This is a genomic window from Actinosynnema sp. NPDC053489 (assembly GCF_044544865.1).
Classification (GTDB): Bacteria; Actinomycetota; Actinomycetes; order Mycobacteriales; family Pseudonocardiaceae; genus Actinosynnema.
Genome location: NZ_JBITXT010000008.1, coordinates 292,220 through 346,594 on the forward strand (window position 1 = coordinate 292,220; position 54,375 = coordinate 346,594).

Sequence of the window (54,375 nt, forward strand, 5' to 3'; positions counted from 1 at the left end):
TACGTGGGGGGGGGGGGGGGGGGGGGGGGGGGGGGGGGGGGGGGGGGGGGGGGGGGGGGGGGGGGGGGGGCGGGGGCCGGGGGGGGGGGGGGGCCCCCCCCCCCCCCACCCCCGGTTCGCGATCAGCCGACCGCGACGGGGAGCTGCTCGTAGATGACCTTCCACTCGTAGGTGCCCGCGAAGCCGTTGGCCCACAGGCTGTTCACCCGGCTCGCCTCGGTGGAGTTCGGGTAGGCGTTGGTGCAGGAGGTGCCGGGGCCACCGCCGGACATCAGCTCCGAGCAGGGGCCGGAGTAGTGGTCGGGCAGGCCGAGCGCGTGGCCGGTCTCGTGGGCGGTGATGCGCACGACGTAGTACTGCCGCGCCTGGGTGTGGTCGATGAAGATCGTGCCCCGGCCGTGGCCGTCGGTGCTCGCGTACGAGCCGCGCGAGTCGTTGCCCTCGCGGTACCGCAGGGTGGCGGCGGAGGCGTTCTCGACCAGCTGCACGTTGGACACGCGCGAGTTCCAGTTGGCGGCGCCCTGGCGGATGGCGCTGCGGTAGGTGGGGGCGTTGGTGGTGTCGTAGTAGACGGTGACCGCCGCCGCGCTCGGCGGGGCCACGGCCTCCTCGGCCGACGCCTGGCCGCTGACGGGCACCATGACCGCCGCAGCCGCCAACGCCAAGGACAGGAATGCTTTCCTCAACACAGTGGACTCCTCGCTACAGGGGACTTGCAGGGGAAGCCGCGAGGCTCGTGTTCCAACGTAGGGAGCGTTCCTGCGAAGAATCTTCGGGCGTTCGGTTGAATCGGTGCCGAATTCACCGACCGGCTCGGCCTAGTGCCGCTTCCGCAGCGTGACGGGGCCGCCCGGTTTGGGGTGCGGTGCCGGTTTTGCCGACCTGGTGGGGCGCACGCAGGGTCAGCGGATGTCGTCGCGCTCCAACCGCTCCTTGAGTTGGTTCAGACAACGTCCGCGGGTCGGGCCGATGGAGCCGCGCGGCATGGCCAGGGCCTCGGCCACCGCCCGGTACTCGGCGCGGCCCGCCAGCACGGTGAGCCGCAGCAGTTCCTGGCAGCGCCGGGGCAGGGCGTTGAACGCCCGCCACAGCCCGCGGTCCCGGTCGTCGCGCAGGACCTCCGGCTCCGGCAGCCACCGGTCGCCCGGCAGGTCGACGGCGGAGTCGGTGGACAGGGCCGGTCGGCCGTTCAGCTCGCGCCAGGCCCGCCGCGCCTCCCGCCGGGTGGCGACGATCAGCCAGCCGGCCACGGCCCGCGGCTCGGCCAGCCGGTCGAGGTGGCGCAGCAGGCTCAGCCACACGGTCTGCACGACGTCCTCGGCGGTCGCCCGGTCCAGCCCGTTGCCGCGGGCCACGTGCCACACCAGCGGGGTCAGCTCGACCACCAGGGCGTCCAGCGCCGCGCGCGAGCCGGACCGGGCCGCCCGCACCAGGGCCGCCTGCCGGTCGTGCCGCGACGCCTGGGCCATGATCGCGGCCACGCCCAGCTCGTCGGAGCCGGGGTCGTCGGGGATCGCTTCGGCCAGTTCCGCGCGCAGGTGGTCCAGCCGGGGGTCCAGCTCGTCGGTCATGACGTCTCCTTCCCGCGCTGCGAGCCGCGCACCCGCCGCTCCTCGTTGCCGACCTGCTCGCTGACCAGCGCCCGCGCCTGCGACACGTACCGCCGCACGGACGCCCGCCCGCACCCCAGCACGTCGGCGATCTCGTCGTCGGCGAAGTCCCAGAACCGCAGCACCAGCGCGGTGCGCAGGTGGTCCGGCAGGTTCGCGACGGCGGCCAGCGTGCTGACCAGTTCGTGCCACGTCTCGGCGTCCCGCTGCCGCGGCACCAGGATCCGGTACGTGCCGCTCTGGCGGGCGACCACCTCGTCGGTGAGGTCGCCCGGCCGCTCCCGCCGGCGGGCCTGGTCCACCAGCAGGTTGCGGATCGTCCTGACCAGCCAAGCACGTCTGGACCCGGGCGCGATCACCGGCCAGTTGCGCCAGGCGGCGACGAACGCCTCCTGCACCGCGGACTCGTGGTCCAGGTGCGGTGACATCACGGCCGCGAAGCGGAACAGGCGGGTGCGCTCCCGGTGGTAGAAGTCGCTGAAGCCGGCCGCGTGCTCGTCGGGGTGCTCCGGCGCCACGAGCCCTCCCCCCTCTGGTCCCGGTAACGGGTAGACGGACGAGACCGGGGGTTGTGGAGGAAATCCGGTCAGGCGGGTCGCCGGGCGCCCCTCCGGGCCGCCGCGCGCAGCAGCCGCACCCACGTCGACCACCGGGCCGGGTGGACGGGCGGGTGGCCGGCGGCGCGGGCCGCGTTGTCGAGCAGGTCTTCGATGAGGGCGTCGTGCAACCACCGCACGGCCAGCGGCCACCACAGCCGCATCAGGCCGCGCGGCCGACCGGTCAGAGTGTGCCGCAACCCGCCCGGGACCGCTTCCAGGACGTGCGTCCCCGCCACGCCCGTGGTGGGCCCGAAGGCGAACTCGGCCCGCCGGCCCGGTTCGTGCGCGGTGCAGCGGTAGCGGACGAAGCCGTGGCCGCCGTCCGCGCCGACGCCGAGCGGCCGGTCGAGCACCAGCGGCGGCCACCGGTCGGCCGGCCACAGCTCGACCACCCGGTCGACCAGGTTCGCGCCGTCGGGGATCCGCCTGGTGTGCACGTTGTGGATCATCGCCACGCACCTTCCGTACGCAACCGCATGGTCTGTCACCGTACGGTAGCGTACGGAGGCATGGCACGGCGGACGCGCGACGACTGGACCGGAGTGGCGCTGCGGGCGCTGGCGGAGGGCGGGGTGGCGGCGGTCGCCGTCGAACCGCTCGCGGCGCGCCTCGGCGCGACCAAGGGCAGCGCCTACTGGCACTTCCCCAACCGGGAGGCCCTGCTCACCGCCACCCTCGAGCGCTGGGAGCGCGAGCACACCGAGGCCGTGATCGAGCTGGTCGAGTCGGTGTCGGAGCCCCTGGAGCGGCTGCGGCTGCTGTTCGGCACCGTGCTGGAGGACGTGCGGCACAGCGCGGTCGAGCTGGCGATGCTCGCCGCCAAGGACGACCCGGCCGTGGCGCCGGTGCTCGCGCGCGTCACCGGTCGCCGCATCGGCTACCTGGAGGAGATGTTCACCCTGCTGGGGTTCGAGCCCGACGTGGCCCACCGGAGGGCCGTGCTCGCCTACTCGGTCTACCTGGGGCAGGCCCAGCTGCTCGCGTCGAGCCCCGGGCTGGTCGCGGGGCGGCGGGCGCTGCTGGAGGAGACGCTCCGGGTGGTGCTGAGCCGTGGGTGAGCCGTTCCGGTTCGGCGTCCGGGTCAAGCCGGGCGCGAGGCGCGAGGCCGTCGGCGGCCGGTGGGGCGACGGCGCGCTGGTCGTCGCGGTGGCCGCGCCCGCGGTGGAGGGCAAGGCGAACGAGGCCGTCCGCAGGGCGCTGGCGGCGGCGTTCGGCGTGCGCCGGCAGGACGTGGCGGTGGTCGCGGGCGAGCGCGGCCGGGACAAGGTCGTGCAGGTCGACCCCGCCCCGGCCGGTGCCGCCGAGGTGCTGGCGCGGTTGCTGGGCGGTTAGGCCGCCAGCGCCCACACCGCGTGCGCGATGGCGTCGGTGTTGCGGTCCAGCGCGGTCGCGTTCACGTTGGACGAGGTGTCGCAGGAGCGGTGGTAGCAGCGGTCGAACGCCACGCCCGACGAGCCGCCCCACTTCTGCGCCTGGGCGGCGGTCTTGATGCCCTCCGCGCCGGTGAACGTGCCGCCGACCGGGATGCCGGCCCGCGCGAAGGCCGCGTGGTCGGACCGGCCGCCCACGCTGGTCAGCTCGGTCTGCACGCCGATCCCGGTGAAGTAGTTCTGGAGCGTCTGCTGGAGCGCCAGCGAGCCCGAGGGCTGCCCGGACGCGCTGTAGACGAAGTAGCCCGGGTTCGGCGAGCCGATCATGTCGAAGTTGAGGTAGGCGTCGATCCGCGAGCGGTCGGTCGTGGACAGCGAGTTGACGTAGTAGGTCGAGCCGACCAGGCCCAGCTCCTCCGCGCCCCACCAGGCGAAGCGCAGGTGCTTGGTGGGCTGGAAGCCGCTGGACCGCACGGCCAGCGCGACCTCCAGCAGGCCGGACGAGCCGGTGCCGTTGTCGTTGATGCCCGGACCGGCGGTCACGCTGTCGAGGTGGCCGCCCGCCATCACCACGTTGTCGAGGTCGCCGCCGGGCCAGTCGGCGACGAGGTTGTAACCGGTGGCGCCGCTGCTGGTGAACGACTGGACCCGGGTGGTGTACCCGGCGGCGTCCAGCTTGGACTTGATCCAGTTCACCGAGGCGAGGTAGCCGGAGCGGCCGTGCGCCCGGTTGCCGCCGTTCGCGGTGGCGATGCTCTGGAGCTGGGCGAGGTCGGCCTGGACGGCGGAGACCGGGATGTTCGGCGCCGCGAGGGTGGACGGCGGCGCGGCGGAGGCCGAGCCGAGGCCGGAGCCGAGGAGCGCGCCGGTGGCGACCAGCGCGGTGGAGATCGTTCGCAACTTCACGGTGTCTCCCGCAGGGTGGTGTCGCTCGGAAGGGACAGGGAGAAGACGGACCGGGGCGGCGGACCCGGTCGTCAACATGCACGGCTCCGCGTGGTCGTCGCTAGCGACGTTCGGCTGGTGACGCTCCGTGCGCTGCCGGATTCGTCCATTTCGGTGTCGCCGGGGAGAATGACCCCGTCGGGTGACGGATCTGCGGCCTGGAGGTCGAGTGGGCGATGTGACGGGCTACCTGGGCGTCACCGCGGCGGTCCTGCTGATCTCGGTCGTCGCGGTCCGGGTCTCGATCCGGCTCGGCCTGCCGTCCCTCCTGCTCTACCTCGGCATCGGCGTGCTGCTCGGCGAGGCCGTGCTCGGCATCCAGTTCGAGGACGCCGGCCTCACCCGCTCGCTCGGCACGGTCGCGCTCGTGCTGATCCTCACCGAGGGCGGGCTGACCACCCGGTGGACCGCGGTGCGGCCCGCGCTGGGCCTGGGCATCGCGCTGTCCACGGTCGCGGTGGGCGTGAGCATCGCGGTCACCGGGTTCGGGCTGCACTTCCTGCTCGACATGGACTGGCGCACGGCCCTGCTGTGGGGCGCGGTGCTGTCGTCCACCGACGCGGCCGCCGTGTTCAGCGTGCTGCGGGGCGTCGGGGTGGGCAAGCGGCTGATCGGCTCGCTGGAGCTGGAGTCGGGCATCAACGACGCCCCCGTCTACATCGCCGTCGTGCTGCTGGCCGCGCCCGACCCGATCACCTGGACCGCGCCGCTGCTCATGGTCTACGAGCTGGTCGCCGGCGCGGTGATCGGCATCGTGCTGGGCCGGCTCGGCGGCACGGGGTTGCGCCGGGCCGCGCTGCCGGCGACCGGCCTGTACCCGCTGGCCACGGTCGCGGTGTGCCTGCTCGCCTACACCGCGGGCGACCTCGCGCACGCGTCCGGCTTCCTCGCCGTCTACACCGCCGCCCTCGTGCTCGGCAACGCCCGCCTGCCGCACCGGGCCGACACCCTCTCGTTCGCCGAGGGCCTGGGCTGGATCGCGCAGATCGGCCTGTTCGTGCTGCTGGGCCTGTACGCCTCGCCGGAGCGGGTGCTCGACGCGCTGGTGCCCGCCCTGGTCGCCGGCGGCGTGCTGGTGCTGCTGGCCCGGCCGCTGTCGGTGCTGTGCGCGGCGCTGCCGTTCCGGGTGCCGTGGCGGGAGCAGGTGTTCATCTCGTGGTCCGGGCTGCGCGGCGCGGTGCCGATCGTGTTCGCCCTGATACCGCTGATCGGCCGGGTGCCGGGTGCGCAGCAGCTGGTCGACGCGGTGTTCGTGCTGGTCGTGGTGCTGACCGTGGTGCAGGGCACGACCCTGCCGTGGCTCGCCAAGTGGCTGAAGCTGGTCAAGTCGGGCGAGGCGCGCGAGGTGCAGGTGGACTCGTCGGCGCTGGACGCGCTCGGCGCGGAGCTGATCCAGGTCCGCATCCAGCCCGGCTCCAAGCTGCACGGCGTGTACCTGTCCGAGCTGCGGCTGCCGCCCGGCTCGTCGGTGAGCCTCGTGGTGCGCGACGAGGACGGGTTCACCCCCGTGCCGACGACCCGGTTGCAGGAGCACGACCAACTGCTGGTGGTCTGCACCGAGGCCGCGCGCACCGCCACCGAGCAGCGCATCCGGGCCGTCGACCGGGCGGGCCGGTTCGCCCGCTGGAAGGGCGACGTCGGGCTGCCGTGACGGCCGTGCTCCCAGGATGTGAACGCCCCTCGACGGGAGCGCGCGCCCTCGGTTAACTTCGAGGCGAAGGTCATGAGTGCCAGCGCGAAGCCCAGGCTCGCTGGCCGGCAACCCTCCAACCGCGGTGGGGTGCCCCTGGTGAGGACCTGGCCGGCGCGCAGGGCGTCCGGCAAGCGCGGGCTCCCTCCGGTGGGGTCCCGGACCCCTGGAGGGCGTCATGACCGTCGCAGTTCCCCGCACCACCGCCGTCCTGCCCCCGGTCGTCGGCTCGGCGCTGCGCGTGCCGCTGGTGACCGGCGAGCGCGTCGAGTACGCCAACCTCGACCACGCGGCCAGCGCGCCGTGCCTGGAGCAGGTGCGCGACGCGGTGGACGAGGTGCTGCCCTGGTACGCCAGCGTGCACCGGGGCGCGGGCTTCGCCTCGCAGGTCAGCACGAAGGTCTACGAGCAGGCCCGCACCTCGGTCCGCCGGTTCCTCAACGCCCGCGACAGCGATGCCGTCGTGTTCACCCGCAACACCACCGACGCGCTGAACCTGCTGGCGCGGAGCCTGCCCCGGCGCACGGCCGTGGTCCTGTTCGACACCGAGCACCACGCGGCGCTGCTGCCGTGGCGCGGCCCGAACGTGCACCGCCTGCGCACCCCGGCCTCGCCCGCCCAGGCGGTGCTGGACCTCGACCGGGCGCTGCGCGCGGCCCCGGTCGGCCCGCGGCTGGTCGTGGTGACCGGCGCGTCCAACGTCACCGGCGAGATCTGGCCGGTGGCCGAGCTGGCCCGGGTGGCCCGCGCGCACGGCGCCCGCGTCGCGCTGGACGCGGCCCAGCTCGCGCCGCACCGGCCGGTGGACGTGCGGGCGCTCGACGTCGACTACACCGTGCTGTCGGGCCACAAGGTCTACGCGCCGTTCGGCGCGGGCGTGCTGGTCGGCCGGTCCGACTGGTTGCAGGCCGCCGAGCCGTACCTGGTCGGCGGCGGCGCGACGGCCCGCGTCACCGACCACGGCGACCGGCTCGGCGTGGCCTGGTCCGCCGTGCCGGAGCGGCACGAGGCGGGCACGCCGAACGTGGTGGGCGTGCACGCGCTCGCCGTGGCGTGCGACGTGCTGGGCAGGCACTGGGAGCAGACCACCGGGCACGAGCGCGCCCTGCTGGCCCGGCTGCGCGCGGGCCTGCGGACCGTCCCGGGCGTGCACGAGCTGGCGCTGTTCGGCCCGGAGCACGACCGGGTGGGCGTGGTGAGCTTCACCGTCGGCGGCCAGGACGCCGGCTACCTGGCCGCGGCGCTGTCCGCCGAGCACGGCGTCGGCGTGCGCGACGGCGCGTTCTGCGCCCACGTCGCCGTGCACCGGCTCACGCACGGGGAACGCGCGCTGCGCGCCTCGATCGGCCTGGGCACCACCGAGGAGCACGTGGACCGGTTCGTGGCGGCGCTGCGCACGCTCGTGGCCGAGGGCTCGCGGTGGGAGTACGAGGTCCGCGACGGCCGCTGGACCCCGGTGGACGACCAGCGCGCGCTCCCGCCGTTCCTGCGCTGACTCCGATGCTGGACAATGGCCCGGTGAGCACCGATCCCAACACCGAGCCCGACACGCCCGGCCGGCCGGACGCACCGCTGCCCAGGCGACGGGTCCTCCTGCTGGCCGCCATCGCGCCGCTGGTGTTGGCCCTCGACCTCGTCACCAAGATCATCGCGGTGGAGAACCTGGAGGGGCGCGAGCCGGTCGAGCTGTTCGGCGGCCTGCTGTACCTGCCGCTGATCCGCAACACCGGCGCCGCGTTCGGGCTGGCCGAGGGCTGGACGGTGATCCTGGCCCTGATCGCCGCCGGCGTGGTCGCGTTCATCATCTGGATCGCCCGGCGGCTGCGGTCGGTCGGCTGGGCCATCGGCCTCGGCCTGGTGCTGGGCGGCGCGACGGGCAACCTGGTCGACCGGATCTTCCGCGCGCCCGGCCCGCTGCGCGGCGGCGTGGTCGACTTCATCTCGGTGCTCGACCCGTGGGGCAACTTCTTCCCGGTGTTCAACCTGGCGGACTCGGCCATCTGCGTGGGCGGCGGCGTGATCGTGCTGATGGCGCTGCTCCAGCGCGACTACGACGGCACGCGCGTGGAGAAGAAGTCCACCGGGAAGCAGGCCGGCGCATGAGCGGTTACCGCACGCTGCCGGTGCCCGACGGGCTGGACGGGATGCGGGTCGACGCCGGGCTGGCCAAGCTCCTCGGCCTGTCCCGCACGGCGGTCGCGGCGCTGACCGAGGCGGGCGACGTCGTGCTCGACGGGCAGCCCGCGGGCAAGTCCGACCGGCTGGTGGCGGGCTCCGTCCTGGAGGTCACGCTCCCCGAGCCGGAACGCCCGGTCCAGGTGCAGGCCGTGCCCGTCGAGGGCCTGGAGATCCTGCACGAGGACGACGACGTGATCGTGGTCGACAAGCCGGTCGGCGTGGCCGTGCACCCCAGCCCCGGCTGGACCGGTCCCACCGTGGTGGGCGGCCTGGCGGCGGCCGGGATCAGGATCGCCACGTCCGGCGCCGCCGAGCGGCAGGGCGTCGTGCACCGGCTCGACGTGGGCACGACCGGCGTGATGGTGGTCGCCAAGAGCGAGAGCGCCTACTCGGCGCTGAAGCACGCGTTCAAGGAGCGCACGGTCGACAAGCTCTACCACGCGCTCGTGCAGGGGCACCCCGACCCGATCAAGGGCACCATCGACGCCCCGATCGACCGGCACCCCAAGCACGACTACAAGTTCGCCGTGATGGCCAACGGCAAGCCGAGCGTCACGCACTACGAGGTCGTGGAGGCGTTCCGGGCGGCGTCGCTGCTGGACGTGCACCTGGAGACCGGGCGCACGCACCAGATCCGGGTCCACTTCTCCGCGCTGCACCACCCGTGCGTCGGCGACCTGACCTACGGCGCGGACCCGGTGCTGGCCAAGCGCCTGGGCGTGACGCGGCAGTGGCTGCACGCCCGCACGCTGGGCTTCCACCACCCGGCCGACGGCCAGTGGGTGTCGTTCACCAGCGAGTACCCGGACGACCTGGCCGACGCGCTGGAGCTGCTGCGCGCCGAGGGCTACTGAGCCGTTCCGCCGAAACTGTTGCGGCCGGCGGGTGATGTCGGCCATATCGCTTCCCCCCTGATCGTTCGGCTTGCGAAGCTCCTGTCGGATGATCAGGGGGATCGCGCATGGACAACAGAGCCCGGCTGGTGGTGCTGCTCGGCACCCTGTGCCTGCTCGGACCGCTGTCGATCGACACCTACCTGCCGGCGTTCCCGTCGATCGCCGGTGACTTCGGCGCGGCCGACTCGCAGATCCAGCTGACGCTGACCACGTTCATCCTGGGCATGTCGGCCGGTCAGCTGGTGGTCGGACCGCTGTCGGACTCGTGGGGCAGGCGGCGACCGCTGCTGTTCGGCATCGGCAGCTACGTGGTGGTCTCGCTGTTCTGCGCCCTCGCGCCCACCGCGCTCGCGCTGGCCGGCCTGCGCCTGCTGCAGGGGCTCGGCGTGGCGGCCGGGTTCGTGGTGGCGATGGCGGTGGCGCGGGACCGGTTCGAGGGCCTGGCGATGGCCCGGTTCATGTCGGTGATGATGCTGATCAACAGCCTGGGCCCGGTGGCCGCGCCGGTGCTGGGCGGCCAGTTGCTGCGGTTCACCAGCTGGCGCGGCACCTTCGTCGCGCTCGCCCTGATCGCGCTGGCGCTGCTGATCGCGCTGGCCGTCGGCCTGCCCGAGACGCTGCCGCGGCACAAGCGGCGACCGGCGAACCTGGCGCTGACGCTCAAGGTGTTCGGCGGGCTGCTGGCCGACCGCAAGTTCGTCGGGTACGCCCTGGCGTCCGCGCTGGCCCTCGGCGCGCTGTTCGGCTACGTCGCGGGCGCGTCCTTCGTGCTCCAGGGCGTGTACGGGCTGACCCCGCAGCAGTTCAGCCTGGTGTTCGGCTCGAACTCGGTGGCGATCGTGCTCGCCGGGCTGCTGAACACGAGGCTGACCGGCCGGATCATGCCCCGGCCGCTGCTCAAGACCGGGTTGGCGGGCGCGGCGGTGGGCGGGGTCGGGCTGCTGCTGGGCGGGCTGCTCGGCGGTGGGCTGGCGACGTTCCTGCCGCCGCTGTTCGTGCTGACGATGAGCGTCGGCCTGCTCATGCCGAACGCCGGTTCGCTGGCCATGGCGCGGCACCCGGAGGCGGCGGGCAGCGCGTCGGCCGTGCTCGGCGTGACGACGTTCCTGGTGGGCGGCCTGATGGCGCCGCTGGTGGGCGCGGGCGGTTCGGCGAGCGTGCTGCCGATGGTGACCGTGATGGCGGGCGCGACCGCGCTGGCGGTGGTCCTGTTCGCCGTCCTGACCAGGGGTGACGTCGGCATCACCCGGGACGCCGAGCCGACGTCCGCCCCGGTCTGACCGCGGCCCTCAGCCCTTTAGCGTGGCGAGCGGGTCGAGGCTGTCCTCGGTCAGGTCGTCGTGGTCGGTGGACACCGACAGCCCGCGCCACCTCGCGTCCGACGCGGCGCGGGCCCGCTCGACCTCCCCGGCGAACCGCACGGCGTCGCTGCCCAGCAGCAGGCGCACCGGCGGGTCGTCGAGCCCGACGACCCGGAGCAGGACGTCGGCGACCTTGGCCGGGTCGCCCGCCGCCCGGGCCATGAGGGTGCTCCGCACCGCGTTGACGGCCCCGACGGTCGGCTCGTAGGCCGGCGACACCGGGTGCACGCCCATGGACGAGCCCGCCCAGTCGGTGCGCATGCCGCCCGGCTCCAGCACGGTCACCTTGATGCCCAGTGGCGCGACCTCCTTGGCCAGCACCTCCGAGAAGCCGCCGACCGCGAACTTGGCGGCCTGGTAGGCCGACAGGCCCGGTGTGGTCACCCGACCGCCGACCGACGACACCTGGACGACGTGGCCGGAGCCCTGCCCGCGCAGCACGGGCAGCGCCGCCCTGGTGACGTTGACGACGCCGAACAGGTTCGCCTCGACCTGCGCCCGGAAGTCGTCGGCCGGGGTGTCCTCGACCGAGCCCGAGTTGGCGTAGCCGGCGTTGTTGACCACCACGTCGAGCCGGCCGAACGCCGCCACCGCGGTGGCCACGGCCGCCCGCGCGGCTGCCGGGTCCGTGACGTCCAGCGCCACCGCGCGCACCCGCTCGCCGTGCCGTTCGACCAAGTCGGCGAGCTGCTCCGGACGACGTGCGGTCGCGACGAGGCGGTGCCCGGCGGCCAGCGCTTTCTCGGCCAGGTGGCGGCCCAGGCCGTGTGAGCTGCCCGTGACCAGGAAGGCCTTGCTCATGACGGTTCCTAACTGACTGGTTGGTTAGCTTCTTCGTCCAGGGAAGCACCACCACCCCGAGCTGTCAACTAGACGGTTAGTCAGGTACCGTTCCGGGCATGGTGGGTGACGCGGAGGCGACCCGGCGGCGGCTGCTGGACGCGGCGACCGCGGAGTTCGCCGAGCACGGCATCGCCGGCGCGCGGGTGGACCGCATCGCGGCGGCGGCCAAGAGCAACAAGGCGCAGATCTACCACTACTTCACCAACAAGGACGGCCTGTTCGACGCGGTGCTGAGCGAGCTGGCGCGCGACACGCTGCGCGAGGCGCCGATCGACCCGGCCGACCTGCCCGGTTACGCGGGCCGGCTGTTCGACCGCTTCACCGACGACCCGGTGAAGGAGCGGCTCGCCAAGTGGTACCGCCTGGAGGGCGCGGGCCACGCGGCCGTCGAGGTCGTGGTGGCGAGCACGAACGACAAGCTCGCCGCGATCGCGCAGGCGCAGGACGAGGGCCTGGTCACCCACCGGTTCACGCCCGTGGAGCTGCTCGCGCTCGTCGTGCACCTGTCCGCGCTGTGGGGCTCGACCACCCCGGAGGTCGCGGGCCACGCCGCCGCCATCCCGAGGGAGCGCCGCCGCCAGGTCGTGGTCGACGCCGTCGCCGCGGTCCTGCGCGACTGACCGGCGTCAGTCGTCGATCGTCCAGACCAGGGTGTTGAGGTCGGCCTCGGGGCGGGCGCTCCAGCGCACCGAGAAGATCACGGTGTCCTCGGGCAGCACGTAGACGGTGTGCCCGCCCGCGGTCTCGCCCGGCTGCACGCCGATCTTGTGCGGCGGCCGGGAGGACAGCGAGACCGGGGCCTTGCCCACCGTCTCGCCCTTGTTGGTCATCAGGACCAGGTACATGTCCGGCAGGGCGTTGAACGGCACCTGGCCGATGTTCGCCAGCTCGGTGTGCACGACCACGGCGCGCTCGCCCGGTGCCAGCTTGTAGCCGGCCGCGGTGAACAGGAAGTCCGCCGGGTCGACCACCTCCACGAGCTGGATGGTGAACCGCGCGCCCTCCAGGCCCTCGGTCTCCAGCGTGCTGCCGATCTTGCCGGTGCGCGAGCGCGGCGCGGGTGCCTGGTCGCCGCGCGCCCAGCCGGACGTGCCGGGCACGCCCCACGTGCTCATCGGCTCCGGCACGCGCACCGGGCCGGACGGCACGTGCTGCGGACCGGTGCCGGGCTGCGCCGGGAACGGGGTGCTGGGCGGGCCCTGCGGCACGGGGTGGCCGGGGTAGGAGCCCGACGGGGTGCCGTGCGCCGGGCCGGGCGGGTGCGGTCCGCCGGCCGCGCCGCGCACGGCCTGCCCGCCGGGGCCCGCGTAGTTGCCCCACGCCACGCTGTTGGCCAGTGCCTTGCGGATGCCGTTCGGGTCGCACTCCACGCCGACGAGCAGCGGCAACCCGCTGCCGGACAACGTGATCAGCCGGGTGGCGGCCTCCCGCGGGTCCATGCCCAGCCGTGCGGCCACCTCGTGCACGGCGGCACGGCCCATCTCGGCGATCATGGCCAGGAGACGGGCGTCGACGGGGTCCGGCGCTACCACACCTTGAACGCTACCCGCCTGAGCGGATCCGCGCGGCATCGACCCGGGCGACACGCGACCCCCGTGGCGCGACCGCGGACCGTTGTCGGGATAGGCTCGCCGACGTCTCGCCCGCGCTTCGTCCCGGGCCCGCTGCGATCTCCAGGGGGGTTTGGGTGTCCGACTCGTTTGTGCACCTCCACGTGCACACCGAGTACTCGATGCTCGACGGCGCGGCGAAGCTGAAGGACATGTTCGCCGAGTGCGAGCGGATGGGCATGCCCGCCGCCGCGATCACCGACCACGGCAACATGTACGGCGCGTACGACTTCTACAAGCAGGCGACCGCCGCGGGCATCAAGCCGGTCATCGGCATCGAGGCGTACCTGGCCCCGGACTCGCGCTTCAACAAGAAGCGCGTGACGTGGGGCGACCCGGGGCAGAAGGCCGACGACGTCTCCGCCAGCGGCGCGTACACCCACCAGACGATCTGGGCCCGCACGAACGAGGGCCTGCACAACCTGATGAAGCTCTCCAGCCGGGCCTCCACCGAGGGCCAGCTGGGCAAGTGGCCCCGGATGGACGCCGAGCTGATCGCCGAGCACTCGGCGGGCCTGATGGCCACGACCGGCTGCCCGTCCGGCGAGGTGCAGACCAGGCTCCGCCTCGGCCACGAGAAGGAGGCCCTGGAGGCCGCCGCGAAGTGGCGCGACATCTACGGCGCGGACAACTTCTTCGTCGAGCTGATGGACCACGGCATCGAGATCGAGAGCCGGGTCCGGGGCGGGCTGCTGGACATCGCCAAGAAGCTCGCCATCCCGTTCGTGGTGACCAACGACTCGCACTACACCTACGCCGAGGACCGCGAGGCGCACGAGGCGCTGCTGTGCGTGCAGACCGGCAAGACGCTGCAGGACCCCAGCCGGTTCAAGTTCGACGGCACGGGCTACTACCTCAAGTCGCCCGAGGAGATGCGCGCGATCGACTCCTCGGACCCGTGGCAGGAGGGGTGCCGCAACACCCTGCTGGTGGCCGAGAAGGTCGACACCACCGGCATGTTCGCCTTCCAGAACCTGATGCCGCGCTACCCCGTGCCCGAGGGCATGTCGGAGGCCGACTACTTCCGCGAGCAGGTGTGGGAGGGCATGCGCCGCCGGTTCCCCGACGGCGTCGACGAGGTGCACCGGCAGCAGGTCGAGTTCGAGATCGGCGTCATCCTCCAGATGGGCTTCCCGTCCTACTTCCTGGTGGTCGCCGACTTCATCAACTGGGCCAAGGCCAACGGCATCCGCGTCGGCCCCGGCCGCGGGTCCGCCGCGGGCGCGCTGATCGCGTACGCGATGGGCATCACCGACCTCGACCCGCTGGCCCACGGCCTGATCTTCGAGCGGTTCCTCAACCCCGACCGCGTCAGCCCGCCCGACATCGACATCGACTTCGACGAGCGCCGGCGCGGTGACGTGATCCGGTACGTCACCGAGAAGTGGGGCGTCGACAAGGTCGCCCAGGTGATCACGTTCGGCACGATCAAGGCGAAGGCCGCGATCAAGGACTCCGCCCGCGTGCTGTACGGGCAGCCGGGCTACGCGGTGGCCGACCGCATCTCCAAGGCGATGCCGCCCGCCGTCATGGGCAAGGACATCCCGCTGGCGGGCGTGTTCGACCCGGCGCACAAGCGCTACTCCGAGGCCGCCGAGGTCCGGGCGCTGTACGAGACGGACCCGCAGGTCAAGGAGATCATCGACACCGGCCGCGGGCTGGAGGGCCTGATCCGCAACGCGGGCGTGCACGCCTGCGCGGTGATCATGTCCGCGGAGCCGCTGACGGACCACATCCCGGTCTGGATGCGCCCGCAGGACGGGTCGATCATCACCCAGTTCGACTACCCGACGTGCGAGACGCTCGGCCTGCTGAAGATGGACTTCCTGGGCCTGAGCAACCTCACCACGATCGACGACGCGCTGAAGAACATCGCGCTCAACGGCAAGGGCGAGGTCGACATCTCGACCGTGCCGCTGGACGACAAGAAGACCTACGACCTGCTCGGCCGCGGCGACACCCTGGGCGTGTTCCAGCTCGACGGCGGCGCGCTGCGCGACCTGCTGCGGCTGATGCGCCCGGACAACTTCGAGGACGTCTCGGCCGTCATCGCGCTCTACCGGCCGGGCCCGATGGGCGCGAACTCGCACACGAACTACGCGCTGCGCAAGAACAAGCAGCAGGAGATCGTGCCGATCCACCCGGAGCTGGCCGAGCCGCTGGCCGAGATCCTGGACACGACCTACGGCCTGATCGTGTACCAGGAGCAGGTCATGGCGATCGCGCGGAAGGTGGCGGGCTACTCGCTGGCCCAAGCGGACCTGCTCCGCCGCGCGATGGGCAAGAAGAAGAAGGAGATCCTGGACAAGGAGTTCACTGGCTTCGAGCAGGGCATGCTGGACAACGGCTACTCGCCGGAGGCCATCAAGACCCTGTGGGACATCCTGGTCCCGTTCGCCGACTACGCCTTCAACAAGGCGCACTCCGCCGCGTACGGCCTGATCGCGTACTGGACGGCGTACCTCAAGGCGAACTACCCCGGCGAGTACATGGCCGCCCTGCTCACCACGAACTCGGACAACAAGGACAAGTCGGCGGTCTACCTGGCCGAGTGCCGCCGGATGGGCATCACGGTGCTCCCGCCGGACGTCAACGAGTCGGAGCGGGAGTTCGTCGCGGTCGGCGACGACATCCGGTTCGGCCTGGGCGCGATCCGCAACGTCGGCGCGAACGTGGTCGACGCGATCATCAAGACCCGCAAGGAGAAGGGGAAGTTCGCGGACTTCTCCGACTTCCTGCGCAAGGTCGACGTGCAGGCGTGCAACAAGAAGGTCGTCGAGTCGCTGATCAAGGCGGGCGCGTTCGACTCGCTCGGCCACCCGCGCAAGGGCCTGCACATGGTGCACGTCGAGGCGGTCGACGCGATCATGCTGACCAAGAAGGAAGAGGCGCGCGGCCAGTTCGACCTGTTCGGCGAGGCGGGCGGCGACGAGGGCACGTCGGTGTTCGACGTGAAGATCCCCGACGAGCACTGGGAGTCCAAGCACCAGCTCACGCTGGAGCGGGAGATGCTGGGCCTGTACGTCTCCGGCCACCCGCTCAACGGCGTGGAGCAGGTGCTCGGCTCCTACTCGGACACCACGATCCCGCGCATCCTGGAAGGCGACGTGCCCGACGGCACGCAGGTCACGCTGGGCGGCATCCTCGCGTCGGTCACCCGCCGGGTGAACAAGAACGGCGAGCCGTGGGCGTCTGCGCAGCTCGAGGACCTGGCCGGTGGCATCGAGGTGCTGTTCTTCCCCAAGAGCTACGTCGTGCACGGCATGTCGGTCGCCGAGGACGCGATCGTGCTGGTGAAGGCGCGGGTGGCCAAGCGGGAGGACCGGATCTCGCTGATCGCCAACGACCTGGTCGTGCCGGACCTGTCGGAGCTGGGCGCGCAGGCGCTGAAGTTGAAGGTGTCGGCGTCGCGCTGCGACCCGAAGCTGGTGACGTCGTTGAAGGAAGTGCTCTCCGCGCACCCCGGCACCACCGAGGTGCACCTCAACCTCGTGATCAACAGCAGCCGCAACACGTTGCTCAAGCTGGACGACGCCCTTCGGGTTACTCCCACTCCGTCCCTGATGGGCGATTTGAAGGCTCTGCTCGGCCCGGGGTGCTTGGGCTGATCGGGTGACATAGTGGGTCGGCGGGGACAAGAGGGGGCCTCGGTTCGTTTGAGTGAACAGGGTTAACTCAAACGAGGAGGGGATCCCTTTGGGGGAGCAGATCGCCGGTCTCGACGTGCTCGGCGAGGACTACTTCGCCGACCCGCACGCCTACCACGCGCGGCTGCGCCGGGAGGCGGCGGCGAGCCAGGTGGTGCTGCCGCGCGGCACCAGGGTCTGGTTGGTCACCCGGTACGAGGAGGCGCGGCTCGCGCTCGCCGACGCCCGGTTCAGCAAGCACTTCGAGCGCTTCCCGGAGGTCATGGCGCACAACCAGCTGGCGGACAACGAGCCGTCGCTGTTCGACGAGTCCCTGGTGCAGCACATGCTGAACATGGACCCGCCGCACCACACCCGGCTGCGCAAGCTCGTCACCAAGGCGTTCACCGCCCGCCGGGTCGAGCAGCTCCGGCCGCGCATCCAGGAGATCACCGACCGGCTGCTGGACGAGGCGGGGGAGAAGGGCGAGGTCGACCTGGTCGACGCGCTGGCGTTCCCGCTGCCGATCACGGTGATCTGCGAGATGCTCGACGTGCCGCTCGACCGGCGCGACGAGTTCCGCGTCTGGTCGAACGTCCTGGTCAGCGGGGGCAACCGCACACCGGGGGCGCTCCAGGATGCGGGCGCCAAGATGGCCGCCTACCTCCAGGAGCTGGTCGCGCACAAGCGGGCGAACCCCGGTGACGACTTCTTCTCGGCCCTGGTGCACGCCGACGAGGACGGCGACCGGCTCGCCCCGATGGAACTCATCGCGATGGCGTTCCTGCTGCTGGTCGCCGGCCACGAGACGACGGTCAACCTGATCGCCAACGGCGTGCACCACCTGCTGCGCAACCCCGACCAGCTCGAGAAGCTGCGCGCCGACCGGTCGCTGCTGCCCGGCGCGGTCGAGGAGGTCCTGCGCTTCGAGAGCCCGGTCAACCAGGCCACGTTCCGCTACACCAACGAGGACGTGGAGCTGGGCGACGTGGTGATCCCGAAGGACAGCGTCGTGGTGGTGTCGCTGGCCGCCGGCAACCGCGACGGCTCCCGGTTCCCGGACCCGGACCGGTTCGACGTGACCCGGCAGGCGGCCGGGCACCTGGCGTTCGGCCACGGCATCCACTACTGCCTGGGCGCGCCGCTGGCCCGGATGGAGGGCGAGATCGCCATCGGGTCGCTGCTGGACCGGTTCGACGTGGAGCCCGCCGCGGACCCGGACTCGCTGCGGTGGCGGGACGGCACGCTCATCCGCGGCCTGGAATCGCTGCCGGTTAGCCTGACTCCCCGTGGAGCGCGATGAGCTGCTGAAGCTGGACCGGGCGCACGTCTGGCACCCGTACGGCCCGATGCCGGGCACCCACGAGCCGCTGGTCGTCTCCTCGGCCGAGGGTGTCCGGCTCCGGCTGGACGACGGGCGCGAGCTGGTCGACGGCATGTCGTCGTGGTGGGCCGCGATCCACGGCTACCGGCACCCCGTGCTGGACGCGGCGGTGCGCGACCAGCTCGGCCGGATGAGCCACGTGATGTTCGGCGGCCTCACCCACGAGCCCGCGGTGGCGCTGGCCGCGCGCCTGGTCGAGATCACGCCCGAGCCGTTGCGGCACGTGTTCCTGTGCGACTCCGGGTCGGTGTCGGTCGAGGTCGCGGTCAAGATGGCGCTGCAGCACTGGCGCTCGCGCGGGCGACCGGAGAAGCGGCGGCTGCTGACGTGGCGCGGCGGGTACCACGGCGACACGTTCCAGCCGATGTCGGTGTGCGACCCGGAGGGCGGGATGCACGCCCTGTGGCGGGGCGTGCTGCCCGAGCAGGTGTTCGCGCCCGCGCCGCCGCGCGAGCTGGAGACCGCGTACGTGCAGGAGCTGGCGGACCTCGTCGAGCGGCACGCCGGCGAGCTGGCCGCGGTGATCGTGGAGCCGGTGGTGCAGGGCGCGGGCGGCATGCGGTTCCACGACCCTCGCTACCTGCACGTGCTGCGGGAGCTGACGCTGGCCAACGACGTGCTGCTGATCTTCGACGAGATCGCCACGGGCTTCGGGCGCACCGGCGAGCTGTTCGCCGCCGACCACGCCGGCGTCAGCCCCGACATCATGTGCGTCGGCAAGGCGTTGACCGGTGGCTACCTGTCCCTGGCGGCGGCCCTGTGCACGCCCGCGGTGGCCGACGGCATCTCGCGCGGCGAGGTGCCGGTGCTGGCGCACGGGCCGACGTTCATGGGCAACCCGCTGGCCTCGGCGGTCGCGCTGGCGTCCACCGATCTGCTGCTGGCGCAGGACTGGCGGTCGTCCGTGCGGCGGATCGAGGAGGGGCTGCGGTCGGGCCTCGCGGGGGCGCGCGGCGACGTGCGGGTGCTCGGCGCGATCGGCGTGGTGCAGCTGGACCACCCGGTGGACGTGGCCGCCGCCACCGCGGCGGCCGTCGACCGCGGCGTGTGGCTGCGCCCGTTCCGCGACCTGATCTACACCATGCCGCCGTTCATCAGCACGGACGACGACGTGGCCGCGATCGCCGACGCCGTCGTCGCCGCGGCCGAGGCGTCACAGGCGCAGCAGCGTTGAGCCCCACACCAGCAGCAGCACGGCGTAGCCGACGCAGATCCACCCGATGGCCTGGTGGCTCGGCTCGCCCCTGCGCCGGGCGAGCTTGGTGACCAGCAGCCACCAGCCCAGGGCCACCACGCCGACCGCCAGGGGGGCGGCGACCACGCCGTACGCGCCGGCGTACACGCCGGCCCAGAAGTCCACCGGCAGGCTGATGCCGTCGGCGTAGCCGGTCGGGACGCACAGCGCGGCGACCGCGCTCCACACCCACGCGACGGTCCGCAGGCGGCGCACCGCTTCCGGTTTCGCCGTGTCGTGGTTGACGGCGTAGACGCCCCACGCCAGGAACGCGCCGCCGCCGAACAGCCACCCGGTCACCGTCGACACGACCGGCACCGGGCCGACGACCGCGCCGACGGCGGGGAACACCGTGCCCCACAGCAGCACGTGCCCGACGACCAGGAGCGCGATGCCGCCCAGGACGACGAGGGTCTGCACGCCGCCGCCCTGGCGCCGGAACCAGTTCCCCCGCGCGACCGGCTCGACCGCGGTGGTCCCGGCGACCGCGCGCCCGGTCCGCTGCCGACGCCGCTTGCGCCTGCCGCTCCGGCCCATGTCAGCCGTGGACCGCGGCGGCCAGCTCGGTGTCGGTCGGCTCCACCAGGACGCGGCCGTCGGGCAGCACGACCACCGGGATGTTCTTGCGCCCGCCGGCGATCTCGATCGCCTTGTCGCGAGCCGCGTCGTCGTGTTCGACGTCGACGTCGGTGAAGGGCACTTCGTGCTCCCGCAGCCACGCCTTCGCCCGCCGGCAGTCACCGCACCAGTTCGCCCCGTAGAGAACGATCTCACTCATAGCGGTGACTGTAGAACGCGGAGGTCCGCAACGCTCCGTGTAGGCATAGGGTGAGATTCCGTGAGCGTCCTCGTGATCACCGGCACGGGCACCGAGGTCGGCAAGACCGTGGTCGTCGCCGCCCTGGCGGCACTGGCCGCGGCCGACGGTCGACGGGTCGCCGTGCTCAAGCCCGCGCAGACCGGCATCGCCCACGGCGAACCGGGAGACCTCGCCGAGGTGGTCCGCCTCGCCGGGCCCGTCACCACCCGCGAGCTGCGCCGGTACCCGGAACCGCTGGCACCCGCCACGGCCGCGCGCCGGTCGGGCCTGCCCACCGTGCACCCCAGCGAGGTGGCCTCCGCGGCCGCGGCGCTGGACGAGACGCACGACCTGGTGCTGGTCGAGGGGGCGGGCGGGCTGCTGGTGCGGTTCGACGACCAGGGCTCGACCATCGCCGACGCGGCGTGGGCGCTCAACGCGCCGGTGCTGGTCGTCGCCCACCCGGGCCTGGGCACGCTGAACATGACCGCGCTGACGGCCGAGGCGCTGCTGCGCCGCGGCCTGGAGTCCGTCGGCGTCGTGGTCGGCCGGTGGCCCGCGAACCCGGACCTGGCCGCGCGGACCAACCTGGTCGACCTGCCCGAGGCCGCGGGCGCGCCGCTGCTGGGCGTGCTGCCGGACGGCGCGGCGGCGCTGGGCCGCGACGAGTTCGTGGAGGCGGCGCGGGACGGCCTGTCGCCGTGGTTCGGCGGCACGTTCGACCCGGAGAAGTTCGCCGCGCCGCACGCCTGCTGACGTCGTCCGCGCCGTGCTCGACCGAACCAGTGACGCACATCGCTGGGGTCCGCCGGGGTGAGTGCGGCAGACTGCACGACGGACCACCGCCGGAGTTGACGAGGGAGAAGTCGTGACCGCAGCCCCCGAACAGGTCGATGTCCTCGGCGTTGCCCGCGAGCAGGTGCTGGAGCAGGGCGTCGGGCTGTCCGAGGAGCAGGTGCTCGAAGTCCTGCGGTTGCCCGACGAGCGCATCCCGGAGCTGCTGGAGCTGGCGCACGCGGTGCGGATGCGCTGGTGCGGGCCCGAGGTCGAGGTCGAGGGCATCGTCTCGCTGAAGACCGGCGGCTGCCCCGAGGACTGCCACTTCTGCTCGCAGTCCGGGCAGTTCCCCTCGCCGGTGCGCTCGGCCTGGCTGGACATCCCCGGCCTGGTGCGGGCCGCCCGGCAGACCGCCGAGACCGGCGCGACCGAGTTCTGCATCGTCGCGGCCGTGCGCGGGCCGGACAAGCGGCTGCTGTCCCAGGTGCGCGACGGCATCAAGGCCATCCGCGAGGACGGCAACGACATCCAGATCGCGTGCTCGCTCGGCATGCTCACCCAGGAGCAGGTGGACGAGCTGGTGGAGATGGGCGTCCACCGCTACAACCACAACCTGGAGACGGCCCGCTCCCACTTCCCGAACGTGGTCACCACGCACTCGTGGCAGGAGCGGTGGGACACGCTGAAGATGATCCGCGCGGCCGGCATGGAGGTCTGCTGCGGCGGCATCATCGGCATGGGCGAGTCGCTGGAGCAGCGCGCCGAGTTCGCCGTGCAGCTCGCGGAGCTGGAGCCCGACGAGGTGCCGCTGAACTTCCTCATCCCCAACCCCGGCACGCCGTACGAGAACTACCCGGTGGTCGAGGGCCCGGAGGCGCTGCGGACGGTCGGCGCGTTCCGGCTCGCCCTGCCGCGCACGATCCTGCGCTTCGCCGGCGGCCGCGAGCTGACGTTCGGCGACCTGGGCGCGAAGCAGGGCATGCTCGGCGGGGTCAACGCGATCATCGTCGGCAACTACCTGACCAACCTCGGCAGGCCGGCGCAGGACGACCTCGACATGCTGTCCGAGCTGTCGATGCCGATCAAGGAACTGAGCAAGACGCTGTGACCACCGGGGTGGAGGCCGTGACGTACTGCGGGTTCTGCGGCAAGGCGCGCGCGGAGGGCGACCACTCCGCGTGCGCGTCCCGGTTGGGCGTGATCGACCCGCCCCGGTTCTGCGCCCAGTGCGCGCGCCGGATGGTGGTGCAGGTGACGCCCGCCGGGTGGACGGCCACGTGCAGCCGTCACGGCGAGATCACCTCCGCGCGGTAACCTGCCCTGCATCTGGTCACGGGTGCGGGGAGGTCGTCGGGTGGCGGAGCAACCGGTGGACGAGCGGGCGGCGTCCGTTCGCGTGCCACCCGCGCCGGCGTTCGAGCACTACTACGTGGTGCAGCGGCCGCGGGTCGTGGTGAAGCGCGACTTGCTCCCCGCGTTTTCCGTGCTGTCCGCGATCGCGTTGTCCGGCCTGCCCGCCGGATGGCTGTGGGCGTGGCTCGCGCCGCCGCAGAACGTGGTGGCGCAGCAGGACGGGTCGTTCATCCCGGTCACCGGCGAGAGCTACCACCGGCTCGACGGGCTGATGCTGTTCGTGCTGATCGGGCTGGCCGCGGGGTTGCTCACGGGCATCGCGGTGTGGCTGCTGCGGGAGCGGCGCGGCCCGGTGGTGATGCTGGCGGCCACGCTCGGCGCGCTCGTGGCGGCCTACCTGGCGCAGTCGACGGGCACCGGCGCGGCCGGCAGCCGGTACGCCCTGGACGCCGCACCCGCGGCCGGTGACGTCATCTCCCTGGCCCCCGTGCTGGAGACGTGGTGGGGCGTGCTGGCGTGGCCCCTGGGCACGGCGCTGGCGTACGGCTGCCTGGCCGCGTGGAACGGCCTGGACGACCTGGGCCGTCGGCTGGGCTAGCGGTACCGCCCCGGGCCGACCGGGGCGCGTCGTGGCGGAGCCGGGAGGTGTGCGGTCGCCGCGGTAGGGGACCACCCCGCGCGCAGGACGACGGGGGCCCGCCGCGGTGGCGGACCCCCGTCGTCGTCCCGACCTCAGGAGGGTTGCGAGGAAGCGGCGTACTCCCGCTCCCGCTCGCGCTCGTCCTCGGTGGTCTCGATCCGCTTCACGGCGTAGCGCAGCATCGGCGGCGCCATCAGCGACGTCACCACCGCGACCAGCACGACGATGGTGTAGCCGGCGGTGGTCAGCACCCCGAGCCGCAGGCCGACCATGGCCACGATCACCTCGATGACGCCGCGCGCGTTGAGCCCGGCGCCCAGGGCCAGGCCCTCCCAGTGGTTGAGCCTGCCCAACCGGGCGCCCAGGTACGCGCCGACGAACTTGCCGCAGATGGCGATGACCAGCACCACCGCCGCGGCCAGCAGCACCTGCGGCTCGGCCAGCAGCGTCAGGTCCATCCGCAGGCCCGCGGTGGCGAAGAAGATCGGCGCGAGCACGCCCATCACGAACGTCCGCAGCGGCGCGATCTTCGTCCGGTCGAGGATGCCCGAGGTGCTGATGAGGATGCCGCACAGGAACGTGCCGAAGATCGGCTCCAGACCCAGCGCGTGCGTGCCCGCCGCGCACGCCAGCAGCATCACGACCACGACCGCGATCGTCACCGCCGGGTCGGCCGACCTGTTGGCCATGGTCAGCCCGGCCTTCACCACCGGGCGGCCGACGAAGTAGGTCAGCGCCAGCACGGCGACCAGGCTGCCGATGGTCAGCGCCAGGTGCCCGGCGCGCAGGCCGGTGGTGGCCATCGCGGACACGACCGACAGCAGCGACCAGCCCACGATGTCGTCCACGGCCGCCGCGCCGATGGTGAGCTGACCGATGTTGCGGTGCAGGATGCGCAGCTCCACCAGCGTCTTCGCGATCACCGGGATGGCGCTCACGCACATCGCCACGCCGAGGAACAGCGCGAACACCAGGTCGCCCTTGCCGCCCGAGAGCAGCGCGGAGGGCAGCACGAGGCCCACGCCGACGCCGAGCACCAGGGGGATGAGCAGCCCGCCCAGGCTGACGTAGAGGGCGGTCCGGCCCTTGCGGCGCACCAGCTTCATGTCGATGTGCATGCCGGTGAAGCCGACCAGCAGCAGCACGCCGAGCTGGCCGACCGCGTCGAGCAGGTGGATCTGCTCGGCGTCGGCCGGGAACAGCCAGGTCGACAGGCCGGGCACGACGTGCGCGAGCAGCGACGGGCCGAGGATCACGCCCGCCGCCAGCTCGCCGACCACGGCGGGCATGTTGAGCCGGGTGGCCAGCTTGCCCAGCGCGAACGCGACGCCGAGCAGGACGGTGAGCTGGAGCAGGAAGACCAGCATCGGGTGGGCCCCGATGGGACTGGGCGGTGCCGCGAGCAGGGTCATCGGGGTTCCCTCCGGAATTTCGTCGTCCCGGAAGAGGTACGCGGCGGATCGGTCGAAGAAAAGGGGAGGAACGTTCGGTTCGCCGTATCGGTCAGCGGACGGTCAGCCGCAGGTCAGGGGCGCTCAGGCGGGCACCGAGGCCTTGTGCCGGTCGTAGCCGGGGTGGAACTTGCGCACGAGTCGGGAAGTCTCGGCGAAATCGAGTTGGCCGGACGTGGGCTCGTGGCCGATGAACGTGTAGGTGAGCCGCGAGCCGAGCGCGGGGAAGAAGATGCGGGACGCGGTACCGATTTCACCCATGGCGATCACCACCATTTCGGTGTCCTCGGAATCCACCAACAACGATGCCAGCACGCGGAGGTCGGCGCTCGCCGTCGCCATCGTGGAAATCTTCACCACGTCCGCGCCCGCCTCTTTCGCGGCACGTGCGGTCGCACGCAGCTCGCCGATTTCGGGAGTGCGGTCGAAATTGTGGTACGAGACGATCGCCAGCGCGTCGTTCGCGTGCGCGGCGGCGACCACGTCCGCCAGGACCTCCTGCGACGACAGCTCCACGTCCACGGCGTCGACCAGGGGTGCGACCTGCCGGAACAGCTCCAACCGCGCCGCTTCGCCGCCCTGCCAGCCGCCGCCCTCCGCCGCCGAGCGCACGGTCGCGAGCACCGGCAGGCCGGCGAACGCGCGCACCTGCCCCAGCACGTGGTCGACGTCGGTCCGCGAGAACCGGTCGATCCGCAATTCCGCGACGTCCACGCCCGCGGAACGCGCTTCCGCCGCGGCCCGCTCGTTGTCGTCGTCGGCGAAACTCACCGCGATCAGGGGCAGGTCGAGTTCCAGCAGCGCGCGCAGGGCGTTCACGCGCGGGATACTACACCGATCGGCCGACCGGATCAGTTGCGATGGGGCAGGTGGCCCAATTCCGACAACGGCGCGGGCACGGCGCTCAACGCGTCCAGAATGCCCGCCTCGCGGTGCAGCACCTTGCGCACCATTCGCAGTCGCCGCGCGGGCGAGGTCTCCTCCAGCAGCCGCTGGCGGTCCTCCAGCGTCAGCAGGCAGTCGCCCGCCAGGGAGTAGGCGAGGTCGGCCACCGGGGTGTCCGGACCGGGCGGTCGTCCCACGCTCTGGTACGCCGCCTGCCGGTACCGCCCGTGCGCCGCCCGGGCGCTCTCCGCCAGCAGCGGGAGCAGCGCCTCGACCTCCGGCGGCGCGGACGTGTCCGGCAGCCACTGCACCGTGGCGACGAGGTAGGGCGCGCTGTCCTCGTCCACCTCCAGCAGCCGGAACCGCCGATCGCCCCTCGTGGTGAGGTCGAACCGCCCGTCCGGCAGCCGGCGCGCCTCCTGCAGCACGGCCGCGCAGCCGACCTCGGCCAGCGCCTGGACGTTCTCCGCGCCGACCTCCCAGCCCTGCTTGATCGACACCACGCCGAACGTCCGCTCGGGCACCGCGCCCGTCACCAGGTCGACGGTCAGCTGCCGGTAGCGCGGCTCGAACACGTGCAGCGGCAGGGACGCCCCGGGCAGCAGCACGGTACCCAGCGGGAACAGGGGGAGCGTCGTGGTCACGGACTCAAGCTACGGGTGGACGGTGGTCGCAGCACGGCGAACGGGTCGGTGACCCGCATCTCCCCGGACACGAACCGGAACAGCGCGGCCGGCCTGCCGCCGGACGGACCGGGCTGCACGGTGCCGCCGGTCGGCTCCAGCAGCCCGCGCCGCGACAGCACGCGCTGGAGGTTGGTCGCCGAGACCTGGTAGCCGAGGGCGGCGGAGTACAGCGACCGCAGGGCGGAGATGGTGAACTCCGGCGGCGCGAGCGCGAAGCCCAGGTTCGTGTAGGACAGCTTGGACGTGAGCCGGCTGCGGGCGCGGCGGCAGATGGCCTCGTGGTCGAACGCGGTCGCGGGCAGCGCGTCCACCGGGTGCCACCCGGTGTCCGACGGCACCACCGGGTCGATGTGCGAGGGGACCAGGCCGAGGAACGCCGTGGCGACCACCCGGCGCGGCCCCGGCACGCGCTCGGGGTTGCTGAACACGGCCAGCTGCTCGACGTGTGACAACTGTCGCACGTCGACTTTTTCGGCCAGTTGGCGGCGGATCGACGCCTCGACGTCCTCCTCGTCGCCGAGCCCGCCACCGGGCAGTGACCAGCGGCGGGCGTGCGGTTCCCGGGCCCTTTCCCACAGCATGACCTGGAGTGACCCGGCTCTCACCTGGAGCACCGCTGCCAGCACTTCGTGACCCGCCAGTCCCACTCGGCTGATACTATCGGCCACGTTTTCGACCGATAGGCGAAAACCTGGCTCAAGGGAGGAACCCATGGTCGCTACCGCCTACGTGGAGCGAACCTCGGACGGCGCCTACGACGGGATCGCGCCGGACGCCGCGTGGCGCGCCGAGGTGCTGGAGCTGGCCCGCCGGCGGGACGCGGTCATCCTCGCGCACAACTACCAGCTGCCCGAGATCCAGGACATCGCCCACCACACCGGCGACTCGCTGGCGCTCAGCCGCATCGCGGCCGCGAGCGACGCGTCGACGATCGTGTTCTGCGGCGTGCACTTCATGGCCGAGACGGCGAAGATCCTCGCCCCGCACAAGACGGTCCTCATCCCGGACGAGCGGGCGGGCTGCTCGCTGGCCGACTCGATCACCGGCGAGCAGCTGCGCGCGTGGAAGGCCGAGCACCCCGGCGCGGTCGTCGTCTCCTACGTCAACACGACCGCCGAGGTGAAGGCGGAGACCGACATCTGCTGCACCTCGTCCAACGCGGTGGACGTCGTGCGGTCGATCCCCGCCGACCGGGAGGTGCTGTTCCTGCCGGACCAGTTCCTCGGCGCGCACGTCAAGCGCGAGACCGGCCGGGAGAACCTGCGGATCTGGGCCGGCGAGTGCCACGTGCACGCCGGCATCAACGGCCCGGAGCTGGCCGAGCGCGCGGCCGCGAACCCGGACGCCGACCTGTTCATCCACCCCGAGTGCGGCTGCGCCACCTCGGCGCTCTACCTCGCGGGCGAGGGCACCGTCCCGGCGGAGAAGGTGAAGATCCTCTCGACCGGCGACATGATCACCGCCGCGCGGCGGACCAGCGCGAAGTCGGTGCTGGTGGCGACCGAGATCGGCATGCTGCACCAGCTCCGCCGGGCCGCGCCGGAGATCGACTTCCGCGCGGTGAACGACCGGGCGTCGTGCCGCTACATGAAGATGATCACCCCGGCCGCCCTGCTGCGCGGGCTGCGCGAGGGCAAGGACGAGGTGCACGTGGACCTGGAGACCGCGAAGCGGGCGCAGGGCGCGGTGCAGCGGATGATCGAGATCGGGCAGCCCGGCGGCGGCGAATGAGCACGCCGCTGTGGGAGGCGCGGGCCGACCTGCTGGTCGTCGGCACGGGCGTGGCCGGTCTGACGGCGGCGCTGCGCGCGCGTGAGCTGGGCCTGCGGGTGCTGGTGGTGACCAAGGCCGCCGGCGCGGACGGCAACACCCGGTGGGCGCAGGGCGGCGTGGCGGTGGTGCTGCCCGGCGAGCACGACGAGGGCGACTCGGTCGAGGCGCACGTCCGCGACACGCTGGTCGCCGGCGCCGGGCTGTGCGACGAGACGGCGGTCGCGGCGATCATCGCCGGCGGGCCGGCGGCGGTGGCGCGGCTGCGCGAGCGGGGCGCGGTGTTCGACGCCGCGCCGACCGGCGGGCTGGCCCGCACCCGCGAGGGCGGGCACAGCGCGTTCCGCGTGGTGCACGCGGGCGGTGACGCGACCGGCGCCGAGGTCGAGCGCGCCCTGCTCGCGGCGGCGTCCGACGGCCGCGTGCCGGTGCTGGAGGACCACGTCGCGGTGGACGCGGTGCGCACGCCGCTGGGCCAGGTGTGCGGCCTGCTGGTGCTGGACGGCAACGGCGTGCCGGGCGTGCTCGGCGCGCCCGCCGTGCTGCTGGCCAGCGGCGGCCTCGGCCAGCTCTACCAGGCCACGTCGAACCCGGAGGTGGCCACCGGCGACGGCCTGGCGCTGGCGCTGCGCGCGGGCGCGGTGGCGGCGGACGTCGAGTTCGTGCAGTTCCACCCGACCGTGCTCTACACCGGGCGCGGGGCGCGCGGCCGCTGCCCGCTGGTGACCGAGGCGGTGCGCGGCGAGGGCGCGGTGCTGGTCGACGCCACCGGCGCGCGGGTCATGCGGGGCGTGCACCCGCTGGAGGACCTGGCACCGCGCGACGTGGTGGCCGCCGCGATCACCCGGCACGTGGCGGGCGCTCCGGGCGGTGTGGACGACCACGTGTTCCTCGACGCCACGGGCATCTCCGACTTCGCGCGCCGGTTCCCGACCGTGCACGCGGCCTGCCTCGCGGCGGGCGTCGACCCGTCGGCCGAGCCGATCCCGGTCGCGCCCGCGGCGCACTTCGCGTGCGGCGGTGTCGTGTCCGACGTGGACGGGCGCACGGGCGTGACCGGGCTGTACGCGGCGGGCGAGGTGGCCCGTACGGGGCTGCACGGCGCGAACCGCCTGGCGTCCAACAGCCTGCTCGAGGGCCTGGTGGTCGGCACGCGCGCGGCCGAGGCGGTCGCGACGGACCTGGCGCTGGGCGTGCTGGCCCGCCCGTCGGCGGCGGCCACCGCTGAGCTGCCGACCGCGCCGGTCGCGGACCGGGACTCGTTGCAGCGCGTGATGTCCCGGTACGCGGCGATCGGCCGGGACGCCGAGGGGCTGGCCGTGGTCGGCTCGGTGCTCGACCTGTCCACCGCGGACCGCACGCTGGACAGCCGGGCGCTGGTCGAGGACGCGGCGCTCACCGTGGCCGCGCGGGCGCTGATCGCGGCGGCGGCGCGGCGCGAGGAGTCGCGCGGCTGCCACGTGCGCACGGACTTCACCGAGCGGGACGACGTGGCGTGGCAGCGCAGCCAGGTCGTCCGGCTCAACCCGTCCGGCCAGCCGGTGCTGGCCGATCCCGCGGTGGCGAGGGGAGTGGCGTGACCATGGACCTGGACCTGGACCTGGACCTGGCCGACGCGCGGCGCGTGATCGCGACCGCCCTCGAAGAGGACCTGCGGTACGGCCCGGACGCGACGACCGAGGCGACCGTGCCGGCCGACGCGGTGGCCGTGGCGGAGCTGACGCCCCGCGCGGCCGGCGTCCTGGCGGGCATCCCGGTGGCACTGGAGGTGTTCCGGCAGGTCGCCGACGTGGAGGTGCTGGAGCGGCGGCACGACGGCGACAAGGCCGTGCCGGGCGAGCCCGCGCTGGTGCTGCGCGGGCCGGTGCGCGGCCTGCTCACCGCCGAGCGCACCGCGTTGAACCTGCTGTGCCACCTGTCCGGCGTGGCCACCCTCACCGCCGCGTGGGTCGACGCGGTCGCGGGCACCGAAGCGCGGGTGCGCGACTCCCGCAAGACCTTGCCGGGCCTGCGCCTGCTGGAGAAGTACGCGGTCCGCTGCGGCGGCGGCGTCAACCACCGGCTCGGCCTCGGCGACGCTGTGCTGATCAAGGACAACCACGTGCGGGCCGCCGGTTCGGTGCGGGCGGCGCTGGCCGCCGTGCGGGCCCGCGCCCCGCACCTGGCGTGCGAGGTCGAGGTCGACTCGCTGGACCAGCTCGACGAGGCCGTCGCCGAGGGCGCGCGGCTCGTGCTGCTGGACAACTTCACCCCGGCCGAGTGCGCCGAGGCGGTGCGCCGGGCGGGCGGCGTCGAGCTGGAGGCGTCCGGCGGGCTCACCCTGGACGTGGCCCGGGCCTACGCCGAGACCGGCGTGGACTACCTGGCCGTCGGCGGCCTCACGCACTCCGCCCCGGCGCTGGACCTGGGGCTCGACCTGCGCTGAGCCGGACGGGAGCGCGCCCGCGCCAGGGGCATCGGCGCGGGCGCGCCCCGTTCAGGAGTCGCGCCGCCCGGTGCGGTCGTCGCGCTCCACGTCCACCTGCTCCTTGCGCACGTCGCCGCGGACGTGCTCCTCCTCGGTCACGGTCTGCTTGTCCAGCCGGACCTTCTCGACGGGCTTGGTCGTCTTCTCCACCACCGGCTCCTGCCGGTGCAGCGTCACCTCGGTCTCCTCCTCGGCGAACGCCCGGTCGGTGGGCGCGCCCTCGGCGGGCTCGCGCACCACGCGGACCTCCTCGTGCGTCACCGGGACCGACACGTCCCTCTGCTCGGTGACGGTGTGCTTGACCAGCCGCACCCGGCCCGCCTCGACCTCGCGCGTGCTGATGTCCAGCTCTTCCTCGTAGCGGGTCACCGAGCCGTCGTCACGGGTGCGGTGCTTGCCGCCCTGCCCGGTCGTGCCGGTCTGCCCGGTCGTGCCGGCCTGCCCGCTCGTGCCTGCCCGGCCGCCGGTGACGGCCTGGCCGCGCCCCTCGGGCCGGGTCTCGCCGGGCGCGCCGCCGCCGCGCATCTCGCCGCGGGTCAGCCCGGACGTCCGGCCCGCGCCGGGCATCGGCATGGGCTTGGTCTCGTCGCGCCCGCGGTTCGGCAGCTTGTCGTGGTCCCCGGAGCGGTGGGACGGGATCAAGCCGTAGTAGGAGTACAGCTCGTCCTGCTGCTGGTCGGACATGTGCTGGTCGGACACGTCGATCCGGGGCGCGTCCTTGACCTGCTGCTTGTCCACCGGCACGGTGATGACGCCGTTGCCCAGGGTCGCGTCCTGGATCGGGACGAACGACTCCTTGAGGCCGAACAGCCCGGTGTGCACCGAGGCCCACATGGGCGTGCCGTCCCGGTCGTCGAGCCACACCTGCTTCACGGAGCCGATGCGCTCGCCGTGCTCGTCGATCACCTCGCAGTCGTACAGGCGGTCCACTTCGGCCTGGTTGATCATGGCCGGGTCCCTTCGCGTTGCGGTTGTGGTCCCGCAAAGGGCTTCCCGACGTGAAGGGCCGCCTATTCGGCGGCCACCCGTTCGTGTGAGGCAACGTCCTGCGAAAGGGATTCAGAGTCGCCGATTCACGAGGACGGGCAGCGATTCCCTCGTGCGCGTGACACTCTCCGTGTCCACTTCGGCCAGGAGTTGGCCGGGCTCGCCCGCCAACCGCCCGACCACCTTGCCCAGCGGGGACGCGACCGTGCTGAAGCCGATGCCGGTGGGGGCGCCGCCGTGGTCGACGCCCGGGTCGGCCTGCCCGCAGGCCAGCACCCACGACGTGCAGTCCAGCGCGCGGGCTCGGACCAGCAGCTCCCACTGCTCCCGCTTGCCCGGTCCCGCGCCCCACGACGCGCAGACCAGCACGGCCGTCGCGCCCCGGTCGGCCAACGCCCGGAACAGCTCCGGGAACCGCACGTCGTAGCAGGTGGCCAGGCCGAACGCGACGCCGTCCACCTCGACCACCACCGGTTCGGAGCCCGGGGCGACCGTGCGCGACTCGGTGAAGCCGAACGCGTCGAACAGGTGGATCTTGTCGTAGCCGAGGTGGTGGCCGCCGCCGGTGACCAGCAGCGTGTTCGCCACCCGGCCGTCGGGAGCCGGCGTGAACATGCCGGCCACGACGACCACGCCGTGCTCGTCGGCCAGGTCGCGCACCGCGCTCGCCCACGGGCCGTCCAGCGGCTCGGCCACCGGGCCGAGGGGCACGCCGAACCGGCACATCGCGGCCTCGGGGAACACGACCAGGCGCGCGCCGCCGGCCGCCGCGCGCTTCGTCTCCGACCGCAGCAGGTCGAGGTTCGCCGCCGGGTCGCTGGACGAGGTGATCTGGCAGAGGGCGACACGCATGCGGCCCACTCTAGGTAGTGTCGGGTCTCGTGCGCTCCCTCCTGCCCCCGCTCGTGGTCGCCGCCCTCCTCGCCGCCGCGGGGTGCACGGGCACCACGACACCGAGCGCGGAGGGCACGTCGGACAACAGCGCCCTGGTGCTGGCCGACCCGGTCGAGCCGACCTCGCTGAACCCGCTGCTCGGCTACGGCCGGGAGGGCGTGTCGAAGCTGTACGACGGGCTGGTCGAGCACCGCGCCGACGGCTCCGTGCGGCCCCAGCTCGCGGCGCGGGCGCCCACGCCGGCCGCCGACGGCCTGAGCTGGACGGTGTCGCTGCGCGAGGGCGTGACGTTCAGCGACGGCACGTCGTTCGGGCCCGAGGACGTGGTGGCCACCTACCGGGCGCTGCTGGACCCGGCGGCGGGCTCCACCGAGCGGGCCGCGTACGCCGAGCTGACCGGGGTGGAGCAGCTCGACGTGCACACGGTCCGCTTCACGCTGGCCCGGCCGTGGGCGGCGTTCCCGCACGCGCTCGTGCTCGGCATCCTGCCCAGCGAGGCGCTCGGCGGGCCGCTGCGCGACGTGCGGCCGGTCGGCACCGGCCCGTACAAGCTGGTGGAGTGGCGCAAGGGCGACCGGCTGGTGCTGGAGGCCAACCCGTCCTACTTCGGCGGCGAGCCGGAGATCCGCAAGCTGACCGTCGTGTTCGTGCCCGACGACAACACCCGCGCGCAGCGGATGCGGGCGGGTGAGTTCGACGGCACGGAGCTGCCGCCGCGGCTGGCCGCGTCGTCCGGCACGGCCAACGGCATGACGGTGCTCACGCACCGCAGCGCCGACCTGCGCGCGGTCACGCTGCCCGGCGGTCCGGTGACCGGTGACGGCGCGATCCGGATGGCGCTGAACCACGCCGTCGACCGCGAGGGCATGGTCGACAACCTGCTCGGCGGCAAGGGCTCGGCGGCGAGCACGCCGGTGCCCGACGCGCTGCCCGAGTTCGTGGAGACCGGGGCCGGGTTCGCCCACGACAAGGCGCTGGCCGAGCTGCTGCTGGACCAGGCGGGCTGGCTGCGCGGCCCGGACGGCGTGCGGACCCGCGACGGCGTGGCCGCCCGGTTCACCCTGATGTACCCGATCGGCGACGTGGTGCGCGCCGACCTGGCCACCGCGTTCGCCGCGGACGCGAAGGCGGTCGGCATCGACGTGCAGCTCGCCGGGCTCGGCTGGGACGCGGTCACGCCGAGGCTGGGCGCGGACGCGCTGCTGCACGGCGGCGGCACGCCGTTCGACCCGGACCTGATGACCTACCGGTCGCTGCACACGCCCAACCCGTGGGGCTACTCCAACCCGCAGGTCGACGCCGCCCTGGACGTCGGCCGCACGCTGCTGGACCCGGCGCAGCGGGCGGCGGCGTACAAGCAGTTCCAGCGCGCCTACGCGGCCGCGCCCGGCATGGTGGTGCTGGCCGCGGTGCAGCACACGTACGTGGTGCGGGAGAACTGGAACGGCTACCAGGAGGTCGTCGACCCGCACGTGCACGGCGCGCTGTCGTGGGGGCCGTGGTGGAACCTGGAGAAGTGGACGCCCCGCTAGGTCAGCGCGCCAGGTCCCACACGACGACGTCGAGCGTGGTCGAGGGGTCCAGCGGGTCGCGCGGCGACGTGCCCGTCACCACGGCGTGGCCGACCCGGCCGCCGCGGGTGGTGAAGCAGAACGCGTTGCCGACGCGGCTGGACGCCCTGGTGATCCCGGCGGTGGCGTTCAGCAGCTCGGCGCACCGGGCCTGGTCCGGCACGGCATCGTCCGGCAGGTCGGCCACCTTGTCGCTGGTCACGGTGGTGGCGTCGCCGTAGGCGAGGTCGCCCAGGCTGGACCCCTCGCGCGGCGGTGGCTGGTCGAAGAACCACCCGCTCCCCGGGCCGCCGTCGCCGCGCACCTTCACCGTGCCCTGCCACAGCACCTCGACCGGCGCGGGCGTCGGCCTCGGGCGCGGCGGCTTCGGCGCGGTGGTGGTCGGTGCGGGTTCGGTGGGCGAGGGCTCGGTGGGTGCGGGTTCGGCCGGCGGCGGTTCGGCGGTCGTGGTGGTCGGCCGGGTGATGGTCGGGCGCTCGGCCGCCGCGGTCGTGGTGGTGGTGACCGCGGCGACGGGATCGGGGGTGGACCCGCCACCGGCCAGCGCGGCCCACGTGACCGCGCCGGCCAGCGCGAGCGCCGCGCCCGTGACGAGCGCGAGGTAGAGCTGCGGCGGGTGGTTGAGGACCAGCCGGCCGATCCGGCCCGCCAGCACCGCGTTGCGCACGTGGCCCGCGTCGAGGTCGTTCCTGGTGGCCGAGGGGTCGCCGTCGTCCCGCCCACCGGTCATCGCACCGCTCCGCTCTCGCCACGTCCCTGCGACATGGTGTACACGAGGAAGGGCAGTGGGCCGACCGGAACCGCCGGACCGGCCAGGAGCACCGGAGGTCGACCGTGCGCAACCCGATCTTCCTCGACTCGGCCGGCTCGTCCCTGCCGCCGCGGGAGGTGCTGGACGAGGTGATCGGCCACCTGCGGCGGGAGGCGGAGGTCGGGGGGTACGTCGCCGCGCGCGAGCGGCAGGACGACCTCGACGACGGGTACCGGGTGTTCGCCGAGCTGCTGGGCGCGGAGCCGGACGAGGTGGCGTTCACCGACAGCGCCACCCGCTCCTGGCTGACCGCGTTCGACGCCGTGCCGCTGGCCGCGGGCGACCGGGTGCTGTTCAGCGAGGCCGAGTACGCGGGCGCGGCGATCCCGATCCTGCGCCGGGCCCGGGAGGTGGGCGCGACCGCCGAGGTGGTGCCGTCCGACGCGTCCGGGCAGGTGGACGTGGCCGCGCTGCGGGAGCTGCTGGACGAGCGGGTCAAGCTGGTGTCGCTGGTGCACGTGCCGACCAACAGCGGCCTGGTGAACCCGGCGCGCGAGGTCGCCGAGGCCGCGCACGAGGTCGGCGCGCTGGTGCTGCTGGACGCCTGCCAGTCCATCGGGCAGCTGCCGGTGCGCGCGGACGAGCTGGGCGTCGACCTCATCACGGGCACCGGGCGCAAGTGGCTGCGCGGACCGCGCGGCACCGGCGTGCTGGTCGTGCGCCGGGAGGCCGCCGCCCGCCTGCGACCGCGGCTGATCGACCTGCACGGGGCCGAGTGGACCGCGCCGGGGGAGTTCCGGCTGCGCGAGGACGCGCGGGTGCACGAGATCTGGGAGTCGAGCGTCGCCGACCGGCTCGGCCTGATCGCCGCCGCGAGGTACGCGCTGGCCAGGGGCGTCGACGTGATCGAGCGGGAGGTCGGCGAACGCGCCCGGCGGCTGCGCGGGGGACTGGCCGCGCTGCCCGGCGTCGCGGTGCGCGACCCGGGCGTGCGCAAGGCGGGCATCGTCACGTTCACCGTGGACGGGGTGCCCGCGTCCGAGGTGCGCGACCGGCTGGCCGACGAGGGCGTCACGGTCACCGTGAGCACCGCGTCGTCCACGCTGCTGGACATGACCCGGCGCGGGCTCGCCGAGGTGGTGAGGGCCTCGCCCCACTACTTCGTCGAGCCCGCGCAGGTCGATCAGGCCGTGGCGGCCGTCAGCAGGTGCGCCCCGTGATGCGCGGGAGGCAGTCGGAGTAGTCCAGGAACAGCTGCACCGCGGTGTCGTTGCGCGTGGTCTGCGTGGCGATCTGCGTGTCCCGCGGGTAGAAGCCGCTGGTGCCGCTCGCCGACGCCGGGTACATCTCGAACGTGTAGCTCCAGATCTTGTGCTGGGCCCACATCCAGTCGTCCACGCTGCCGTCGGTGATGTAGAGGTCGCTGGCCTGCTGCGGGGTGTAGCCGTTCAGCGACGCCATCTGCCGGCCCATGGTCTGGTACACGTTGGCCTGGGTGGCGTCCAGGCCCGCGGCGGTGTCGTTGTAGGTGTAGCCGTACGGCCACAGGATCAGCTCGGAGTACGTGTGCCAGTCGATGTGCGTCTTGATCTGCTGGACGCCGCCGACCACGCGGGTGCCGACGAAGTCCCGGACGCGGGCGGTCTCCGGCGCGGAGAACGCCGACGGGCCGCGGTAGGTCTCGCTCGACCCGCTGCCGCTGGAGCCGCCGCAGCAGCCCCACTGGTAGCCCCAGTTGCGGTTGGGGTCGGTGCCGGTGGAGGTGGAGTTCGGCTGCCGGTTCTTGCGCCAGGCGCGGAACGAGCCGGTCGCGATGTCGTACTCCGCGCCGTCGGGGTTGACGCTGGGGATGACCCAGATCTCCCGGCTGTCGACCGTGTTCTTGATGGCCGAGTTGGACGCGTAGTTGTCCGTGTACCGCTTGATGATGTGCAGGCACATCTCCACGGTCAGGTGCTCCCGGGCGTGCTGGTTGCAGGTGAACAGCACCTCGGGCTCGGACTCGTCGACCGTCGGGTTGTCGCTGATCTTCAGCGCCCACAGGTCGCGGTTCTCGTACGACTTGCCGATGCTGCGCAGCGTGACCAGGTTCGGGTGGTCGGCCACGGTCTGGTTCAGCTCGGCGACCATCTCGGCGTAGTTGTGGTAGCCGGTGTAGCCCGACGGGAAGTCCAGGGTGCCGAGCTGGGGGTCGGCGAAGTCCGCCTTGCCCAGGCCCGCGAGCTGCGCGTCCGCGTCACCGGTGCTCTTCACCGGCAGGCCCGTGGCCCGCAGCAGCCACTGCTGGCGGGGCTCCGCGATGACGGTGAGGGTGTCGCCGCTCTGGCCGAGGATGTCGACGCCGGTCTTGGCGACCTTGGTCCGCGCCTCGGGCGTGGGTGCCGTGACCTCGAACACGGTCCGGTCGTGGGTTTGCGCGGTCGCCGGTTGCGCCGACCCGGGGTGCGCGGGGAGCACCAGGGCCACGCTCGCGAACAGCGCGGCGGCCACAAGGCCGCGCCGCTTGGTGAACATCGAGCCTCCATCATCAGCAGGGTTTGCGACGGAGCTGAGCGATCGGGCAGGGAGAGCCCACACAGCGTCGCTCGCCGCTCACCGGTCGAGGTAGCCGCCGTTTGTCGGGTTCCCCACCGGGGTGCGGGGTGACAGTTGACGGAATTGGCGACGCCTTACCCTTGAGGGCATGCTCAGCCGCATCGACCTGCGAGGTCGGGTCCCGTCAGCCGCCGAACTGCGCGCCGCGCTGCCGCGCGCCGAGGTCGACGTGGACGCGGTGCTGCATCAGGTCCGCCCGCTGGTGGAGGACGTGCGCGACCGGGGCGTGGCGGCCGTGCTGGAGCACGGCGAGCGGTTCGACAAGGTGCGCCCCGAGTCCGTCCGCGTGCCCGCCGCCGAGCTGGAGCGCGCGCTGGCCGAGCTGGACCCGGCCGTGCGGGCGGCGCTGGAGGAGTCCGTCTCCCGGGCCCGCAAGGTGCACGCCGACCAGCGCCGGGTCGACACGACGACCCGGGTCGTGCCCGGTGGCACGGTCACCGAGCGCTGGGTGCCGGTCCCCCGCGTCGGCCTCTACGCGCCCGGCGGCCTGGCCGTCTACCCGTCCAGCGTGGTCATGAACGTGGTGCCGGCCCAGATCGCCGGCGTCGGGTCGCTGGTCGTGTGCTCGCCGCCGCAGGCGGAGTTCGGCGGGCTGCCGCACCCGACGATCCTGGCCGCCGCCGCGCTGCTGGGCGTGACCGAGGTGTGGGCGGTGGGCGGCGCGCTCGCCGTCGCGCTGCTCGCGTACGGCGGCACGGACACCGACGGCTCCGCCCTGGAGCCGGTCGACCTGGTCACCGGGCCGGGCAACATCTACCTGACCGCCGCCAAGCGGCTGCTGCGCGGCCTGATCGGCATCGACTCCGAGGCCGGGCCGACCGAGATCGCCATCCTGGCCGACGACACGGCCGACCCGGTGCACGTGGCCGCGGACCTGATCAGCCAGGCCGAGCACGACACGCTGGCCGCGAGCGTGCTGGTCACCACGTCGGAGGCCCTGGCCGACGCCGTCGACGCCGAGCTGGACCGCCGGTCCGGCGCGACCAGGCACAGCGAGCGGGTGCGCACGGCGTTGCAGGGCAAGCAGTCGGGCACCGTGCTGGTGTCGAGCCTGGACGAGGGGCTGCGGGTGGTGGACGTCTACGCCGCCGAGCACCTGGAGGTCCAGACGGCCGACGCCCGCGAGGTCGCCGCCCGCGTGCGCGCCGCCGGCGCGATCTTCGTCGGGCCGCACTCCCCGGTGTCGCTCGGCGACTACTGCGCGGGCTCCAACCACGTGCTGCCCACCGGCGGCTGCGCCCGGCACTCGTCGGGGCTGTCGGTGCAGACCTTCCTGCGCGGCATCCACGTGGTGGACTACGGCGAGGACGCGCTGCGCGAGGTCGCGCCGCACGTCGTGGCGCTGGCGAACGCCGAGGACCTGCCCGCGCACGGCGAGGCCGTGACGGCGAGGTTCGGCGGATGAGGCCCCTCGGCGACCGGGTGGAGCTGAGCGACCTCCCCCTGCGGGAAGACCTGCGCGGGCGCACGCCCTACGGCGCGCCGCAGCTCTACGTGCCCGTGCGGCTGAACACGAACGAGAACCCGTACCCGCCCACGCCCGCCCTGGTGGAGGACGTGGTGCGGGAGGTGGCGGCGATCGCGGGCGAGCTGCACCGCTACCCCGACCGGGACGCGACGGCGCTGCGCGAGGACCTGGCCGGCTACCTGTCCTCGTCCACGGGCGTGCCGCTGACCTCGGCGAACGTGTGGGCGGCGAACGGGTCGAACGAGGTGCTCCAGCAGATCCTCCAGGCGTTCGGCGGGCCGGGCCGCACGGCGCTGGGCTTCGAGCCGTCGTACTCGATGCACCCGATCATCGCGGCGGGCACCCGCACCGAGTGGGCCCCGACGCCCCGGCGCGAGGACTTCTCGCTGGACGTGGCCCGCGCGGCCGAGGTCATCGCCTCCCGCGCGCCGGACGTGGTGTTCGTGACCAGCCCGAACAACCCGACCGGGCAGAGCCTGCCGCCGGACGACCTGCGCGTGCTGGTCGAGGCCGCGCCCGGGGTGATCGTGGTGGACGAGGCGTACGCGGAGTTCTCGTCGCGGCCCAGCGCCGTCGCGCTGCTCGACGAGCACCCGGCGAAGCTGATCGTGAGCCGGACCATGAGCAAGGCGTTCGCGTTCGCGGGCGGCCGGCTGGGCTACCTCGCCGCCGCGCCCGCCGTGGTGGACGCGTTGCAGCTCGTGCGGCTGCCGTACCACCTGTCGGCGCTGACGCAGGCCGCGGCGCGGGCGTCGCTGCGGCACGCGCCCGAGACGCTGGGCTCGGTGGCGGAGTTGGCCGCCGAGCGCGACCGGGTGGTCGACTCGCTGGCGGGCCTCGGCTTCTCCGTGGTGCCCAGCGACGCGAACTTCGTCCTGTTCGGGTGGTTCGAGGACGCGCGCGCCACGTGGCGGTCGTACCTGGAGCGCGGTGTGCTGATCAGGGACGTCGGCATCGTCGGACATCTGCGGGTGACGGTCGGGACTCCCGAGGAGAACGACGCGTTCCTCGCGGCGAGCAAGGAGGTTGGCCGGTGAGCCGGGTCGGCAAGGTGGAGCGCACGACCAGGGAGTCGTCGGTGCACGTCGAGGTGGACCTCGACGGCACCGGGAAGGTCGAGGTCGACACGGGCGTGCCGTTCTACGACCACATGCTGACCGCCCTGGGCGTGCACGGGTCGCTGGACCTGGTCGTGCGGGCGACCGGCGACGTGCACATCGACGCGCACCACACCGTGGAGGACGTGGCGATCGTGCTCGGCCAGGCGCTGCGGGAGGCGTTGGGCGACAAGGCGGGCATCCGCCGGTTCGGTGACGCGTGGATCCCGATGGACGAGACGCTGGCGCACGCGGCGGTGGACGTGTCGGGGCGGCCGTACTGCGTGCACGTGGGGGAGCCGGAGCGGTTCCACACCTTCACCATCGGCGGCAACTACCCGTTCGTGCTGAACCGGCACGTGTTCGACTCGCTGGCGTTCCACGCGGGCATCGCGCTGCACGTGCGGGTCGAGTACGGGCGCGACCCGCACCACATCGCGGAGGCGCAGTTCAAGGCGGTCGCGCGGGCGCTGCGGGCGGCCGTGGAGCCGGACCCGCGCGTCGGGGGCGTGCCGTCGACCAAGGGCGTCCTGTAGATGCCGAAGGAGTACGTGGTCATCGGGCTGCTCGCGCTGGCCGGCTTCCTGGGCGGCGGCGTCTACAGCACCTGGAAGACGGCCCGCGGCCTGGCCGTCGTCCTGCTGGTCCTGACCCTGGTCTCCGTCGGCGCGGCCCTCGCCTGGCTCCTGTGACCCGAGCGTAGAACTCGACGGTCCCGAACGTAGGACTCACGCGACCTGGACGTAGGACTCTCGCGAGAGTCCTACGTTCGGAGCGCGAGAGTCCTGCGTTCGGAGCAGGTGAGTTCAACGTTCGGGCGCGGGATTGGCTGTCTGCGTATGGTTGGTCACATGTCGTCACCGGCCGAGGCCGCCACCACCGCCGGTCGACCCCGGGAACGGGCCGACGCCGCGCGCAACCGGGCCCGCGTGCTCGCCGCCGCCGAAGAGGTGTTCGCCGCAGCCGGTGGGTCGCACGGCGTCACGATGGAGGACATCGCACGGGCCGCGGGCGTGGGCCGGGCGACGCTGTACCGGCGCTACCCGGACACGACGTCGATCGCGCAGGCCCTGCTGGACGAGCACGAGGCCGGCATCCGCGACCGCATCCTCACCGGGCCGCCGCCGCTGGGCCCGGGCGCGCCGCCGGAGGAGCGGCTGGCCGCGTTCTACCGGGCGATGGTCGTGCTGCTCGAACGGCACCTGCACCTGGTGCTGGGCGCGGAGGCGGGTCGGGCGCGGTTCCGGGCCGGGTCCTACGGGTTCTGGCGGCGGCACGTGGCCTCGCTGGTGGACGGCGCGCCACCGGCCGTGGCGGACGCGCTGATGGCCCCGCTGGCGCCGGAGGTCTACCAGTACCAGCGGCACGTGCGCGGCCTCGGCCCGGACGAGGTCCTCGCGGGCCTCGACTGGCTCACGAGGCGTGTTCTCGCAGGTGGTTAGGCGGCACGGCGGCCGTCAGCCACACGCCGTTGGCGCTGACCCGGAACTCGTGCCCGTCGGCGGCCATGGCGGCGGCGTCGACCGCGAGCACCACCGGCCTGCCCCGGCGCGACCCGACCCGCACGGCCGTCTCCACCGTCGCCGACAGGTGCACGTCGTGCCGCGCCATCGGCCGCAGCCCATCGCGGAGGATGTCGGGCAGGAACCGGCTCACCGTCCCGTGGTACAGCTCGGCGGGTGGCTCGGCGACGGGCAGGTCCAGCGCCACCGGCACCGTGTGGCCCTGGTTGGCCCGGATGCGCCCGCCCTCGACCGCGAACCGCTGCTTGTCGTTGTCCGCCACCACCTCCAGCACCCGCGCCCGGGTGACGCCCAGGGCGCGCGCGAGGTCGTCCAGGTCGACCCACCCGGCCGCGTCGAGCGCCGGCCCGACCTCCTCCGGCGCGTGCCGCAGCACCTTGGACATCCGCTTGGACAAGCGGACCGCCCGCTCCTTCTCCCGCACGACCCCAGTGCACCACGGGGGACAACCGGTTTCAGGTGCCGCCCTCGACGGCCGGCTTGAGCTTGGGCGCGCCGGGCCCGTCGGCGGCCTGCTCGTCGTCGAAGTTGTGCAGGAAGCAGCTGCGCAGCGACAGGCACCCGCAACCGATGCACGACGTCAGCCGGTCGCGCAGCCGGCGCAGCGCGTCGATCCGCGCGTCCAGCTCGACCTGCCAGCTCGCCGACAGCCTGCTCCAGTCGGACTTGGTCGGCGTGCGGTTGTCCGGCAGGGTCGCCAGCGCCGCGTGCACGTCCTCCAGCGACAGCCCGACCCGCTGCGCGGTGCGGATGAACGCCAGCCGCCGCAGGACGTGCCGCGGGTAGCGGCGCTGGTTGCCCGCCGTGCGCTCGGAGGTGATCAGCCCCCGCTCCTCGTAGAACCGCAACGCCGTGTGCGGCACCCCGCTGCGCTCGGCCACCTGACCGATGGTCAACATCTCCGGCAACTTGCTCACCTGCGCATCTTATGGGTTGACCTCGACTTAAGTCGAAGTTGTTTCGTGGTGCCATGGCGGTCAGGGACAGAGCCGGCTTCGCGGACCTCCCCGCGTTGTTCCGGCGGATGACGGGTGACGAGAAGCACGAGTGGGCCGCGGCGTCCACGCTCGACGTGCTGTGGGTGCTCTACGACCGGGTGCTGGACGTCTCGCCGGACCGGGTGGACGACCCGGACCGCGACCGGTTCCTGCTGTCGAAGGGGCACGGTCCGATGGCGTACTACGCCGTGCTGGCCGCGAAGGGCTACCTCGAACCGTCCACGCTGGACAACTGGACGGCGTTCGAGTCGCCGCTCGGGCAGCACCCGGACCGCGTGCTGGTCAACGGGGTCGAGATCAGCAGCGGCTCGCTCGGCCACGGCCTGCCGATCGCCATCGGCACCGCGCTCGGCCTGCGCCTGCAACGCCGGACCGCGCGGACGTTCGTGCTGGTCGGCGACGCGGAGCTGGACGAGGGCAGCAACCACGAGGCGATCGCGCTGGCCGGGCGGCTCGGCCTGGACCGGCTGGTGACCGTGGTCGTCGACAACGCCTCCGGCACGCACGGCTGGCCCGGCGGGATCGCGAAGCGGTTCGAGGTCGAGGGTTGGCAGACCTCCGCGGTGGACGGGCGCGATCACGCGGCGCTGCACGCGGCGTTCACCCGGGAGCACCCGGGACGACCGCTCGCCGTGGTGGCGGAGGTCGACGGGGGGCGGCGGCGATGACCTCCATGCGGCAGGTGTTCGTGGAGACCGTCGAGGACGTGATGCGGCACGACGAGCGGGTCGCGGTCGTGCTGGCCGAGATCTCCCGGGACGCCTTCGCCCCGCACGAGCGGGTGATCAACGTCGGCATCCGCGAGCAGGCGATGGTGGGCGTGGGCGCGGGGCTGGCGCTGAGCGGGTTGCGGCCCGTGGTGCACACCTACGCGCCGTTCCTGGTCGAGCGGCCGTTCGAGCAGATCAAGCTCGACTTCGGCCACCAGGACCTGGGCGGGGTGCTCGTCAGCGTCGGCGGCTCGTACGACGACCCGGCGTGGGGCCGCACGCACCAGGCGCCCGGCGACGTGGCGCTGTTCGACACGCTGCCGGGCTGGACGGTCCGCGTGCCCGGCCACCCGGGGGAGGTCGGACCGCTCGTGCGGGACGCGCTGCGGCGTGACGACCGCGTGTACATCCGGCTCTCCCTGCGGCAGAACGCCGCGCCGCACCCGGTGGTCGAGGGGTTCACCGAGGTGCGGCGCGGCCGGCGGGGCGTGGTGGTGGCCGTCGGGCCGATGCTCGACACCGCGCTGGCGGCGACCCGGGACGCCGACGTGACCGTGCTCTACGCGACCACCGTGCGGCCGTTCGACGCGGCGGGGCTGCTGGCGGCGGTGGCGCGGGCCGAGCGGGCCGACGTGCTGCTGGTCGAGCCGTACCTGGAGGGCACGTCGGCGCACCTGGTCGCCGAGGCGCTGGCGGACGTGCCGCACCGGTCGCGGTCGCTGGGCGTGCGGCGGGACGCGGAGCTGCGGGCCTACGGCACGGCCGAGGACCACGACTCGGCGCACGACCTCGACGTGCCGGGCGTCGCCGCGGCCGTGCGTCGGATGTTCGGCCACCCGGGCGCTGCGGCATGATCTCCGCCTGTGAGCGTGCCGAGAACCCTGATCTGGACACCCGCGCCGACCGCCGAGCTCCAGCTGAACCTGCACCGCGCCACCGCGGGTCCCGCGGCGCTGGTGCCGGTCGCGTCCGGCACGGTGCTGCTGCCGCGCAGGCAGATCGGGTTCGCGGCGGCGCTCCGGCTGGCCGAGCAGGTCCGGGGCACGGGGGCGGCGGCGCTGCTGCTGAGGTGGTCGGCGGGCGCCGAGGTGTGGACCGACGGCGAGCGCGCGGGGTCCACGGGGTCGGCGCGGCGCCTGGTCGGCCTGGTCCGCTGGTGGCGGCTCGACGCCCGGCCGCGGCCCGCGGAGCTGCCCCCCGACGTCGCCGAGGTGCGGTCGCTGGTGGACGAGGGCCGCGCGGACACGTGGGTGACCGCCCTGCCCGCCAAGACGGGCCTGCCGATCAACACCGTGCTGCCCGTGGTCCCGGTCACGCAGGGCGGGCTCGCCTGAGCCGTGACCGGGCCGCTCGCCCTAGTACGCTGGTCGGGTGCCCAAGGTCGTCGTGCTGGACTACGGATTCGGCAACATCCGCTCCGCCGAGCGCGCGCTGCAGCGCGTCGGCGCCGACGTGGAGGTGACCGCCGACCACCGGGCCGTGCTCGACGCGGACGGCCTGGTGGTGCCGGGTGTCGGCGCGTTCGCCGCGTGCATGGCGGGGCTGGACGCGATCAAGGGCGGCCGGCTCATCGGGCAGCGGCTCGCCGGCGGTCGTCCCGTGCTCGGCATCTGCGTCGGCATGCAGGTGCTGTTCGAGCAGGGCATCGAGCACGGCGTGCTCACCGAGGGCTGCGGCGAGTGGCCCGGCACGGTGGAGCGGCTGGACGCGCCCGTCGTGCCGCACATGGGGTGGAACACCGTCAGCGCGCCGGGGGACACGGCGCTGTTCGCCGGCCTCCCCGCCGACACGCGGTACTACTTCGTGCACTCCTACGGCGTGCGCCGGTGGGAGCTGGCCGGGTCCGACTCGCTGCGCGCCCCCCTGGTGACGTGGTCCGAGCACGGCGGCGACCGGTTCGTCGCGGCGGTGGAGAACGGACCGCTGTGGGCGACGCAGTTCCACCCGGAGAAGTCCGGCGACGCGGGCGCGCACCTGCTGGAGAACTGGCTCAAGAGCGTCAACTAGGCTGAACGCGTGACTTTCACGCTCCTCCCGGCCGTTGACGTGGCCGATGGCCTGGCCGTTCGGCTCGTACAGGGCGAGGCCGGCACCGAGACCAACTACGGCGACCCGCTGGACGCCGCCCTCGCGTGGCAGCGCGACGGCGCGGAGTGGGTGCACCTGGTGGACCTCGACGCCGCGTTCGGCCGCGGCAGCAACCGCGACCTGCTCGCCCGCGTGGTCGGCGAGCTGGACGTCCGGGTCGAGCTGTCCGGCGGCATCCGCGACGACGAGTCGCTGGCCGCCGCGCTGGCGACCGGGTGCGCGCGAGTGAACCTGGGCACGGCCGCGCTGGAGGACCCGGCGTGGTGCGCGAAGGTCGTCGCCGAGCACGGCGAGAAGGTCGCGGTCGGGCTGGACGTGCGGATCACCGGGCAGGGCCACCGGGTGGCCGCGCGCGGCTGGACCAAGGACGGCGGTGACCTGTGGGAGGTGCTGGAGCGGCTGGACCGCGACGGCTGCGCCCGCTACGTGGTCACGGACGTGGGCAAGGACGGCACGCTCCAGGGCCCGAACGTCGACCTGCTGCGCGAGGTGTGCGCCCGCACCGACGCGCCGGTGATCGCCTCCGGCGGTGTGTCCAGCGTGGACGACCTGGTGGCGCTGGCCGCGTTGTCGCGCGACGGCGTGGAGGGCGCGATCGTGGGCAAGGCGCTCTACGCGGGCGCGTTCACGCTCCCGGAGGCCCTGACCGCGGTCCGCGAGCGATCGCGGAGTTGATCTCCTCGAGGACGTGGTCCTCGGCGGCCCGCTCGGTCACGCCCGTGCGGGTCAGGGCCCGGGCCGCCGCGCCCTCGCCCACGGCGAGCAGCCCGAGCAGCAGGTGCTCGGTGCCGACGAACGTGTGCCCGTGCCGCAGCGACGCCCGCACGGCCAGTTCCAGCGCCTTCCGGCAGTGGGCGGTGAACGGCTGCGGCTCCGGGCGCTGCCGGACCGTGCCGTCCAGCTCGCCGAGCACGGCCATCCGGGTGCTGCCCTCGGCGGCCTCCAGCGCGGCGATCGTCCTGGCGGCCAGGCCGCCGGACTCGTCCAGCAGCCCGAGCAGGACGTGCTCGGTGCCGATGTGCTCGCTGAACCGGGCGTGGTGGCGGGCCAGCGCGATGACCCGCCCGGCCCGTTCGGTGTAGCGGTCGAAGCTCGGCTTCAGGTCCGGCGACTCGCGGGGCACGAACCGCTTCTGCGCGGCCTGCTTGGTGACGCCGATGCTCTCGCCGATCTCGGTCCAGCTCGCGCCCGCGCGCCGCGCCTCGTCCACGAAGTGGCCGATGAGGTGGTCGCCCAGCTCGTCGAGCCGGCCGCTCAGCTCCACGGCGGCGGACAGCCGGCCCATCACGTCGGGGTGCTCGGCCGCGACCAGGACGATGAGGTCCGTGAGCTGGAGCGGCGGCGCGGTCATCCGTCAACTGTAGGTTGACGCCGACGCGGGCGTCAACCGCGGGTTGACGTTCAGGCGGGGCGGACCTCGATGCCGACCGTGCCCTCCCGGCCCCGGCGCAGGCGGCTGCCGAACAGCGTCAGCCTGCCGAGCACGCCGTACTTGCGCGCGATCAGGGACCGCACGCGCTCGCTGCCCGCCCGGTCGAGCAACCGGGCGGTGCCGGGCACCTGCTCGCCCGTGGGCCTGCCGCGCACGTCGCACGGCCCGATCCGGACGTCGCCGCTGCGGCGGATGCGCTTGACCTTGCCCGCGTCGGCGGCGGACCACACGTACAGCGCGCCGCCGTCGCCCGCGACCCACACCGGTGTCGGCACGGCGGTGCCGTCCTTGCGGAAAGTGGTCAACAACAGGTACTTGCCGGCTGCCAGGTCCATGTCCGCCGACAGTAGTCGGGAAACGCGCGAAAGCCCCGCTCCCGAGGGGGGAGCGGGGCTTTCGCCGAGCCGCGGTGGGTCAGATGACCGTCACGTTGGTGGCCTGGGGGCCCTTGGCACCCTGGCCCACGTCGAAGCTCACGCGCTGGTTCTCCTCCAGGCTGCGGTAGCCGCCGCTCTGGATCTCCGAGTAGTGCACGAACACGTCCGCGCCACCGTCCTCGGGGGAGATGAAGCCGAAGCCCTTCTCCGAGTTGAACCACTTCACGGTGCCCTGCGCCATCTTGTACTCCTCAAAAAGCTGCCAACGGGGCGAACGCACCCGCTGAGGCCGGTCCAAACGCTGACCCTGAGGAATCACACGCTCAAACGCGTTTCGCGAGCGTGGATGACACGAACACAAAACTTTCGACCTCCACCAGTCAACCACACTTTTCCCGTCCACGTCGCCCACCCGGCCCGCGAATCCCACGTTCGTGTTCCGGGGCGTTGCCGCGCCCGGGCACCGGCGGAGGGCCGCCGCGCGTCCCCACGTAGGCTTTTACCCATGTCAGTCGCGGTGCGCGTGATCCCCTGCCTGGACGTCGACCGCGGTCGGGTGGTGAAGGGTGTGAACTTCACCAACCTCGTCGACGCGGGCGACCCGGTCGAGCTGGCCCGCGCCTACGACGCCGAGGGCGCGGACGAGCTGACGTTCCTGGACGTGACGGCCTCCTCCGGCGACCGCGAGACCACGTTCGACGTGGTCCGCCGCACGGCCGAGCAGGTGTTCATCCCGCTGACCGTGGGCGGCGGCGTGCGCAGCGCCGAGGACGTGGACAAGCTGCTGCGCTCGGGCGCGGACAAGGTGAGCGTGAACACCGCGGCGATCGCCCGCCCCGAGCTGCTGGGCGAGCTGTCCCGCCGGTTCGGCGCGCAGTGCATCGTGCTGTCGGTGGACGCCCGCCGCGTGCCCGAGGGCGAGCCGCCGACCCCCTCGGGCTTCGAGGTCACCACGCACGGCGGTCGCCGGGGCACCGGCATCGACGCGGTCGAGTGGGCCGCGCGCGGCCAGGAGCTGGGCGTCGGCGAGATCCTGCTCAACTCCATGGACGCCGACGGCACGAAGGCCGGGTTCGACCTGGAGCTGATCCGGCTGACCCGCGAGGTGGTCGACGTGCCGCTGATCGCCAGCGGCGGCGCGGGCGCGGTGGAGCACTTCGCGCCCGCCGTGGCCGAGGGCGCGGACGCCGTGCTCGCCGCCAGCGTGTTCCACTTCGGCACGCTGCGCATCGGCGACGTCAAGCGGAGCCTGCGGGACGCCGGCGTGGAGGTGCGCTGATGCTCACCCCGCGCAACGCGCCCACCGAGGCGTTCCTCGCCACGCTGATCGGCGCGGTGGGCGGCCTCGTGTTCGTGCTCATGGGCCTCGTCCAGTGGCAGGTCGAGGACGACCCGACCTGGGTCAGGTTCCCGGTGATCGTCGCGGTGCTGGAGCTGCTCGCCGTCGGCGGCCTGGTGGCCGGCTGGCGCCCGGCCCGGCTGACCGCCGCGTTCGTGTTCGGCCTGGTGGCGCTCATCCACCTGCTCGCCGTGCTCAACCAGGGCCCGGTGTGGCTGCGGGTGCTGTCCGGCCTGCTGTCCGCGGCGCACGTCTTCGCCGTGGTGCTGCTCAACACGAAGCCCGCCCGGCTCTACTTCTTCGGAGGACAGCGTTGACCAGCGCGCTCGACCCGTCCATCGCCTCCCGCCTCAAGCGCACCGCCGACGGGCTGGTGTGCGCGGTGGTGCAGCGGCGGGGCACCGGTGAGGTGCTGATGGTGGCGTGGATGGACGACGAGGCCCTGCACCGCACCCTCACCACGCGCCGCGCCACGTACTACTCGCGCAGCAGGCAGCAGCTGTGGGTGAAGGGCGAGACGTCCGGGCACGCGCAGTACGTGCACGAGGTGCGGCTGGACTGCGACGGCGACGCGCTGCTGCTGGTCGTGGACCAGGTCGGCGCGGCCTGCCACACCGGTGACGCGACCTGCTTCGACGCGACCGTGCTGCTGGGGCCGGCCGACTGACCGCTCAGCCCAGGTCGCCGGTCAGGTAGCGCTGGAGGGTGGGCGCGATGGCCTTGACCATGGTGTCGACGTCCGCCGAGGCGAACGGCTCGAACCGCACGACGTAGCGGACCATGCCCATGCCGAAGATCTGGCTGGCCGCGAGGGTCGCGCGCAGCTCGCCGTCCGGGGCGCCCAGGTGCGTGACGATCCGCTTGAGCAGGGTCTGCACGAAGAACCCGCGCAGCACCTCGGCCACCTGGTCGTGCGAGGTCACGCTGCGCACCATCGCGGCGAACTGGCCGCCCCCGATCGGGTCCCAGATGCCGATGAAGTTGCGCACGATCCGCTCGCCGATCTCCTCGTCCGGGCCGTCGAGCAGGCGTTCGACCAGCGCGTTCGGGTCGATCGGCACCTGGAGCACGGCCTTGGCGAACAGCGCCTCCTTGCCGCCGAACCAGTGGTTGACCATCGCCGCGTCCACCCCCGCCCGCGCGGCGATGGACCGGACGGTCGCGCCCTCGTAGCCGCGTTGGACGAACACCTCGCGCGCGGCGGCCAGGAGCGCGGCCTTGGTGTCCTCGCCGCCCGTGCGGCGACCGCGGCGCTTGGGTTCGGTGTGGTGGGAGCCCTCGTTCACGTCCATCATCATGCGTGATGGCCGCCCGGATTTCAACGTACGTTGAAATAGGGCCCGGTCGAGCACCCGTATAGGTACGGCCTGCACAATGTCGCCATGGTGAGCGTCATCGGTGCAGGTGCGGGTCTGGGCGAGGTCAGCCCGACGCGCGAGGAGTTCCGCGAGCTCGCCGCGCAGCGGCGGGTCATCCCGGTGGTGCGGCGGCTGCTGGCGGACGCGGAGACGCCCGTCGGGCTGTACCGCAAGCTCGCGGCGGACCGGCCGGGCACGTTCCTGTTCGAGTCGGCCGAGAACGGTCGGTCCTGGTCCCGCTGGTCGTTCGTCGGCGCGCGCAGCGCCGGCGCGCTGACCGCGACCGGCGGCGAGGCGTTCTGGCTCGGACCGCGCCCCGTGGGCCTGCCCGAGGGCGGCGACCCGCTCGTGGCGCTGCGCGAGACCATCGAGGTGCTGCGGACCGACCCACTGCCCGGCCTGCCGCCGTTGACCGGCGGGATGGTCGGCTACATCGGCTACGACGCCGTGCGGCGGCTGGAGCGGCTGCCGTCGCTGGCCGAGGACGACCTCCAGGTGCCGGAGCTGGTGATGCTGCTGGCCACCGACCTGGCCGCGCTGGACCACCACGAGGGCACCGTCACGCTCATCGCCAACGCCATCAACTGGGACGACTCGCCGGAACGGGTGGACGCCGCCTACGACGACGCCGTGGCCCGCCTCGACGCGATGACGCAGGACCTGCAGAGCCCCGCGCCGCCCACGGTCGCGGTGTTCGCCCGGCCGAAGCCCGAGTTCACCCGCCGGCGCACGCAGCGGGAGCACTACGCCGTCGTGGAACGGGCCAAGGAGGCCATCCGGGCCGGCGAGGCGTTCCAGGTCGTGCTGTCGCAGCGGTTCGAGATGCGCACCACCGCCGACCCGCTCGACATCTACCGGGTGCTGCGCACGTCCAACCCGAGCCCGTACATGTACCTGCTGCGGCTGGACGACTTCGACATCGTCGGGTGCAGCCCGGAGTCCCTGGTCACCGTGCGCGACGGGAAGGCGACCACCCACCCGATCGCGGGCACGCGGTGGCGCGGTGTGGACGACGAGGAGGACGCGCTGCTGGAGAAGGACCTGCTGGCCGACCACAAGGAGCGCGCCGAGCACCTGATGCTGGTCGACCTGGGGCGCAACGACCTCGGGCGGGTGTGCAAGCCGGGTTCGGTGACGGTGGTCGACTTCTTCAAGGTCGAGCGGTACAGCCACGTGATGCACATCGTGTCCACGGTCAGCGGCGAGCTGGCCGAGGGGCGGACGGCGTTCGACGCGGTGGCGGCCTGCTTCCCGGCGGGCACGCTGTCCGGCGCGCCGAAGCCGCGCGCGATGGAGCTGATCGAGGAGCTGGAGCCGACCCGGCGGGGCCTGTACGGGGGCGTGGTGGGCTACCTGGACTTCGCGGGCGACGCGGACACGGCGATCGCCATCCGCACCGCCCTGGTGCGCGACGGCGTGGCGTACGTGCAGGCCGGCGGGGGCATCGTGGCCGACTCCGACCCGGTCGCCGAGGACAACGAGTGCCTGAACAAGGCGGGCGCGGTCCTGTCCGCCATCGCGACCGCGCAGACGATGGCCCCGGCGGTGGACCCGGCCCGTGTCTGACCCAGCCGCATCGGACCCGGCCGCATCGGAACCGGCCGCATCGGAACCGGCCGCATCGGACCTGCCCGAACCGCGCCCGCCCGCCGCCCGGCCCGGGAGGCGTCCACTGTGGATCGTGGTGGCACTGTTGCTGCTCGGCGCGGTCGCGCTGTGGGGCGCTTCCGCGATGACCTGGGACGCTTCGGCGCACCGAAGCGGCGGCGAGGTCGTGCCCGCGCTCACCCCCTTGGCGCTGCTGTGCCTGGCCGCCATCGCCGCCGTGGTGGCGCTGAGCGGTTGGGTGCGGCGCGTGCTCGGGGTCGTCGTCCTGCTCGCGGGCCTGGCCGCGGGGTTCCAAGGAGTGGACGCCGACGGCCCCGTGACCGGTCGCGGGCTCGTGCTGCTCGGCGCGCTGCTCGTGGTGGCGGCGGGCGCGCTGCTCGTCCTGCGCGGTTCGGCCATGCCGCGCCTGGGTGGCGGCTACCAGACGCCCGGCGCGGCCAAGCGGACCGCCGATCCCGAGCGCGAGCTGTGGAACGCGCTGGAGCGCGGCGACGATCCCACGGACCGGGACTGACCGGCCGCTGACCGCGGGCTGACGCGCGGGCGCCGCACGTTTGCGCACGTCGGCTCGCGACAGCCTTCGTCAACTGGGCGAACGTGCCCACCCTGTGGCCGGACGCGGTTCGCGGCGGGGTTAGCATCCTCGTGGCGGGAAGGGGAGCATGACGTGCGGGAGCTTGCGACTGAACCGGAAAGCGTGACGGAGTCGAGCGAGGTGCTCGGATGACCGTGCTGGAATCGATCATCGAGGGCGTCCGCGAAGACCTGGCCGAGCGCGAGGCGGCACTGCCGTTCGACGTGCTGAGGGAGAAGGCGGCGAAGGTGCCGCCGCCGCAGGACGTGATGTCGATCCTGCGCGGTCCGGGCGTCGGCGTGATCGCCGAGGTCAAGCGGCGCAGCCCGTCCAAGGGGCAGCTGGCCGACATCCCGGAGCCCGCGGAGCTGGCCGCGCAGTACGAGCTGGGCGGCGCGCGGGCGATCAGCGTGCTGACCGAGCAGCGCAGGTTCGGCGGGTCGCTGGAGGACTTCGACGCGGTGCGCGCGGCGGTGGGCGTCCCCCTGCTCCGCAAGGACTTCATCGTCAGCCCGTACCAGGTGCACGAGGCGCGGCTGCACGGCGCGGACCTGGTGCTGCTCATCGTGGCGGCGCTGGAGCAGAACGCGCTGGTGTCCCTGCTCGACCGGGTGGAGTCGCTGGGCATGACGGCCCTGGTCGAGGTGCACACGGCCGAGGAGGCCGACCGCGCGCTGGAGGCGGGCGCGAGCGTCATCGGCGTGAACGCGCGCAACCTGCACACCCTGGAAGTGGACAAGGACGTGTTCGGGCGGATCGCGCCCGGCCTGCCCTTCGACACCATCAAGGTCGCCGAGTCCGGGGTCTCGGGTCCGGGCGACCTGATGGCCTACGCCGGCGCGGGCGCCGACGCGGTGCTGGTCGGCGAGAGCCTGGTGACCAGCGGCGACCCCAAGGTCGCGGTGAACAAGCTGGTGACGGCGGGCTCCCACCCCGCGTGTCCCCGGCCCAGTCGATAAGTCACAGCCGGCAGCACCGGCAGGAGGAGAGCGCATGGCGCGCGGCCAGTTGGCTCCGACACCCCACGACCCCGACGAGCGGGGCCACTTCGGGCCGTGGGGCGGCCGGTTCATGCCGGAAGCGCTCATCGCCGCGGTGGACGAGCTCGCCGCGTTCTACGAGAAGGCGCGGGTCGACCCGGAGTTCCTCGACGAGTTCGCCCGGCTGCTGCGCGACTTCGCCGGGCGGCCCTCGCTGCTCACCGAAGCGCCCAAGTTCGCCGCGCACGCGGGCGGCGCGCGGGTGTTCCTCAAGCGCGAGGACCTCAACCACACCGGGTCGCACAAGATCAACAACGTGCTCGGCCAGGCGTTGCTGACCAAGCGGATGGGCAAGAAGCGGGTCATCGCCGAGACCGGCGCGGGCCAGCACGGCGTGGCCACGGCCACCGCCTGCGCCCTGATGGGCCTGGACTGCGTCATCTACATGGGCGAGGTCGACACCGAGCGGCAGTCGCTCAACGTGGCCCGGATGCGGCTGCTCGGCGCGCGGGTCATCCCGGTCAAGACCGGTTCGCGGACCCTCAAGGACGCGATCAACGAGGCGCTGCGCGACTGGGTCGCCAACGTCGACGACACGCACTACCTGCTGGGCACGGCCGCAGGCCCGCACCCGTTCCCGGTGCTGGTTCGCGACTTCCACCGGATCATCGGCACCGAGGCGCGCGAGCAGATCCTGGAGAAGGCGGGCAGGCTGCCCGACGTCGTCGCCGCGTGCGTCGGCGGCGGGTCGAACGCGATCGGCATCTTCCACGGCTTCATCGACGACCCGTCCGTGCGGCTGGTCGGCCTGGAGCCGGGCGGTGACGGCATCGACACGGCCCGCCACGGGGCCACGCTGACCGCCGGCACGCCCGGTTCGCTGCACGGTGCGATGTCCTACGTGCTCCAGGACGACGACGGGCAGATCGCCGAGGCGCACTCCATCTCGGCCGGCCTGGACTACCCCGGCGTCGGGCCCGAGCACGCGTTCCTCAAGGACAGCGGGCGCGCGGAGTACCGGCCGGTGACCGACGCCCAGGCCATGGAGGCGTTCGCGCTGCTCTCCCGCGAGGAGGGCATCATCCCGGCGGTCGAGTCGGCCCACGCGCTGGCCGGCGCGCTGGTGCTGGGCCGCGAGCTGGGACCGGACGGGCTGATCCTGGTCAACCTGTCCGGGCGCGGCGACAAGGACATGGACACCGCGATCAAGTGGTTCGGGCTGGGGGTGGAGTCGTGAGCAGGCTTGGTCCGGTCTTCTCGGCTTGTCGGGCGGAGTCGCGGGCGGCGCTGATCGGGTACCTGCCCGCCGGCTACCCCTCGGTCGAGGGCTCGAAGGACGTGCTGCGGGCGATGGTGGCGTCCGGGTGCGACGTGGTGGAGGTCGGCCTGCCGTTCTCCGACCCGGTGATGGACGGCGTGACGATCCAGCGCGCGGCCGAGCAGGCGTTGCGCGGCGGGTTCCGGGTGCGCGACCTGTTCGGCGTGGTCGAGTCGGTGGCGACGGCGGGTGGCAGCGCGGTCGTGATGACGTACTGGAACCCGGTGCTGGCCTACGGGGTGGACCGGTTCGCGCGCGACCTGGCGGCGGCCGGCGGGCTCGGCGTGATCACGCCCGACCTGGTGCCCGACGAGGGCGCGGCGTGGATCGAGGCCACCGACGCGCACGACCTCGACCGGATCTTCCTGGTCGCGCCGTCGTCCACCGAGGAGCGGATCGACCTGACGGCCCGCTCGTCGCGCGGGTTCCTGTACGCGACCTCCGTCATGGGCGTCACCGGCGCGCGCGACGTCGTGTCGTCGGCCGCCCCGGCGCTGGTCGAGCGGGTGCGCGAGCACACGGACCTGCCCATC

61 protein-coding genes and 1 riboswitch (1 of these 62 running past the window's edge) are annotated in these 54,375 nt (G+C 73.3%); of the genes, 38 read left to right on the forward strand and 23 right to left on the reverse strand.

The window, feature by feature from the left end; genetic code table 11:
- Positions 1–122: 122 nt before the first annotated feature.
- From ACIGNX_RS21020 to ACIGNX_RS21035, 4 genes are all read right to left on the reverse strand, one after another.
- Entirely contained in the window at positions 123–689 is a 567-nt protein-coding gene (locus ACIGNX_RS21020; RefSeq protein WP_396542337.1) for a snapalysin family zinc-dependent metalloprotease, read from the reverse strand.
- A gap of 213 nt (positions 690–902) precedes the next feature.
- Complete coding sequence (locus tag ACIGNX_RS21025; RefSeq protein ID WP_396542468.1) at positions 903–1,469, reverse strand: RNA polymerase sigma factor; 567 nt, start codon at positions 1,467–1,469, stop codon at positions 903–905.
- Positions 1,470–1,567: 98 nt separating this feature from the next.
- Entirely contained in the window at positions 1,568–2,128 is a 561-nt protein-coding gene (locus tag ACIGNX_RS21030) for an RNA polymerase sigma factor (protein ID WP_396542338.1), read from the reverse strand.
- A 68-nt stretch (positions 2,129–2,196) separates the two neighbouring features.
- Positions 2,197–2,658, reverse strand: a complete 462-nt coding sequence (locus tag ACIGNX_RS21035; RefSeq protein WP_396542339.1) for an SRPBCC family protein — start codon at positions 2,656–2,658, stop codon at positions 2,197–2,199.
- A gap of 60 nt (positions 2,659–2,718) precedes the next feature.
- Here ACIGNX_RS21035 and ACIGNX_RS21040 point away from each other — a divergent pair, with 60 nt between their 5' ends.
- Positions 2,719–3,267, forward strand: coding sequence for a TetR/AcrR family transcriptional regulator (locus ACIGNX_RS21040; RefSeq protein WP_396542340.1), 549 nt, complete (start codon positions 2,719–2,721; stop codon positions 3,265–3,267).
- A complete protein-coding gene (locus ACIGNX_RS21045) occupies positions 3,260–3,541 on the forward strand; it encodes a DUF167 domain-containing protein (RefSeq protein WP_396542341.1) in 282 nt (93 codons plus the stop codon). The genes ACIGNX_RS21040 and ACIGNX_RS21045 overlap by 8 nt, the downstream gene beginning before the upstream one ends.
- Here ACIGNX_RS21045 and ACIGNX_RS21050 read toward each other — a convergent pair.
- Positions 3,538–4,485: a M28 family metallopeptidase gene (locus ACIGNX_RS21050; protein WP_396542342.1), complete on the reverse strand. Its 948-nt coding sequence runs from the start codon at positions 4,483–4,485 to the stop codon at positions 3,538–3,540. The genes ACIGNX_RS21045 and ACIGNX_RS21050 overlap by 4 nt on opposite strands.
- A gap of 208 nt (positions 4,486–4,693) precedes the next feature.
- On the opposite strand from ACIGNX_RS21050, the gene ACIGNX_RS21055 reads away from it, so the two are divergent.
- The 5 genes from ACIGNX_RS21055 (at position 4,694) to ACIGNX_RS21075 (ending at position 10,568) form a co-directional block, all read left to right on the forward strand.
- Positions 4,694–6,175 carry a potassium/proton antiporter gene (locus ACIGNX_RS21055; RefSeq protein WP_396542343.1) on the forward strand — a complete coding sequence of 494 codons (1,482 nt, stop codon included), beginning with the start codon at positions 4,694–4,696 and terminating at the stop codon, positions 6,173–6,175.
- A 68-nt stretch (positions 6,176–6,243) separates the two neighbouring features.
- A riboswitch (SAM riboswitch) is annotated at positions 6,244–6,357 on the forward strand.
- Positions 6,358–6,392: 35 nt separating this feature from the next.
- The gene (locus ACIGNX_RS21060; RefSeq protein ID WP_396542344.1) at positions 6,393–7,709 is read left to right on the forward strand and encodes an aminotransferase class V-fold PLP-dependent enzyme; all 1,317 of its coding nucleotides are present in this window, start codon (positions 6,393–6,395) and stop codon (positions 7,707–7,709) included.
- A 23-nt stretch (positions 7,710–7,732) separates the two neighbouring features.
- Positions 7,733–8,317 carry a signal peptidase II gene (gene lspA, locus ACIGNX_RS21065; RefSeq protein ID WP_396542345.1) on the forward strand — a complete coding sequence of 195 codons (585 nt, stop codon included), beginning with the start codon at positions 7,733–7,735 and terminating at the stop codon, positions 8,315–8,317.
- Positions 8,314–9,246, forward strand: a complete 933-nt coding sequence (locus tag ACIGNX_RS21070) for an RluA family pseudouridine synthase (protein ID WP_396542346.1) — start codon at positions 8,314–8,316, stop codon at positions 9,244–9,246. The genes lspA and ACIGNX_RS21070 overlap by 4 nt, the downstream gene beginning before the upstream one ends.
- Before the next feature lie 107 nt (positions 9,247–9,353).
- Positions 9,354–10,568 (forward strand): multidrug effflux MFS transporter, encoded by a 1,215-nt coding sequence (locus ACIGNX_RS21075; RefSeq protein WP_396542347.1) that lies wholly within the window; start codon positions 9,354–9,356, stop codon positions 10,566–10,568.
- Between the two features lie 9 nt (positions 10,569–10,577).
- Here ACIGNX_RS21075 and ACIGNX_RS21080 read toward each other — a convergent pair whose 3' ends face one another.
- Positions 10,578–11,450 carry an oxidoreductase gene (locus ACIGNX_RS21080; RefSeq protein ID WP_396542348.1) on the reverse strand — a complete coding sequence of 291 codons (873 nt, stop codon included), beginning with the start codon at positions 11,448–11,450 and terminating at the stop codon, positions 10,578–10,580.
- A 98-nt stretch (positions 11,451–11,548) separates the two neighbouring features.
- Between ACIGNX_RS21080 and ACIGNX_RS21085 the strand changes: the two genes are divergently transcribed.
- A complete protein-coding gene (locus ACIGNX_RS21085; RefSeq protein WP_396542349.1) occupies positions 11,549–12,112 on the forward strand; it encodes a TetR family transcriptional regulator in 564 nt (187 codons plus the stop codon).
- 6 nt (positions 12,113–12,118) lie between these two features.
- Here ACIGNX_RS21085 and ACIGNX_RS21090 read toward each other — a convergent pair whose 3' ends face one another.
- Positions 12,119–13,024, reverse strand: a complete 906-nt coding sequence (locus ACIGNX_RS21090; RefSeq protein WP_396542350.1) for an AsnC family protein — start codon at positions 13,022–13,024, stop codon at positions 12,119–12,121.
- Between the two features lie 155 nt (positions 13,025–13,179).
- Between ACIGNX_RS21090 and dnaE the strand changes: the two genes are divergently transcribed.
- From dnaE to ACIGNX_RS21105, 3 genes are all read left to right on the forward strand, one after another.
- Positions 13,180–16,710 (forward strand): DNA polymerase III subunit alpha, encoded by a 3,531-nt coding sequence (gene dnaE, locus ACIGNX_RS21095; protein ID WP_396542351.1) that lies wholly within the window; start codon positions 13,180–13,182, stop codon positions 16,708–16,710.
- Positions 16,711–16,798: 88 nt separating this feature from the next.
- Positions 16,799–18,031, forward strand: coding sequence for a cytochrome P450 (locus tag ACIGNX_RS21100; RefSeq protein ID WP_396542352.1), 1,233 nt, complete (start codon positions 16,799–16,801; stop codon positions 18,029–18,031).
- Positions 18,018–19,286, forward strand: a complete 1,269-nt coding sequence (locus ACIGNX_RS21105) for an adenosylmethionine--8-amino-7-oxononanoate transaminase (RefSeq protein WP_396542353.1) — start codon at positions 18,018–18,020, stop codon at positions 19,284–19,286. Before ACIGNX_RS21100 ends, ACIGNX_RS21105 begins: the two co-directional genes overlap by 14 nt.
- Here ACIGNX_RS21105 and ACIGNX_RS21110 read toward each other — a convergent pair.
- Together ACIGNX_RS21110 and ACIGNX_RS21115 are read right to left on the reverse strand one after the other, a co-directional pair.
- A complete protein-coding gene (locus ACIGNX_RS21110) occupies positions 19,266–19,883 on the reverse strand; it encodes a hypothetical protein (RefSeq protein ID WP_396542354.1) in 618 nt (205 codons plus the stop codon). The genes ACIGNX_RS21105 and ACIGNX_RS21110 overlap by 21 nt on opposite strands.
- 1 nt (position 19,884) lies before the next feature.
- The gene (locus ACIGNX_RS21115; protein WP_396542355.1) at positions 19,885–20,124 is read right to left on the reverse strand and encodes a glutaredoxin family protein; all 240 of its coding nucleotides are present in this window, start codon (positions 20,122–20,124) and stop codon (positions 19,885–19,887) included.
- 60 nt (positions 20,125–20,184) lie between these two features.
- Between ACIGNX_RS21115 and bioD the strand changes: the two genes are divergently transcribed.
- From bioD to ACIGNX_RS21135, 4 genes are all read left to right on the forward strand, one after another.
- Positions 20,185–20,901, forward strand: coding sequence for a dethiobiotin synthase (gene bioD, locus ACIGNX_RS21120; RefSeq protein ID WP_396542356.1), 717 nt, complete (start codon positions 20,185–20,187; stop codon positions 20,899–20,901).
- A gap of 112 nt (positions 20,902–21,013) precedes the next feature.
- Positions 21,014–22,030, forward strand: coding sequence for a biotin synthase BioB (gene bioB, locus ACIGNX_RS21125; protein WP_396542357.1), 1,017 nt, complete (start codon positions 21,014–21,016; stop codon positions 22,028–22,030).
- On the forward strand, positions 22,027–22,236 hold the full coding sequence (locus ACIGNX_RS21130) for a hypothetical protein (protein ID WP_396542358.1): 210 nt from the start codon (positions 22,027–22,029) through the stop codon (positions 22,234–22,236). The genes bioB and ACIGNX_RS21130 overlap by 4 nt, the downstream gene beginning before the upstream one ends.
- A gap of 40 nt (positions 22,237–22,276) precedes the next feature.
- On the forward strand, positions 22,277–22,873 hold the full coding sequence (locus ACIGNX_RS21135; RefSeq protein WP_396542359.1) for a DUF2567 domain-containing protein: 597 nt from the start codon (positions 22,277–22,279) through the stop codon (positions 22,871–22,873).
- Positions 22,874–23,007: 134 nt separating this feature from the next.
- Here ACIGNX_RS21135 and ACIGNX_RS21140 read toward each other — a convergent pair whose 3' ends face one another.
- From ACIGNX_RS21140 to ACIGNX_RS21155, 4 genes are all read right to left on the reverse strand, one after another.
- Positions 23,008–24,327 (reverse strand): cation:proton antiporter, encoded by a 1,320-nt coding sequence (locus ACIGNX_RS21140; protein ID WP_396542360.1) that lies wholly within the window; start codon positions 24,325–24,327, stop codon positions 23,008–23,010.
- A gap of 123 nt (positions 24,328–24,450) precedes the next feature.
- Positions 24,451–25,185, reverse strand: coding sequence for a type I 3-dehydroquinate dehydratase (locus ACIGNX_RS21145; protein WP_396542361.1), 735 nt, complete (start codon positions 25,183–25,185; stop codon positions 24,451–24,453).
- 32 nt (positions 25,186–25,217) lie between these two features.
- Positions 25,218–25,895, reverse strand: coding sequence for an LON peptidase substrate-binding domain-containing protein (locus ACIGNX_RS21150; RefSeq protein WP_396542362.1), 678 nt, complete (start codon positions 25,893–25,895; stop codon positions 25,218–25,220).
- On the reverse strand, positions 25,892–26,563 hold the full coding sequence (locus ACIGNX_RS21155) for an NrtR DNA-binding winged helix domain-containing protein (RefSeq protein WP_396542469.1): 672 nt from the start codon (positions 26,561–26,563) through the stop codon (positions 25,892–25,894). Before ACIGNX_RS21155 ends, ACIGNX_RS21150 begins: the two co-directional genes overlap by 4 nt.
- A gap of 85 nt (positions 26,564–26,648) precedes the next feature.
- On the opposite strand from ACIGNX_RS21155, the gene nadA reads away from it, so the two are divergent.
- Genes nadA through nadC form a run of 3 tightly spaced genes read left to right on the forward strand, consistent with a single transcriptional unit; the run spans position 26,649 to position 30,132 of the window.
- Positions 26,649–27,668 carry a quinolinate synthase NadA gene (gene nadA / locus ACIGNX_RS21160; RefSeq protein WP_396542363.1) on the forward strand — a complete coding sequence of 340 codons (1,020 nt, stop codon included), beginning with the start codon at positions 26,649–26,651 and terminating at the stop codon, positions 27,666–27,668.
- Positions 27,665–29,287 (forward strand): L-aspartate oxidase, encoded by a 1,623-nt coding sequence (locus tag ACIGNX_RS21165; protein WP_396542364.1) that lies wholly within the window; start codon positions 27,665–27,667, stop codon positions 29,285–29,287. Before nadA ends, ACIGNX_RS21165 begins: the two co-directional genes overlap by 4 nt.
- A gap of 2 nt (positions 29,288–29,289) precedes the next feature.
- A complete protein-coding gene (gene nadC / locus ACIGNX_RS21170; protein ID WP_396542470.1) occupies positions 29,290–30,132 on the forward strand; it encodes a carboxylating nicotinate-nucleotide diphosphorylase in 843 nt (280 codons plus the stop codon).
- A 51-nt stretch (positions 30,133–30,183) separates the two neighbouring features.
- On the opposite strand, the gene ACIGNX_RS21175 is transcribed toward nadC, so the two are convergent.
- Both ACIGNX_RS21175 and ACIGNX_RS21180 read right to left on the reverse strand, forming a co-directional pair.
- Positions 30,184–31,122, reverse strand: coding sequence for a DUF2382 domain-containing protein (locus ACIGNX_RS21175; RefSeq protein WP_396542365.1), 939 nt, complete (start codon positions 31,120–31,122; stop codon positions 30,184–30,186).
- 111 nt (positions 31,123–31,233) lie between these two features.
- Complete coding sequence (locus tag ACIGNX_RS21180; RefSeq protein WP_396542366.1) at positions 31,234–32,013, reverse strand: carbon-nitrogen hydrolase family protein; 780 nt, start codon at positions 32,011–32,013, stop codon at positions 31,234–31,236.
- 29 nt (positions 32,014–32,042) lie between these two features.
- On the opposite strand from ACIGNX_RS21180, the gene ACIGNX_RS21185 reads away from it, so the two are divergent.
- Positions 32,043–33,587: an ABC transporter substrate-binding protein gene (locus tag ACIGNX_RS21185; RefSeq protein ID WP_396542367.1), complete on the forward strand. Its 1,545-nt coding sequence runs from the start codon at positions 32,043–32,045 to the stop codon at positions 33,585–33,587.
- 1 nt (position 33,588) lies between these two features.
- Here ACIGNX_RS21185 and ACIGNX_RS21190 read toward each other — a convergent pair whose 3' ends face one another.
- On the reverse strand, positions 33,589–34,356 hold the full coding sequence (locus ACIGNX_RS21190; protein WP_396542368.1) for a hypothetical protein: 768 nt from the start codon (positions 34,354–34,356) through the stop codon (positions 33,589–33,591).
- Between the two features lie 104 nt (positions 34,357–34,460).
- On the opposite strand from ACIGNX_RS21190, the gene ACIGNX_RS21195 reads away from it, so the two are divergent.
- A complete protein-coding gene (locus ACIGNX_RS21195) occupies positions 34,461–35,597 on the forward strand; it encodes an aminotransferase class V-fold PLP-dependent enzyme (protein WP_396542369.1) in 1,137 nt (378 codons plus the stop codon).
- Here ACIGNX_RS21195 and ACIGNX_RS21200 read toward each other — a convergent pair.
- Positions 35,578–36,891: a M14 family metallopeptidase gene (locus ACIGNX_RS21200; RefSeq protein WP_396542370.1), complete on the reverse strand. Its 1,314-nt coding sequence runs from the start codon at positions 36,889–36,891 to the stop codon at positions 35,578–35,580. The two genes, ACIGNX_RS21195 and ACIGNX_RS21200, sit on opposite strands and share 20 nt — an antisense overlap.
- A 169-nt stretch (positions 36,892–37,060) precedes the next feature.
- Between ACIGNX_RS21200 and hisD the strand changes: the two genes are divergently transcribed.
- The 5 genes from hisD (at position 37,061) to ACIGNX_RS21225 (ending at position 40,979) form a co-directional block, all read left to right on the forward strand.
- Positions 37,061–38,377, forward strand: coding sequence for a histidinol dehydrogenase (gene hisD / locus ACIGNX_RS21205; RefSeq protein WP_396542371.1), 1,317 nt, complete (start codon positions 37,061–37,063; stop codon positions 38,375–38,377).
- Positions 38,374–39,477: a histidinol-phosphate transaminase gene (locus ACIGNX_RS21210; RefSeq protein WP_396542372.1), complete on the forward strand. Its 1,104-nt coding sequence runs from the start codon at positions 38,374–38,376 to the stop codon at positions 39,475–39,477. The genes hisD and ACIGNX_RS21210 overlap by 4 nt, the downstream gene beginning before the upstream one ends.
- The gene (hisB, locus tag ACIGNX_RS21215; RefSeq protein ID WP_396542373.1) at positions 39,474–40,073 is read left to right on the forward strand and encodes an imidazoleglycerol-phosphate dehydratase HisB; all 600 of its coding nucleotides are present in this window, start codon (positions 39,474–39,476) and stop codon (positions 40,071–40,073) included. The genes ACIGNX_RS21210 and hisB overlap by 4 nt, the downstream gene beginning before the upstream one ends.
- Positions 40,074–40,229 (forward strand): hypothetical protein, encoded by a 156-nt coding sequence (locus ACIGNX_RS21220; protein ID WP_396542374.1) that lies wholly within the window; start codon positions 40,074–40,076, stop codon positions 40,227–40,229.
- Between the two features lie 159 nt (positions 40,230–40,388).
- Positions 40,389–40,979 carry a TetR/AcrR family transcriptional regulator gene (locus ACIGNX_RS21225; protein WP_396542375.1) on the forward strand — a complete coding sequence of 197 codons (591 nt, stop codon included), beginning with the start codon at positions 40,389–40,391 and terminating at the stop codon, positions 40,977–40,979.
- On the opposite strand, the gene ACIGNX_RS21230 is transcribed toward ACIGNX_RS21225, so the two are convergent.
- Together ACIGNX_RS21230 and soxR are read right to left on the reverse strand one after the other, a co-directional pair.
- On the reverse strand, positions 40,951–41,484 hold the full coding sequence (locus ACIGNX_RS21230; protein WP_396542376.1) for an RNA 2'-phosphotransferase: 534 nt from the start codon (positions 41,482–41,484) through the stop codon (positions 40,951–40,953). The genes ACIGNX_RS21225 and ACIGNX_RS21230 overlap by 29 nt on opposite strands.
- Before the next feature lie 31 nt (positions 41,485–41,515).
- Positions 41,516–41,959, reverse strand: a complete 444-nt coding sequence (gene soxR, locus ACIGNX_RS21235; protein ID WP_396542471.1) for a redox-sensitive transcriptional activator SoxR — start codon at positions 41,957–41,959, stop codon at positions 41,516–41,518.
- Positions 41,960–42,030: 71 nt separating this feature from the next.
- Here soxR and ACIGNX_RS21240 point away from each other — a divergent pair, with 71 nt between their 5' ends.
- Genes ACIGNX_RS21240 through priA form a run of 5 tightly spaced genes read left to right on the forward strand, consistent with a single transcriptional unit; the run spans position 42,031 to position 45,531 of the window.
- Positions 42,031–42,726 (forward strand): thiamine pyrophosphate-dependent enzyme, encoded by a 696-nt coding sequence (locus ACIGNX_RS21240; protein ID WP_396542377.1) that lies wholly within the window; start codon positions 42,031–42,033, stop codon positions 42,724–42,726.
- Positions 42,723–43,622: a transketolase family protein gene (locus ACIGNX_RS21245; protein ID WP_396542378.1), complete on the forward strand. Its 900-nt coding sequence runs from the start codon at positions 42,723–42,725 to the stop codon at positions 43,620–43,622. Before ACIGNX_RS21240 ends, ACIGNX_RS21245 begins: the two co-directional genes overlap by 4 nt.
- A 9-nt stretch (positions 43,623–43,631) precedes the next feature.
- Positions 43,632–44,102 (forward strand): hypothetical protein, encoded by a 471-nt coding sequence (locus ACIGNX_RS21250; protein WP_396542379.1) that lies wholly within the window; start codon positions 43,632–43,634, stop codon positions 44,100–44,102.
- Positions 44,103–44,139: 37 nt separating this feature from the next.
- Positions 44,140–44,775: an imidazole glycerol phosphate synthase subunit HisH gene (gene hisH, locus ACIGNX_RS21255; RefSeq protein WP_396542380.1), complete on the forward strand. Its 636-nt coding sequence runs from the start codon at positions 44,140–44,142 to the stop codon at positions 44,773–44,775.
- 9 nt (positions 44,776–44,784) lie between these two features.
- Complete coding sequence (gene priA / locus ACIGNX_RS21260) at positions 44,785–45,531, forward strand: bifunctional 1-(5-phosphoribosyl)-5-((5-phosphoribosylamino)methylideneamino)imidazole-4-carboxamide isomerase/phosphoribosylanthranilate isomerase PriA (RefSeq protein WP_396542381.1); 747 nt, start codon at positions 44,785–44,787, stop codon at positions 45,529–45,531.
- Here priA and ACIGNX_RS21265 read toward each other — a convergent pair.
- The 3 genes from ACIGNX_RS21265 to ACIGNX_RS21275 form a co-directional block, all read right to left on the reverse strand.
- Positions 45,482–46,207, reverse strand: a complete 726-nt coding sequence (locus tag ACIGNX_RS21265) for a Clp protease N-terminal domain-containing protein (RefSeq protein ID WP_396542382.1) — start codon at positions 46,205–46,207, stop codon at positions 45,482–45,484. The two genes, priA and ACIGNX_RS21265, sit on opposite strands and share 50 nt — an antisense overlap.
- A gap of 50 nt (positions 46,208–46,257) precedes the next feature.
- Positions 46,258–46,623, reverse strand: coding sequence for a PPOX class F420-dependent oxidoreductase (locus ACIGNX_RS21270; RefSeq protein ID WP_396542383.1), 366 nt, complete (start codon positions 46,621–46,623; stop codon positions 46,258–46,260).
- 79 nt (positions 46,624–46,702) lie between these two features.
- A complete protein-coding gene (locus ACIGNX_RS21275) occupies positions 46,703–46,906 on the reverse strand; it encodes a cold-shock protein (RefSeq protein WP_033437808.1) in 204 nt (67 codons plus the stop codon).
- Positions 46,907–47,170: 264 nt separating this feature from the next.
- Here ACIGNX_RS21275 and hisF point away from each other — a divergent pair, with 264 nt between their 5' ends.
- Genes hisF through hisI form a run of 3 tightly spaced genes read left to right on the forward strand, consistent with a single transcriptional unit; the run spans position 47,171 to position 48,671 of the window.
- Entirely contained in the window at positions 47,171–47,944 is a 774-nt protein-coding gene (hisF, locus tag ACIGNX_RS21280) for an imidazole glycerol phosphate synthase subunit HisF (protein WP_396542384.1), read from the forward strand.
- Positions 47,944–48,321 carry a hypothetical protein gene (locus ACIGNX_RS21285; protein ID WP_396542385.1) on the forward strand — a complete coding sequence of 126 codons (378 nt, stop codon included), beginning with the start codon at positions 47,944–47,946 and terminating at the stop codon, positions 48,319–48,321. Before hisF ends, ACIGNX_RS21285 begins: the two co-directional genes overlap by 1 nt.
- Positions 48,318–48,671, forward strand: a complete 354-nt coding sequence (gene hisI / locus ACIGNX_RS21290; RefSeq protein WP_396542386.1) for a phosphoribosyl-AMP cyclohydrolase — start codon at positions 48,318–48,320, stop codon at positions 48,669–48,671. Before ACIGNX_RS21285 ends, hisI begins: the two co-directional genes overlap by 4 nt.
- A gap of 4 nt (positions 48,672–48,675) precedes the next feature.
- Here hisI and ACIGNX_RS21295 read toward each other — a convergent pair whose 3' ends face one another.
- Complete coding sequence (locus tag ACIGNX_RS21295) at positions 48,676–49,290, reverse strand: TetR family transcriptional regulator (RefSeq protein WP_396542387.1); 615 nt, start codon at positions 49,288–49,290, stop codon at positions 48,676–48,678.
- Between the two features lie 96 nt (positions 49,291–49,386).
- On the opposite strand from ACIGNX_RS21295, the gene ACIGNX_RS21300 reads away from it, so the two are divergent.
- The 5 genes from ACIGNX_RS21300 to trpA all read left to right on the forward strand — a co-directional run.
- The gene (locus ACIGNX_RS21300; RefSeq protein ID WP_396542388.1) at positions 49,387–50,928 is read left to right on the forward strand and encodes an anthranilate synthase component I; all 1,542 of its coding nucleotides are present in this window, start codon (positions 49,387–49,389) and stop codon (positions 50,926–50,928) included.
- Between the two features lie 112 nt (positions 50,929–51,040).
- Complete coding sequence (locus ACIGNX_RS21305; RefSeq protein ID WP_396542472.1) at positions 51,041–51,484, forward strand: Trp biosynthesis-associated membrane protein; 444 nt, start codon at positions 51,041–51,043, stop codon at positions 51,482–51,484.
- 209 nt (positions 51,485–51,693) lie between these two features.
- Positions 51,694–52,503, forward strand: a complete 810-nt coding sequence (gene trpC, locus ACIGNX_RS21310) for an indole-3-glycerol phosphate synthase TrpC (RefSeq protein ID WP_396542389.1) — start codon at positions 51,694–51,696, stop codon at positions 52,501–52,503.
- 34 nt (positions 52,504–52,537) lie between these two features.
- Positions 52,538–53,761 (forward strand): tryptophan synthase subunit beta, encoded by a 1,224-nt coding sequence (trpB, locus tag ACIGNX_RS21315; RefSeq protein WP_396542390.1) that lies wholly within the window; start codon positions 52,538–52,540, stop codon positions 53,759–53,761.
- Positions 53,758–54,375 carry the 5' portion of a tryptophan synthase subunit alpha gene (gene trpA / locus ACIGNX_RS21320; protein WP_396542391.1) on the forward strand. 168 nt of this gene lie beyond the right edge of the window, so 618 of the gene's 786 nt are visible here — the first part of the coding sequence; its start codon is at positions 53,758–53,760; its stop codon lies off the right edge, out of view. Before trpB ends, trpA begins: the two co-directional genes overlap by 4 nt.

Bases quoted from the DNA above. Each gene is read 5' to 3' on its own strand.
- ACIGNX_RS21275 (WP_033437808.1), bottom strand. From the start codon at position 46,906: ATGGCGCAGGGCACCGTGAAGTGGTTCAACTCGGAGAAGGGCTTCGGC.
- trpB (WP_396542390.1), top strand. From the start codon at position 52,538: ATGGCGCGCGGCCAGTTGGCTCCGACACCCCACGACCCCGACGAGCGG.
- ACIGNX_RS21285 (WP_396542385.1), top strand. From the start codon at position 47,944: ATGCTCACCCCGCGCAACGCGCCCACCGAGGCGTTCCTCGCCACGCTG.
- nadC (WP_396542470.1), top strand. From the start codon at position 29,290: ATGGACCTGGACCTGGACCTGGACCTGGCCGACGCGCGGCGCGTGATC.
- nadA (WP_396542363.1), top strand. From the start codon at position 26,649: ATGGTCGCTACCGCCTACGTGGAGCGAACCTCGGACGGCGCCTACGAC.
- ACIGNX_RS21240 (WP_396542377.1), top strand. From the start codon at position 42,031: ATGGCGGTCAGGGACAGAGCCGGCTTCGCGGACCTCCCCGCGTTGTTC.
- ACIGNX_RS21040 (WP_396542340.1), top strand. From the start codon at position 2,719: ATGGCACGGCGGACGCGCGACGACTGGACCGGAGTGGCGCTGCGGGCG.
- ACIGNX_RS21270 (WP_396542383.1), bottom strand. From the start codon at position 46,623: ATGGACCTGGCAGCCGGCAAGTACCTGTTGTTGACCACTTTCCGCAAG.
- ACIGNX_RS21265 (WP_396542382.1), bottom strand. From the start codon at position 46,207: ATGACCGCGCCGCCGCTCCAGCTCACGGACCTCATCGTCCTGGTCGCG.
- ACIGNX_RS21035 (WP_396542339.1), bottom strand. From the start codon at position 2,658: ATGATCCACAACGTGCACACCAGGCGGATCCCCGACGGCGCGAACCTG.
- hisF (WP_396542384.1), top strand. From the start codon at position 47,171: ATGTCAGTCGCGGTGCGCGTGATCCCCTGCCTGGACGTCGACCGCGGT.
- ACIGNX_RS21220 (WP_396542374.1), top strand. From the start codon at position 40,074: ATGCCGAAGGAGTACGTGGTCATCGGGCTGCTCGCGCTGGCCGGCTTC.
- ACIGNX_RS21085 (WP_396542349.1), top strand. From the start codon at position 11,549: ATGGTGGGTGACGCGGAGGCGACCCGGCGGCGGCTGCTGGACGCGGCG.
- ACIGNX_RS21140 (WP_396542360.1), bottom strand. From the start codon at position 24,327: ATGACCCTGCTCGCGGCACCGCCCAGTCCCATCGGGGCCCACCCGATG.
- ACIGNX_RS21080 (WP_396542348.1), bottom strand. From the start codon at position 11,450: ATGAGCAAGGCCTTCCTGGTCACGGGCAGCTCACACGGCCTGGGCCGC.
- ACIGNX_RS21115 (WP_396542355.1), bottom strand. From the start codon at position 20,124: ATGAGTGAGATCGTTCTCTACGGGGCGAACTGGTGCGGTGACTGCCGG.
- ACIGNX_RS21025 (WP_396542468.1), bottom strand. From the start codon at position 1,469: ATGGCCCAGGCGTCGCGGCACGACCGGCAGGCGGCCCTGGTGCGGGCG.
- ACIGNX_RS21075 (WP_396542347.1), top strand. From the start codon at position 9,354: ATGGACAACAGAGCCCGGCTGGTGGTGCTGCTCGGCACCCTGTGCCTG.
- ACIGNX_RS21110 (WP_396542354.1), bottom strand. From the start codon at position 19,883: ATGGGCCGGAGCGGCAGGCGCAAGCGGCGTCGGCAGCGGACCGGGCGC.
- ACIGNX_RS21060 (WP_396542344.1), top strand. From the start codon at position 6,393: ATGACCGTCGCAGTTCCCCGCACCACCGCCGTCCTGCCCCCGGTCGTC.
- ACIGNX_RS21200 (WP_396542370.1), bottom strand. From the start codon at position 36,891: ATGTTCACCAAGCGGCGCGGCCTTGTGGCCGCCGCGCTGTTCGCGAGC.
- ACIGNX_RS21165 (WP_396542364.1), top strand. From the start codon at position 27,665: ATGAGCACGCCGCTGTGGGAGGCGCGGGCCGACCTGCTGGTCGTCGGC.
- ACIGNX_RS21180 (WP_396542366.1), bottom strand. From the start codon at position 32,013: ATGCGTGTCGCCCTCTGCCAGATCACCTCGTCCAGCGACCCGGCGGCG.
- ACIGNX_RS21225 (WP_396542375.1), top strand. From the start codon at position 40,389: ATGTCGTCACCGGCCGAGGCCGCCACCACCGCCGGTCGACCCCGGGAA.
- ACIGNX_RS21245 (WP_396542378.1), top strand. From the start codon at position 42,723: ATGACCTCCATGCGGCAGGTGTTCGTGGAGACCGTCGAGGACGTGATG.
- ACIGNX_RS21175 (WP_396542365.1), bottom strand. From the start codon at position 31,122: ATGATCAACCAGGCCGAAGTGGACCGCCTGTACGACTGCGAGGTGATC.
- ACIGNX_RS21300 (WP_396542388.1), top strand. From the start codon at position 49,387: ATGGTGAGCGTCATCGGTGCAGGTGCGGGTCTGGGCGAGGTCAGCCCG.
- ACIGNX_RS21070 (WP_396542346.1), top strand. From the start codon at position 8,314: ATGAGCGGTTACCGCACGCTGCCGGTGCCCGACGGGCTGGACGGGATG.
- trpC (WP_396542389.1), top strand. From the start codon at position 51,694: ATGACCGTGCTGGAATCGATCATCGAGGGCGTCCGCGAAGACCTGGCC.
- soxR (WP_396542471.1), bottom strand. From the start codon at position 41,959: ATGTTGACCATCGGTCAGGTGGCCGAGCGCAGCGGGGTGCCGCACACG.
- ACIGNX_RS21190 (WP_396542368.1), bottom strand. From the start codon at position 34,356: ATGACCGGTGGGCGGGACGACGGCGACCCCTCGGCCACCAGGAACGAC.
- hisD (WP_396542371.1), top strand. From the start codon at position 37,061: ATGCTCAGCCGCATCGACCTGCGAGGTCGGGTCCCGTCAGCCGCCGAA.
- ACIGNX_RS21210 (WP_396542372.1), top strand. From the start codon at position 38,374: ATGAGGCCCCTCGGCGACCGGGTGGAGCTGAGCGACCTCCCCCTGCGG.